The following is a 55570-nucleotide window of genomic DNA, read 5'->3' on the forward strand; positions in this document are numbered from 1 at the left end:
ATGCAAGCGGAGTGCCAGAGCCTGTGACGCAAACAACACGCTGGCATGGCCGACTCGACCCGGCGTCCGGAGTCCATTTGACGTTTCGGATTGTAAAAAAATTGCCCCTAAACCGAAGCCGGACAAATACGGGGAACCGGCGGGGGTGAGTCGCAGGGATGATCGATTGTGGGGGCAGCGCCGCGCCGGTGGCGCTTCACAGGCCGCGCGCAGCCGGTAGGCTCGCAGGACCGTGGGCACCCGCCAAAAGAGCGGGAGCGCCACAAGGGATATGGAAACGCGAGGGCAGACCATGAAGGCACGACCGACCGGCGTGATCCCGCCGATGACGACGCCGTTCCGCAAGGATGGCGAGATCGACTACACGCTTGTGGCGCCTCAGGTCGACTGGATGATCGGGGCCGGCGCGCATGGCGTCGCGGCCGGCGGCTCGACCGGCGAGGGGCACACGCTCGATCACGAGGAATATCGCGACCTGATGGAGGCGACGGTCGCCGCGGTGAAGGGACGCATTCCCGTGATCGCCGGCATCATCGTCGATTCCACCCGCGATGCGATCCGCCGCGGCAAGCTGGTGCGCGACATGAATGTCGCCGCGCTCCAGGTCACGCCGGTGCACTATCTGTTCAAGCCGGACGACGAGGCGATGGTGGCGCATTTCCGCGCCATGGCGGATGAGACCGGCATGCCCATCATCATCTACAATGTGGTGCCGTGGTCGTATCTTTCGCCGGCGCTGCTGACGCGGATCATGACCGAGGTGCCGCTGGTGGTCGGCGTCAAGCAGAGCGCGGGCGATCTGAAGCTGTTCGCGGATCTCATGATGATGGCGCCTGACAAGCTGATCTACAGTGCGGTCGATGCCCTGATGTATCCGTCCTACACTTTAGGGGCCCATGGCTCGATCGCCGCGATCCTGACCGCGGCGCCGCATGCCTCCGTCGCGCTGTGGGATGCGGTGAAGGCGGGTGACCATCCGCGCGCGCTCGACCTGCACAAGAAGCTGCTGACGCTGTGGAACGCCGTGATCGCCGACAATCTGCCGGCCTGCACGCGCTATGCGCAGACGCTGCAGGGCCTGCCCAGGACTTATCCGCGCGCGCCGATGCCGGAGGCCTCAAGCGCGCAGCAGGCGACGATCCGCAAGGCACTGGACGGGCTCGGCGCGTTGAACGGGCGGCGCGTCGAGGCGGCCGAATAGTCCACGCCCCGAAATTACTGATGAGCACGGCAGCGCCGATCCGCTTTTACCTGCGGATGCGGCGCTGCTACATTTTGCGCGCGCTCCGATGCGCGGCTTAGCCATGAAGAAACATACCGACAAGGGGAGGGGCCGAAAGTCCCATGAAGGATTTTGCAGGAAAGATCGCCGTCATCACCGGCGGCGGCACGGGAATGGGACGCGAGCTCGCGCGGCAGCTCGTCGCCGAGGGCTGCAATGTCGCGATGTGCGACGTCTCGGAAGCCGCGATGGCCGAGACCAAGCGGCTGTGCGAGGTCGAGAAGCTGCCGCAGGGCCTGCGCGTCACGACCCACATCGCCGACGTTTCGATCGAGGATCATCTCAAGCGATTCCGCGACGAGCTCGCCGAGCAGCAGAAGACCGACCGGATCCATCTTCTGTTCAACAACGCCGGCATCGGTGGCGGCGGCAGCCTGTTCACCAACACGCGCGAGCAGTGGGAGCGCACCTTCAACATCTGCTGGGGCGGCGTCTATCTCGGCGTTCGCACCTTCCTGCCGATGCTGGTCGCAGCCGACGAGGCCCACATCGTCAACACCGCGAGCGTCAACGGCTTCTGGGCCTCGATCGGCATGAACCAGTCCCACACCGCCTACAGCTCGGCGAAGTTCGCCGTGAAGGGATTTACCGAAGCGCTGATCAATGATCTCCGCCTGCACGCGCCGCACGTCAAATGTTCGGTGGTGATGCCCGGCCATATCGGCACCTCGATCGTCTCCAATTCGCGCAAGGTGCAGAGCGCCGACGGCTCGGAGCGGCTCAACCCCGACGAGGTCGCGCTGACCCGCAAGCGCATGGTCGCGGCCGGCGTGCCGGATGCCGACAAGATGTCGGACGAGGACATCCAGGCGGTGTTCGCCGAGCGTGCCCGCAGCTTCCTCGAGGATGCGCCGACGACGGCGGCGCAGGCCGCCAGTATCATCCTCGATGGGGTCAAGGCGGAGCAATGGCGCATTCTCGTGGGCGAGGACGCAAAGCGCCTTGACGAGCGCGTTCGTGCTACGCCGGAGCAGGCCTACGAAAGATCCTTCTACGAAAGTTTTACGCAAGAGGTCGGCTGGCGGCTCGGTTGAAGCGGGCGCCGAGCGCGCGCGGATATAGGTATGATGCTCATCATGGCAAGAGGCGCTCGGGCAATTTCGCGTGCCATCTCTTGCCAGTTCGCTGCCGGCGTTTCCTGCCAGTGTCGACCACTCATGACCAATTGGAATGTCACGCATGCGATACGTCCCTTCGTTCAAGCGATGGTGATCTCGAACGGCTCTCATTCGGCGCACGGCAGCTTGGTCAGGGAACCAAAATAGTTTAGTCAATCATGTGTAAGGCGATGACCAGAGCGTAGCTCCCGATGATACCCGCATGCCTCTCCGACGACTGGATCCTTTGCCCGGAGCGAGAGGACATCTCCGCTGAGTTCACGCGGCTCCTGACCGCGGCCCAGGAGGGCGGCGCCACCATCGCGGAATGCCTGATGATCGCGCGGCAGCTGAAGCGGGGCGAAGACCAGTCCTGGCATCGCGAGTGGAAGAATCTGGCGCAAGCCAATCGGCTTCGTGCGGAGGCCGCGTTCGCGGAAGGTCACAGGGCGACGGCGCAGCGCAACTGGCTCCGCGCCATGAATTACTACAGTGCGGCCGCAATGCCGCTCGATCAGGCGGACGAGCGCCGCTGGGTCGCGGTCCTCGCGATGCAGGATTGCGCCCGCCGCTTTCTCGCCGCGCGCGATCCGGCCGGGGAAGTCATGACGATACCCTGGCTCGACGGCCATTCGTTGCAGGGCTATTTCCTGCCCGCGCCGTCGGGACGCGTGCGAGCTCCGACCGTGATCTGCATCGGCGAGCCCGGTCACCGCAAGGAGGAGTTTCTGTTCAAGCTCGCGCCGCATGCGCGCGAGCGCGGCTTCTCGCTGCTGGCGCTGGACCTGTTCGGTGATCAGCGCGACGATTATCTCGACGGGCTGTTGCGGCGCCGGGATCTCGAGAGTGCGATTCCGTGCGTCATGGACTATTTGGAGACGTGCAGCGACGTCGATTTCGGGCGCGTCGCGATCGTCGCCGATGGCTGGGGCTCTTCTTTCGTGGCCCGCGCCGTGCTGCAGGAGCCGCGGCTTGCCGCCGCCGTGTGCGATGGCGGCCTGTGGGACCTGCACGAACGGGCCTTCTTTGCCAGCCGATTCGCGATGAGCGACGTCAGCATCGTTCCGGTGCCGCATGCTCCGCTGATGGCCTCCAGCGCCGACTGTCCGGTGCTGATCACGCTCGGCGAGGACGGCTGGCTCAAGGCCGATCGGGCGCGTCAGATCGTCCAGACGTCCCGGCTCGGCAGCTCGGATGTCATGTTGAAGGTATTCACCGCGGCGGAAACCGGCGCGGCGCAGGCCCATGCGGACAATCCAAGCCTTGCCAATGAATACATTTTCGATTGGCTCGAATCCCGGCTCGGCGCGGCGGGCCGCATCTAAGGACGTCGCCTCAGAAGTCGAGAGTCAGGCGGACGCAGGCCTTTTCGAGACGGGTTTTCAACATCGCGAGCTTGGTGGTGAATTCCGTCAGTTCTTTCTCGTCGAACTCCTGGAAGACGAATTCCTTGATCGTCTTGTACTGCTCGGTGAGGCTGGCCAGGTGCTTCTGGGTCTTCTCGGTCAGGGACAGCCGGACCACCCTTGCGTCGGTCGGCGAGGGGCGGCGGCGCAACAGGCCCTTCTTCTCGAGCAGCTTGGACTGGGTCGTGACGAACGACGGGTCGACGTGGAGGAGTTTTGAGACGACGTTGACCGGAATGCCGTCGTCCTTGTCGAGGTCGGAGATCGCCATCAGGATCAGCCATTGCGGGCCGCTGATGCCGAGCGTTCTCGCCCAGAACTGACGCAGCTCCTCCAGATACATGTTGATCGACGATATCTCCCAGGTGAAGCGCCTGATGATATCCAGATTGCCGATGGGGCGGAGGCGCGCCCCTTCTTTCCTCGTCGCTGACACAGCGTCACTCCCGTGATCTGGTTTGTATGCGGCCGGTGTGGTGCAAGCCATAGTCCACGCAAGCCTGCTCTGACGCAAGTGCAGAGCAGGCTAATTTTGTCACTCAAACTACAAAGATGATTTGCTCACGGATCGCTTCGCCTGAGTGTTGCGTATGGGGTACAGGTTTAGTGAAACCACAAAGCTGACTAAATAAGGTATTTTGATTAGTCAACGGCGCAGGCATATTGCTTCGTGACGGTGGGGGGTTCTCGATCGTCCCGTTGCAGCTGGTTCGCTCACGTCCCTCGCGTCGAAAGCGGGTGTGTCCGAAAGCGCAAAGCGGCCGAACGGATTTGCAAGACGGGGATCTGGGGGGCCTCACGGTCCGGTCTTCGTAAAATGAGCAACTTGGAGGTTTTAATATGAAAGTGGTGAAGAGCCTTTTGCTCGGCACTGCGGCGGGTCTGATCGCCGTCGGTGGAGCTCAGGCGGCTGATCTTCCGGTCAAGGCCAAGGCGGTCGAGTATGTGAAGGTCTGCTCGCTTTACGGTGCGGGTTTCTACTACATCCCGGGCAGCGACACCTGCATCAAGCTGGGCGGTTATCTGCGTGCCGAAGTGGCGCTCAATGCCGGCGGCAACTACAGCGCCCAGTACAACAACGTCTTCGCGGCCAATAACCGCCTGACGAACTATTACTCGATGCGCGCTCGTGAAGATCTCAACATCGACACGCGCACCGCGACCGAGTACGGCGTTGTCCGCACCTATTTCGATGCGGTCTTCACCTGGACGACCGGCAACTATGTCGGCGCCGGTTCGGGAACGGGTGCCACCCAGTACAGCAGCACGCTCGGCCTCAACGCCGCAGGCACGGGTCTGATCGGGTCCAGCGGCGGCGCCGTCAACGGCACCGACGGGGGGATCTCGGGCGGCGCGCTCGGCGTCTACTACGCCTTCATCCAGTTCGCCGGCTTCACCATGGGTAAGGCGGTGTCGCAGTTCGACGCGCCCTGGATCAACTATCCCGGCAACAACTTCGACCAGCTCGTCGGCGGTAGCGGCACCACCAACGGTGTCGCCCAGTTCACCTACACCGCCGATCTGGGCCAAGGCATAACGGCGATCGTCTCGGCGCAGGACCAGACGCAGGTGTTCCAGACCGCGCTGTGGAATACGGCCGGCATGTCCACCACCGGCGTCCTCGGCGGTGCCTACGGCTCCAACGATCTCGGCGGCACCCGCGCCCCCGATCTCGTCGGTACGCTCCGCGTCGACCAGGCCTGGGGCCTGTTCCAGGCCTCGGTCGCGGCGCACGACAACCACGTCGGCTATTACGGCGCGAGCGAAGCCACGGGTCATCCTGAAGACAAGTGGGGCTGGGCCGTCCAGCTGGCTCTGTCGATCAAGAACATCCCGACCGGTGCAGGCGACGTGATCAACATCTCGGGCGTCTACACCGACGGCGCGAGCCGCTACAACTTCCAGGAGCTGGCAGCGACCAACTACTCGATGTTCGGCGGTTCGGGCGGCGCGTATCAGAGCATCGGCTTCGCCGGCGTGTCTGACGCGGTGTTCGCACCCGGCAGCGGCCTCGAGCTGACCAAGACCTACGGCTTCCGTGGTGCCTACACCCACAACTGGAGCCCGTACTGGAACTCGGCGCTCTATGGTGCGTGGGCTGCCGTCAACTACAGCGGCACGGCCAAGGGCATGATCTGCGGCAGCGCCGCGTTCGCGACCCTGACCGGTACCTGCAACCCGGACTTCAACATCGGCCAGATCGGTGTCATCACCCGCTGGACCCCGGTCAAGAACCTGACCTTCTCGGCTGACTTCACCTACAGCCACCTTGACCAGAAGTACTCGGGCGTGATCACGACGCCGGCGCTCACGAGCGTTGCCAAGCCCGCGGCGACCTATGAGCTGAAGGACCAGGACACCTATAGCCTGCTCGTTCGCGCCCAGCGCAACTGGTAAGCCTTGGTCTTCTTACCTGGGTCTTCAGACGTGGGTCTTCGGATATGACGCAGCCCCGGCGGGACACCGCCGGGGCTTTTTTTACTAAGATCGCTTTCGGAAAATCCAGCAGCCCGTGCGGGCAACGAAGACGAGCCATGCGATTCGACCGGCCCAAGTTTATTTACTTACCTGAGTTACTAAGCTATATAGCTCTCAGCCGATGACGAAAGTTGCGGCTCTGACTTGATGCTAAACCTCCAGGAACCTCCGGCAATGCCCTGCCGGAGGTTTTTCGTTTTGGGACACGGCTTTAGAACGTGGCTCTTGGACATGGCTCTAGCCGCGCATGACGCGCGCGCGGGAATTCGGCCGGTAGGCGATGCGGCTGTGGCCGGCGCAATAGGACTGGCCGTCGGGCGCGGAGTTGCCGCAGAAGCAGAAATCGTCTGCGCCAGGTGTGGATATCGGCCAGCGGCAGCGGTTCTCGGCAAGCTCCAGCAGCGAGCAGCGATTGGCGTCGTCGATCGGACCGGCGACCATCGGCGCACCGGTCTCGCCGTAGATCGTGGCGAGCATCTCGTATTGCAGGCGCGGCACGGTCCGCGGCGCGCGCGAAGGTGCCAAGCCCCTGTCCTGAACCTTGCGGTCGTCGATGGTCCGGCCGCGCGTCAGATTGAGGCGAGACAGCTTGCCGATCACGGCATTGCGGCTGACGCCGATGTCGGCGGCGATCTCGCGGCAGGAGAGGCCGGCCTCGAAGTGCTGCCTCAGCAGTTCAATGCGTTCGTCGGTCCAGGTTTGTGAAGAAGTCGGTGAGAGAACAGGCATTGGTGCGGTCCCAGGTTGCAGATGTCGGCCATCCGCTTCTCGAGATCCGTCCGCCTCACGTTCGGCGCGCGCTCACGTCCTGCCATTGTCGCGAATCGACAAAAGCCCGTCCTTGATGGCGAGACGGATGCCTTCCTCGATCAAGGTACGTGCGACGCCGGGAACGCTGGTGCCGTGGGTGCCCTGTCTCACCAGCTTCTCCAGATAGGTGATGGTCGAGAGCGCCAAGGTTACGGGAATGCGGTCAGTCTCGGCTTTTTCGGTGGCCATGCCTAAACGCTAGCCTCTTACGCAGGTACATAAAAGTGACGATTAAGAGTCTATTTAGGTTTGAAGGCAGAAGTCAATTGCAGGCTGCGGCGCTCGCTCAGCCCGTTGGAATCGCGAAGGAAATTAGGCATGACGAGGCACGCCGCGCGAACAGGCCGGCGGCTGCGTGGCCTCGACAGGTCAGGAGTGGGCGGGTCGGCTCAGCCGTGCACGATCGCCTTGTCGATCATGCAATGGATGCCCTTGGAGCCGTTGACGGTCTGGGTTACCCGCAGATCGGCCGCCAGGCTGCACAGCGTATAGGCGTCCTCGCGCGACAAATTGCGCCTCTCGCCGAGCAGCACGATCATGTCGCGCAGCGCCCGCACCACGCATTGGTCGAGGTCGGGGTCCATCGCCATGGTCATGTAATGCGTCGCCGTCTCGCCGCGGGGATAATCGAGCCTGAGGTCCTTGCGCAGCGTTAGGCGAAAGCGGCCCTGGAGTGCGGTCTCGATCGCGGTGACGCACACCTCGCCGTCGCCCTGCACGCCATGGCCGTCGCCGCAGGAGAACAGCGCGCCCGGGACGAACACGGGCAGGTACAGCGTCGCGCCGGCGCCAAGCTCCTTGTTGTCGAGATTGCCGCCCATGGCGCGCGGGACCAGCGAGGAGATGCGGCCCCAGGCGGGAGGAGGCGAAACGCCCATCACGCCGAAGAACGGCTTGAGCGGCAGGTCCAGCCCCCACGGCATGCGGGCAACCATCCGCGACCGGTCGAGCGGGATGTTCAGGATACGCGTCTCGTGAAAGTCGTCGGGCAGGGTGCCGGACAGGGGCTTGATCATGTTCCAGCCCCAATCCTGCCGGAGCTGGACGTCGAGGATCTCGACCGCGAGCACGTCGCCGGGTTCGGCGCCCTCGAGCGCTATCGGGCCAGTGAGGATATGGCCGGGCAGCATGCGCTCGTTCTTGGCATGAACCTCGAACATCTCGGGCGGAATGTGAAATGTGTCGCGGTCGGGCAGCATGTCCGGACCGCCGCTGATGGTATCGACCGTGACCTCGTCGCCACTCGCGACGGTAAGGACGGGTTTGAGCGCGGCTTCGAAGAAGCCCCAATGGCAGGTCTCGGGGCTGGAATGCAGGTGGTGATGGGTCATGTGGCGTCCGTCCGTTTCACAGGCCCGGGCTTGACCAGGCAATCGATCCTCTTCCAAGAAGCTTTCTGAAGATCGACGGGCGGGTCAAGCCCGCGCGCAACAGGCACGACCATTCCAGCGAGGCTCCCCTGCTTTTTGTCCTGTCAAAGACCCTCGGCACCGCGGTGCTGCCGATCAACTTCATGATCGAGCTCGGAATCGTCTCGGTCGTCCTGATGGCGACGCGCTTTGCCGCATTCGGCCGCAAGCTCGCCGCGGCCACGCTGATCCTGCTGGCGCTCGCCGCGTTCTCGCCGCTCGGCAACCTTTTGCTCTATCCGCTGGAGTCGCGTTTTGCGCCGTGGGATCCGTCGCGGGGTGCGCCCGACGGCATCATCGTGCTCGGCGGCTCCGTCGACACCGATCTGTCGGCGGCGCACCGCACGCCGGTCGTCGCGCACGCGGCCGATCGCCTGTTTGCGCCGGCTGAGCTCGCGCGCCGCTATCCGAGCACGCGTATTGTTTTCACCGGGGGCACCGCGAACCTGGTTTCGACGGACTCGCGGGAGGCCGACTACTCCGCGCCGATCCTGGAGAATCTGGGTATCGCGAAGCAGCGCCTGATCCTCGAGCGGGACTCTCGCAACACCTACGAGAATGCCATCTTCACCAAACAATTGGTGGCGCCCAAACCGGGCGAACGCTGGCTCCTGGTCACCTCGGCCTTTCACATGCCGCGTTCGATGGGGATCTTTCGCAAGGCGGGATTTGACGTCGAAGCCTATCCCGTGGACTGGCGAATGGGCGGGCGTGACGATCTTCTCTCTTTCACCAATGTCGCCACGGACGGGCTCCGCCGAACCGAGGTCGCCGTGCGCGAATGGATCGGGCTCGTCGCCTACCGCCTGATGGGCCGGACCGGCGAGTTGCTCCCGGGGCCGGCGAGGGACTAGAACCGTTCAAGAAACAAGAACAGCGCCGGCGCGCGACTGCCGGCCGGGAGGACGCCATGCAACAGCAGAGTGCAGACCGCATCGATCTTGCCGGCCTCGTCGCCGATCTCAACGGCCTGCTGCGGCTGAAGACCACGGTGATCGGCATGAAGCTGTTCGCGCGGACCGCCGACATGGAGGCAATCCCGAAAATCCGGCGGCCGACCGCGGTCCACACCACCGACCAGATCGTCAGCATGGCGGCGCGTCTGGGCTGGACCGTGGGCATCACCGCCGACGATCTCGTCGGCGCGCAATGCCGCGCGGTGATCGGCCTCGCACCGCAGGACGAGAAATGGCTCGCCGGAGAAAACTATGTCGGGGTCTGGCACGGCACGGCGGAGGACGCACGCAAGCGCCAGGAGGCGCTGGACGTGGTTCCGTTCGGGCAATATCAGGCGCTCGCGGTCAGTCCGCTGGCGAGCGGCCGGCTCGATCCGCCGGACATTTGTCTCGTCTATGCGACGCCGGGGCAGATGATCATCCTGATCAACGGGCTGCAATATACCGGCTACAAGAAGTTCGAATGGGGCGTGGTCGGCGAGACCGCTTGCGCCGATTCCTGGGGCAGGGCGCTCAAGAGCGGTGAGCCCAGCCTGTCCTTGCCATGCTATGCCGAACGGCGCTATGGCGGCGTGCCGGACGAGGAGATGCTGATGGCCCTGAAGCCGGAACATCTCGCCAAGGCGGTTGTGGGCATGAAGGCGCTGGCCAAGAACGGCCTGCGTTATCCGATCCCGCCCTATGGTATTCAAAGCGATGTCCGTGCCGGCATGGGCGTGAGCTACGCGAAGAAGTGAAGTAAAGGCGGACCATGAGCTCTGCGAAATTCGACATCGTCGTCTATGGCGCGACCGGTTTTACCGGCCAGCTCGTCGCCGAATACCTGACCCAGCACTACAAGAGCGACCACGCGCTGAAATGGGCGATGGCAGGCCGCAGCCTCGGCAAGCTGAAATCGGTGCGCGATGCGATCGGCGCGCCCGGGAATACGGAGCTGATTGTCGCGGATGCGTCGGATGCGGCTTCGCTGAAGGCGATGGCGGAGCAGACGATGTCGGTGATCACCACCGTCGGACCGTACCAGCTCTACGGCGAGGAGTTGCTCGCAGCCTGCGTGGCCACGGGCACGGATTATTTCGATCTCTGCGGCGAGCCGATCTGGATGCGCCAGATGATCGACAAGTACGAGGCGGCTGCAAAAGAGAGCGGCGCGCGGATCGTGTTTTCCTGCGGCTACGATTCCGTGCCGTTCGAGCTCGGTACGTTCTTCGTCCAGGAAGAGGCCAAACGTGTCTTCGGCGCGCCGGCCCCGCGCGTGAAGGGCCGCGTGCGCGACATGCGCGGCACGCTCTCGGGCGGCACCGCCGCGAGCGCGAAGGCGACCTTCGATGCCGTGGCGAAGGATCTCAGCCTTGTCGCCATTCTCAACGATCATTTTGCGCTGACGCCCGGCTTCAGCGGCCCGAAGCAGCCGAAAGGCAACAGGGCAGCTTTCGAGGAGGATCTGCAATCCTGGGCGGCGCCGTTCATGATGGCGCTGATCAACACGCGCAACGTTCACCGCTCCAACATGCTGATGGGATTCCCCTACGGCCAGGACTTCGTTTACGACGAGATGGTGCTGACCGGTCCCGGCGAGAAGGGCGAGGCCAACGCCAAGCTCGTGATGGCTGCCAATGCGGGCAAGACCGGCCCCGACGCTCCGAAGCCAGGGGAGGGGCCGTCGAAGGAAGAGCGCGAAAACGGTCTGTTCGATCTGCTCTATATCGCGATCGCACCCGATGGCCGCATGGTACGCGCCGGCGTCACCGGCGACCGCGATCCCGGCTACGGCTCGACCTCGAAGATGATCTCCGAATGCGCCATCTGCATGCTGCGTGACACGACCGACGTCGCAGCCGGCTTCTGGACCCCGGGCGCGGCGATGCAGCACAAGCTGATCAAGCGGCTGGTCGGGAACGCGGGGCTGACGTTCGCGGTGGAGGCCCAGACGTAGCTTCCGTAGGGTGGGCAGAGCGAAGCGTGCCCACCACGTCTGTCGCGATTGCGGGGAGATGGTGGGCACGGCGCGTTGCGCCTTTGCCCACCCTACTGCACCGTGCCACTACACCGCCCGCGCGTCGTACGCGTACATGAAATCCATGCCCTTCGCGCCCAGCGGCAGCAGCCATTTCATCATCTGATTGCGGATCCACGCGCCGGTGGCGCTGAACTCGCGCTTGCTGTTGCCGTTGCGGCGGGCCATGGCGACGATCTTTTCGGTGCGAGGGCGCCGTTCGGCCTCGAAGGCCTGGAAGGTGGCGCCGAGCTCCTGGCCTTGCTGCATCAACCGGGCAAGGCGCATCGCATCCTCCAGCGCGAGCGAGGCGCCCTGGCCGGCATGGGGGCTGGTCGCATGGGCGGCATCGCCGATCAGCAGCGAGCGCTTGCGCGACCAGGTCGGCAGGGTGGCGACGTCGAGCGTGTCGGTGACCACGATGTTCTCGGCTGCCTCGATGATGCCAGGGATTGGATCGTGCCAGCCGCGGTGGAAGCCGCGCAGGTGCTGCTTCAGCGTTGCAGGGTCGAGCGCGCGAAACATCGCCGCGTCCATGCCGTGCGCCGGCTGCGTGCTCCACCACATCACGCCGTCGTCCGGATCGGGGCTGCAATAGCCGTAGCCGAAGAAGCCGCTCTGTCCGAACGTGGTCTCGATGTGCCGGCCAATCGGCCGGCCGTCGAGGACGGCGCGCGGCACGAAGCCGCCGAAGCCGATCAGTCCGGTGTCGAACGGTTGCGGCCCGTCCGGCACCACCTGCCGCCGCGCCACCGAGTGTACGCCGTCGGCGCCGATCAGGAAGTCGCCTTCGGCCGTGGTGCCGTCGGCGAAGTAGGCGATGATCGGCTGGTCGCCGCGATCCTCGATCTTGATCAGGCGCTTTTCGAAATAGAGTGAAACGCACGCGCACCAGGCCTTGTCGATCAGCATCTCGTTCAGCGTGGCGCGGCAGACATTGACCGCGGGCTGGCCGAAGCGTCGCGCCATGTCGCGATTGATCGAGCCGAGCCTCTCTCCGCCTTGCGAATAGAAGTCGAACGATTCCGCGATCGAGCCGCGGCTTATCAGCTCGTTCGAAAGGCCGATCTCGTCCATGATCTGCATGCCGTTCGGCGCGATCTGAAGGCCGCCGCCGATGCCTTTCGAATAAGGCCAGGCCTCGTAAATCGCGGACTCGATGCCGGCACGGCGCAGCAGGACCGCCGCGACGGGCCCGGCGATACCGGCGCCGATGATCAGGGCCTTGCGGGGACGATAGGACATGGCTTGCTCCCGACGTTTCCGTGGTGCTAGGAGAATTACGGTCGCTAAATATCTTAGTGACTAAGATATATATCGACTAAGAGATGAGGTGGGCCTTGTCAAGGACGAAGGCGCGCGTTGCGCTGCTGCAGGAGCTCGAGGAGGCGATGCGCAGGTCGTCCGCGCAGGGCGTGCTCTATGGCCAGACCGTTGCGAACGTTGCCGGAATTGCCAATTCCGACCTCGAATGCATGGACATCCTCTATCTCGAGGGACGTGTCACCGCCGGCCGGCTCGCCGTGGTCACGGGCCTGACGACGGGCGCCATCACCGGCGTGGTCGACCGGCTCGAAAAGGCCGGCCTGGTGCGCCGCGAGCGGGATGAAAACGACCGGCGCAAGGTTTTCATTGCCGTCGTACCGGAAGCAGCCATGAAGATCGGCCAGTTCTACGTTCCGATGCAACGGGCAATGGAGAAGGTGTTCAACACCTATTCCGACCAGGAACTACGCCTGCTGCTGCGTTTCGCGACCGAGGGCTACAAGGGTGTGCTCGCGGCAACCGCGGCGCTGAAGGGCCTGCTCGATACGCCGCCGGAAAAGCGTCCCACTCTCAAGCTGAAGAAGCTTCGTCGCGAGCCCTAGCCTTGTAGATCTGCGCAGCCGCGATCATGCCCCACATCGCGCCCAGCATCATCCAGAAATGCCGCCAGTGGTCGGTGTCGATCACGAAGCTTTCGCCGACGGTGCCGACGAAGGCGGAGAACACCGCGAGATAAGCGCGCTGCCAGGGCACAGGCACGAAGATGTGCCTGACACCCACGATGACGGTCGTGAAGACCAGCGCGGGATAGCAGATGCCGGACAGCCAGCCGCCGGACATGAAGGCGTTGAGATAGGAGTTGTGGGTGTCTTCGGGGAAGAAGCGGTGGAATTGCAGAGGGCCGATGCCGAACGGCAGGTCGAGCGCCATCTCCGCTCCCAGGATGTGCCGGCCGAACCGGCCGAACCTGCCTTCGTCATAGCTCTGGTCGAAGCTCGCGCGCTGCTTGAACATCTCGGCGGTGGAATCGAACGACAGCAGCACCGCGATCAGCGCGAGGCCCAGCACCGCGGCCAGGATCGCCATGACGATGATGCGCGAGCGCTGCGCGTTGGTGCGGCTGGTCAGCACCATCAGCGCGAGCATGAAGGCGGATGTCAGCACCAGCCCGCCCCAGGCGGCGCGGGAGAACGCGAGCAGGATCGCCAGCGACATGATGCCGAAGGCGATGACGTTGCGGAACGCCTTGCCGGCCTTGTCGGAGACGACGCTCTGCAACGAGAACAGCGCCGGCAGGATCAGGAAGGCGCCGAGAACGTTCGGATCCTTGAAGGTGCCGCGCGCGCGTCCGTACAGGGTGAGGAGGTCGTCGCCGCCGGGCACCAAATGGAAGTAGCCGGCGACCGCCAGGAGCGAGGCGCCCATCGCGCCGACCACGAGCCCGCGGCGGAGCATGTCGAGCCGGGCCGCGGTGTCCTCCGACGTGACCATGGCGAAGAACACGACCGTCACCGCCATGTACCAGGAGGTCGCAATCCAGCTGACCACCTCGGACTGCTCGAACAGCGGAATCGCACTGATCATGTAGCCGATATTGAGCAGGACCAGCATCAGCAGCAGCGGCATCAAAGCGAGCCGCAGACGCAGGCCGGTGGCGAAGAAGGTGACGGTGGCCAGCAGCGTCACGATCTCGTAGGGGCTCGGCTCGATGAAGACGATCGCGCCGGAGGCGCCGACCAGCCATACCAGCGCGCGCTGGAGCGCCAGCACGCCGGGCGCAGCCCGAACCGCTGCATTCATCTCCCCGGCTGTTGCCGCATACGCCATCACACGCTCATACGTTTACGCAACTGATACGCCGACAAACACCGCTGTCATCGCCCGGCTTGACCGGGCGATCCAGTATTCCGCGGCAGCGCGGCTGAATCTCAGCGCCGCGGCGTACTGGATACCCCGCCCCAGTGCGCAACTACGCACAAGGCGGGGCATGACCACAAAACTCAATACGCGTTCTCGTTCTTGGTCAGCAGCGAGATCGGCGTCTTCAGCAGAATGACGAGATCGAACAGCACCGACCAGTTCTCGATGTAATAGAGGTCGAACTCGACGCGTTTCTGGATCTTCTCTTCATTGTCGATCTCGCCGCGCCAGCCGTTGATCTGGGCCCAGCCGGTGATGCCGGGCTTGACCCGGTGGCGGGCGAAATAGCCGTCGACGGCTTCGTCGAACAGGCGGCTCTGCAGCTTGCCCTGCACCGCATGTGGACGCGGGCCTACCAGAGAGAGATCGCCGGAAAAGACCACGTTGAAGAGCTGCGGCAGCTCGTCGAGGCTGGTCTTGCGGATGAAGCGGCCGACGCGGGTGACGCGCGAGTCGTTCTTGGTCACGACCTTCGAGGCGGTCGGATCAGCCTGATGATGGTACATCGAGCGGAACTTGTAGACGTCGATGCGCTCGTTGTTGAAGCCGAAGCGCTTTTGGCGGAACAGCACGGGGCCGGGGCTGTCGAGCTTCACGGCCAGCGCCACCAATCCCATCACCGGTAAGGCCACGAGCAGCGCGAGGGCGCCGACGACGCGGTCGAACAGCCATTTCATCACCAGGTCCCAGTCGGTGATCGGCGCCTCGAACACGTCCAGCGTCGGCACCTCGCCGATATAGGAATAGGAGCGGGGGCGGAAGCGCAGCTTGTTGGTGTGTGCGGAGAGGCGGATATCCACCGGCAGCACCCAGAGCTTCTTCAGCATCTCCAGGATACGCGTCTCGGCGGAGATCGGCAGCGCGAACAGCACGAGATCGACGCGGGTGCGGCGGGCGAACTCGACGATGTCGTCGACCTTGCCGAGCTTGCGCGCGCCGGCACAGGTGTCGAGCGCGCGGCTGTCGTTGCGGTCGTCGAACACGCCGAGCACGTGGATGTCGGAATCCTCCTGCTCCTTCAGTGCCTCGACCAATTGCTCGCCGTTGCGGTCGGAGCCGACGATGATGGTGCGGCGGTCGAGCCGGCCCTCGCGCCCCCAGGCGCGCACCAGCGAGCGCAGCACCAGACGCTCGCAGAGGAGCGCGGCGAGCCCGAGGACGTAGAAGGCCGCAAGCCACAGCCGCGATATTTCGCTGCCGAACTTGGCGAAGAAGGAGATGCCGATGAACAGCAGGAAGACGAACGACCAGGACGAGATCATCCGCGTCATCTGCCGGAGCTGACCGCGGAACAGCTGCACCTGATAGATGTCGGCGGCCTGGAAGCAGACCACGGCGGAAACCGCGACGGCGATGATCTGCGCGGGATAGATCCAGCTGAAGGAGCCGGCGTGCGGCATGACATAGCCGAGATAGAGGACGATGCCGACGAGGCTCAGCAGCGCGAAATCGGCGAGGCGTACGAAGCCGGTGATCACGATCGGCGAATAGGCGCGGGCGACCTTCTGGTTGACGACGTCGAGCGCGGCGGGCGAGAGCCGCTGGCGGCGCTCCACAAAGGGCCGGTCAGCCGGCTTCGCCGCAGCGCTGGTCGCGGCATCGAGCATCGAGCGTGCGTTGAGCGGTTCCACGGGCGTCCACGTCCATTCCAAAAACCCGCGGGGCGCATCCTTGCGCCCCGGGCGAGCATCCCCTGGGTCTCGGATTATCGGACAAATCGGAAGATTCTCTAAAGCGGCCTTAAGGATGGTTAATGATTGGCAAATGCGTCGCGATAGCCCGCGAGCACGCCGTCGACCATCGCCTGCTGGGAGAAATGCGCGGAGATGCGCTCGCGAAGGGACGAGGCGCGCTGCGCTGTTCCCAGCGGATTGTCCAGCGCGGCCGCAATTGCCTCCGCCATGGCTTCCGCGTTGCTCGGCGCAAACAGCGCCGGGTTCTCCGCACCGAAAATCTCGGGAATGCCGCCGATCTTGGACGCAATCATCGGAATGCCGGCGGCACCGGCCTCGATCACGACATAGGGCATGGAATCGCCACGCGAGGGAACGACGAGCAGCCGCCCCTTGGAGAAACCGTAGCGTGCCTTGACGTGACCGATGAAGCGGATGGCACCGGAGAGGCCGAGCCTTTCGACCTGCGCTTTCAGCGCCGCGGTCTCCTCGCCGTCGCCGCCGAGCGTCAGTGTGACCTTCCTGCCGCCCTCGTGCAGGCGCGCCACCGCTTCGACCAGCAGATCGGCGCCCTTGATGTGCCTGAACTCACCGACATAAGCGAGGTCGGTGGCGTCGTCGGCGATGACGACAGGTTCGAATTCCTCCGGCGTCACGCCGTTGAAGACGCAATGCACCACGCCCTTCGGCTTGCCGACGATGCGCTGATAGGTGTCGCGGGCAAACGCGCTCTCGAACAGGAACAGGTCGGTCGCGTCCATCAGCGTACGTTCGAGCCGCGCGTAAAACTCGCCCTTGAAGGTGTTGAGGGGATAATGCAACGAGCCGCCATGCGGGGTGTAGATGCGGATGGTATCGTCGGATCGCCGCCGCATGCGGATGAAAGCGCCGGCCTTGGCGCCGTGGCCATGCATGACGTCGGGCTTGAGCGTGGCGATCAGGCGCCGCAAGCGGAACCAGACCAGGACATCGTCAGGCGAGGGTTCGCGGCGGATCGCCATCCGGTGCACGCCGAGTTTCAGCCGCGGTGCGAGCTCGGCAAGGGCCTTGTCGGCGCGCTCACCGCCGGTGAGACTGTCGGCGAGGATGCCGACGTGATGGCCACGATCGACCTGGCCGTTGGCGACGTCGAGGATGTGGCGGAAGATGCCGCCGACCGGAGCGCGCACGGCGTGCAGGATGCGAAGCGGCTGGTCGGGAGAGGGGGGCATGATCAAAACCAGCGCTCGACGGCGAATGCTCGAACAATCTCACGAAATATCGAGACGGATTAAGAGCCTTCGTGGTTAACAAACGGTGACGGACGTGCACGCGCGAGTTGCCGCACGCCGCGATTAACCCAGCGGCAACCTTAATGGAGTGTAATCGCCCCGGTTGAGGTAGGTCGTGGCGTTGCGCCTGCGGGAGTGTTCGATGCGTTTAGCGTTCTGGCGTGCCGGCAAGGACAAGGCGGTGGTCGAGCGGGCTGTCGCGAAGGCCGCAGCCAAGCGGGCCGAAATCGAGCCCCGGATTGAAGCAAAGCCTGCGCCCATCGCTCCGAGGCCGGCGCCGGTCGAATCCGGTGACATCGACCTGCACGCGCTCAGTGCGGCATTGGCGCGCAAGCGTGGCTGGATCATCGTGCCGACGGTGCTGGCGCTCGTCGCATCCATCGCGATCGTCAATCTCATCACGCCACGCTACAAGTCCGAATCCCGCATCCTGATCGACGGCCGCGAGAACGTGTTTCTTCGCCCCAACAGCGACCGCGCCGAGGAGCGGCAGGCGCTCGACGCCGAAGCCGTCACCAGCCAGGTGCAGCTCGTGCTGTCGCGCGATCTCGCGCGCGAGATCATCAAGAAGAACAAGCTTGCGGAACGGCCCGAGTTCGATCCTGTGCTGCAAGGCATTTCGCCACTGAAGTCGCTTGCGGCGCTGGTCGGCATCGGCCGCGATCCGTTCTCGATGACGCCGGAAGAGCGGGTGCTGGACGCCTATTACGAGCGCCTCCAGGCCTACGCCGTCGACAAGTCGCGCGTGATCGTGATCGAATTCCAGTCTGCCGATCCCGATCTCGCCGTGCGCGTCGCCAATTCGATCGCCGACGGCTATCTCCTGCTCCAGCAGGATGCGCGTCAGGATCAGGCCCGGAACGCCAGCCAGTGGTATGCCGGCAGGATCGACGAGCTGCGACGGAATGTCTCCGAGGCCGAAGCGAAGGCCGAGGACTTCCGCTCCAAGTCGAGCCTGTTCGTCGGCACCAACAACACGACGCTGTCGAACCAGCAGATGGGCGAGGTTAACACCCAGCTCAACAATGCACGGGCACTCAAGGCCGATGCGGAGTCGAAAGCGCGCCTGATCCGCGAGATGATCCAGAGCGGCAAACCGATCGAGTCGTCGGAAATTTTGAACTCGGAATCGATGCGCACGCCTTCGCAGCAGCGCGTGGCGTTGCGGGCGCAGCTGGCCGAGCAATCGTCGACGTTGCTCGGCAACCATCCGCGCATCAAGGAATTGAAGGCGCAGCTCGCCGACCTCGACACCCAGATCCGCGACGAGGCCGCCAAGCTCGCCCGCACGCTCGAAAACGACGCGCGTGCCGCCAGCGGGCGTGTCCAGGAATTGTCGGTGAGCCTCGAGCAGCTCAAGAAGCAGGCGACAGCCACCAACGGCCAGGACGTGCAGCTCCGCGCCCTCGAGCGTGAGGCCAAGGCCCAGCGCGACCTGCTCGAAACCTATCTCGCGAAGTACCGTGAAGCCAACACCCGCGAGACCATCGACACCGCGCCGACCGATGGCCGCATCATCTCGCGCGCCATCGTCTCGAACACGCCGGCCTATCCGAAGAAGCTGCCGATCGTGCTGATCGCGACGATCGCGACACTGCTGCTCTCGTCCGGCGTCGTCGTCACCGGAGAGTTGCTGCGCCAGACTGCACCCCGTGCGGTCGCGGTGTTCGCGCCAGCGCTGATGCGGACGTCGGCTCGCCAGGAGCAAATCGTCCAACCGGTGGTCGTCGAGCCCTTCGCCGATCCGGTCGTCGATCCGGTCATGGCAGAACCTGCGCCGCTGCAGCCGGAGATGACGGCTGATGCCGATGTCTCCGAATTCGCGGAGATCGAGCATCTGGCCGACAGCCTGCGCGCCGCCGGAACCATGGCGAAGAAAGTCACGGTGCTCGGCACCGCAAGCGGCGAAGCCATCACGCTGTCGACGCTGACATTGGCCCGGCATCTCGCGCGCGATGCGCGGGTCGTCGTGGTCGATCTCGCCGCGTCCTCGCCGGCCATGGCCGCCGTGTCCGTCGATGCCTCGGCGCCCGGTCTTGCCGAATTGATGCAAGGCGAGGCATCGTTCGCGCAGATCATCACCCGGGACAAGCTCTCGCGGCTGCATCTGGTCATGGCCGGCCGTCCCGGCTTCGATCGCAGCCTGTTGCAGTCGCCCCGCGTGACGCTGGCGATCGACGCGCTGCTGCGCGCCTACAACCACGTGCTGCTCGATGCCGGCAGTGCCTCCGACCTTCCCGCTGAGCTCCTGACGGCGAATGCCCGCGCCGTCGTGGTGCCTGACGCGTCGATGGCGCCGGATGCGCGCGCGCTGATGTGCGAGCAACTCGGCGCCGTCGGCTTCAGCGAAGTGACGATGCTGAACAGGTCCGTGCAGCCGTCGGAAGCGAGAGACGCGCCGCGCGTCGTGGCGGCGTAGGCAAACGCGGATTACCCGAACGCTCGCCGCAGCCGCTGCGCCAGGTCGAACAGCATCTGGTTCTGTTTCACCAGCCGCTTGCCGTGGCTCAGCGAGGACATCGCCATCGCGGCGAGTTTTCCGCGTGACGTTAGCGGAACGAAGCTGTCGAAGATGTCCTGGTCGTCCTTGCAGAACATCCGCTTGTACTCGTCCGAGCCGATGCCGAGGTCGAGCGAGCGGTAGCCGCGCTCGGCGCAGCGGTCGATGATGTAGCGCATCAGGATCAGCCCGGGGCTGTAGCGGGCGTGCTCGGACATCGTGTAGGTGTTGAACATCATCGAGAAGCGCTGGCCGTCGGCGACGCCGGCGAAGATCGCGATCACCTCGTCGTCGCATTCGAGCGCATGGATGTCGATGACGCGGCCGTCACCGCGTGGCGCAAGGCAGGCGCTGCGGACGAATTGCTCGACGCCGGGCTCGGCGAAGACGTTGGGAAGCTTCTGTTCGGCCATCCGCGCCGGCTTGACGCGGAAGAACCAGTCGAGCAGGCGGGTGATGTCCGCGTCGGTGGTCGCCAAATGATAGCGATAGCCGGCGAGCGCCTGCAGCTTCTTCTCCTTGCTCTTGAGGCGGCGACGGAAGGAGTTGCTGATCCGCGATGCCGGCGGGCCGCCCGCTTCCATCGTGAGCAGCGGGCAGCCATTGATCGCGCTCTGGCGCGGCAAATGCGCGAACGGGTTCTGCAGGTCGTTCCAGTGCAGCGGCTGCTGCGTCAGCGCGAGCACGTCGGCATGTTCGCTAAGCGGTGCAAACAAAGCGTCGAGATCGCCGATGGCGATCTGCGCTGCAAATTCGGCGTTCCACAGGCCCATGTTGAAGGTCGTATGCTTGCCGCCCATGAAGCAGGCCGTGCGCACGCCGTGGTTTTGGCGCAGCGAGAGCGGCAGCAGCAGGAGCGGCTGATGCTCGGCGTCGCGGGCAACGACGATGAAAGGGCGGGCGCGTTCGTGCTCGCCGACTAGGCGCTGCCAGGGATTGAGCAGATCAAACCGCTGATAGGGCGTGAAGAGGTGACCGGGCTGCTCGAAGGCGCGCCAGACGGCCTCGGCCGTGCCAAGATCGGTCACGATATCGACATGCGCGATACGGCCCGCTTTCGACCGCGCTGGCAATTCTGCCGTCCGGCTTTGCATCGCCGCAGCCATGGTCATTCGCGAACCTGTCGAGAAACAAAAATATGCGTAATTCGGCCTGTGGCCGACCTTTGCAAAGAAATGTCAACAAAGGGTAATGACTATAAGAAGGGGAACGGCCGCCGACGGACGCGAGGTGGGACATTGGCATCCGACGACAGATGGCTGGAACGGCTGCGCCTCGAGCTGACCTGGTTCACAGGCCAGGCTGCGCTGCGCAGTCGTGGTGCCGGCGCCATCCTGCGCTTTGCGCATGTGCGGCCGCGGCGGCGCGGCGGGTTTCAGCCTTTGCGCGAGAACGAGATCACGCCGCATTTCCTCGATCGCGCCATTCGGGCGCTGAAGCGGTGGAAGTATGATTTTCTCGGCATGGACGAGGTCTGCCGGCGCGCGGTGACGCTGTCGGAACACCGCCGCTTCGTGGCACTCACCTTCGACGGCGCCGGCAAGGATCTGATCGAGTTTGCCTATCCGGTGCTGGCGCGCCACGCCGTGCCCTTCACGATCTATGTGCCCACGGCGTTTCCCGATGGCGTCGGTGAGGCGTGGTGGCTCGGACTCGAACAGGTGATCGCGCGCGAGAGCCGTGTCAGCCTGATGATGGGCGAGAAGGAACAGCGCTTCACTGTGACTGGCAACGCCGAGAAGCAGGCGTTGTTTTCGTTCGTCGAGGCCTGGCTGCGCTCGCTGCCGCCGGCCGATGTGTCGGCTGCGATCGCAGACCTCTGCACGCGCTACCGGGTCGACCTTGCCGCGCTCTCACGCGAGGCATCGATGAATTGGGAGGATCTGGCGAGGCTTGCGGCCGATCCGCTGGTGACGATCGGCAGTGCGACCGTGAACTATCCCGTGCTCGCCAACATGAAGGATGCGGCCGCCCTGCGCGAGATGACGATGGGCAAGGCCGTGGCGGAAGCAGCCTTCCAGCGCGATATCCGCCATCTCGCCTTTCCGTTCGGCGATCGCGCCTCGTTCCGGCGCAGCCATGTCCTCATGGCGGAGGAGGCCGGCTTTGCCAGCGCGGTGACGACGATCCCGGGCGTCGTGGACGCGGAGGGACGCACCAATCTGCGCGCGTTGCCGCGCATTTCCTGGGATGGCCGGGTGCGCTCGCTGCGCATCATGCGGGTGCTGGTGTCGGGGGTTGCTTTTGCGCCGGTGAAGCCAACGGGCGGAATTACGAGCTAGTTTTCGCGCGGTCGGGTCGCTGCATCCAGCTCACAATCGGCATCGCTGGCAGCACCCAGCCCATGCCGACCACCACATAATAGATTGCCTGCCGCCAGCCGGACTCGGCGATCCACGGCATCTGCGCCAGCGCCATGCCGAGCAGGGCCCAGACGGTGGCGAGCACCAGGAGCAGGATGGTGCCGAGGAACTTGCGGGTGCGGATCGTCATGACGGAATATCGTGGCTTTCGCGTAACTTGCGCTGCGGGAGCGGGGGACTATAAGGGGCACGCAGTTTGGTTCAAGCCTTGCCGGTTCAAGCTCTGGTTTTTGCCTCGAATGACGACGATTTCCACCCCGTCCGAGCCGCATCGCGCCGTGCGCTGGTGGCTGATCGCAGTGGCTGCGCTGATCGCGCTGATGGTGCTGGTCGGCGGCGCGACGCGGCTGACGGAATCCGGGCTCTCGATCGTCGAATGGAAGCCGGTCACGGGCAGCGTGCCGCCCCTCTCGGAAGCGCAGTGGACGGCGGCCTTCGAGGCCTACAAGACGATCCCGCAATATCGCGAGCTCAACGCGGGCATGAGCCTGTCCGAGTTCAAGGAGATCTTCTGGTGGGAATGGAGCCATCGGCTGCTTGGCCGTTTCATCGGAGTCGCCTATCTGTTGCCGTTCCTGTTCTTCCTCTGGCGCGGCGGCCTGTCCGGTGAGTTGAAGCGGCGGTTGTGGCTGTTGTTCGGGCTCGGCGGGCTCCAGGGCGCGGTGGGCTGGTGGATGGTGGCCTCAGGGCTGTCTGAACGCGTCGAGGTGTCGCAATATCGGCTGGCGACACATCTTGTGCTCGCGCTCGTGATCTTCGCCGGCATCGTCTGGACGGTACGGCGGCTCGCCGGGCGTGCGCAGATCGCAGCATCGCCGCGGCTGCGCTTCACGAGCGCCTTGCTCCTCGTCGTGACCTTTATCCAGATCTATTTCGGCGCGCTGGTTGCCGGCCTGCGTGCCGGCCGCGCCTACAACACCTGGCCGCAGATCGACGGCGCGTTCATTCCCTCAGGGGAGCGATTGTGGTTCGAGACGCCGTGGTGGCGCAACATGTTTGACAATGTGCTGACGGTGCAGTTCGAGCACCGCATGACGGCCTATGCGCTGTTCGCGCTGGCAGCGTTGCACGCGTTCGATGCGGTGCGTTCACGCGCGGGGTCCGCGGCAAGCGGGGCGCTTTTGCTGTTGGCCGCGGTGAGCCTGCAAGCATTGCTCGGCATCCTTACGCTGCTCAACCAGGTGCCGATCGATCTCGCGCTCGCGCATCAGGCGGTCGCGATCGTGGTGCTGACGCTTGCGGTGTTGCAGACAGAGCGGCTCGCGACGCGTGGCGCAACCGAAGCGCAGCCGCGCGCGGTTCCCGTCGGTCAACCCGGCTGATCACTACCAGCCCGGCTGATCAGCAATAGCCGTAGATGCCGCACGAATAGGGCAGGCGCCAGAAATAATCGACCTGCTTTCCGCCGTAATACGCGCCCTGATAATCGTAGTCCCAGGGACGGCCGTAATAGCCCGGCAGCGTGTGCGAGCCCGGCAGCAGTGGCGTACCCGGCAAATTGCGGATGTAGCTGCCGATGCCGTAGGCCGGCGAGATCAGCGCATCCGGATCGGTCTCGACATAGACCTGCGGCGGCTCCTGTGGCGGAACGGCGGCCCGCCGCCTCGGCGTGGCCGGCAGATCGGCGGCAAACGCAGCTGAGACCGTCAGCATTGCCGCAAGGGCAGGCACTATCCAGCGCAGCATCGTCGGCTCCGAATCAAAGGGGCGGTCCAGTGACGATATATGCGGCAGAGATGGTTAATGACTGTTAACTGACGGCGCCAAAACGGCTGCCGTCATTCCGGGGCGGTGCGAAGCACCGAACCCGGAATCTAGAGCTTATGCTGCGACGTCGAGATTCCGGGTTCGCGCTGTCGCGCGCCCCGGAATGACGGTGATGCTACGTACCCAGCGCCTGTTCCAGATCGGCGATCAAATCTTCCTTGTCCTCGATGCCGATCGAGAGCCGCACTACGTCGGGGCCGGCGCCGGACTTGACCTTGGCGGCGTCGTCGAGCTGGCTGTGCGTAGTCGAGGCCGGATGGATGACCAGCGAGCGGGTGTCGCCGACATTGGCCAGATGCGAGAACAGCTGCAATTTCGACACTAGGCTGACGCCGGCATCGTAGCCGCCCTTCAGGCTGAAGGTGAACACGGCGCCGGCACCCTTCGGTGCGTATTTGCGCGCGAGCTGGTTGTACTTGTCGCTTGCAAGGCCCGCATAGTTCACCGCGGCCACCGCCGGATGGCCGGCGAGGAATTCGGCGACCGCTTTCGCATTGTCGCAGTGCTTCTGCATGCGCAGCGGCAATGTCTCGATGCCGGTGAGGATCATGAAGGCGTTGAACGGCGACAGTGCGGGTCCGAGGTCGCGCAGGCCGAGCACGCGGCAGGCGATCGCGAAGGCGAAATTGCCGAACGTCTCCTGGAGCCGGATGCCGTGATATTCGGGCCGGGGCTCCGACAGCATCGGATATTTGCCGCCGGTCGACCAGTCGAAGGTGCCGGCATCGACGATGATGCCGCCGATCGAATTGCCGTGGCCGCCGAGAAACTTGGTCAGCGAGTGCACGACGATGTCGGCGCCGTGATCGATGGGGCGGATCAGATAGGGCGAGGCCAGCGTGTTGTCGACGATCAGCGGGACGCCCGCCTTGCGCGCCACCGTCGAGATCGCCTCGATGTCGGTGATGCTGCCGGCAGGATTGGCGATGGACTCGATGAAGATGGCCTTGGTGCGCGGCGTGACCGCACGTTCGAAGCTCGCAATGTCGTCGGGATCGGCCCACACCACGTTCCAGCCGAAGCTCTTGAACGCGTGCGTGAACTGGTTGATGGAGCCGCCATAGAGCTTTCGCGCGGCGATGAACTCGTCGCCGGGCTGGAGCAATTGCTGCAACACTACGACCTGCGCGGCATGGCCCGAGGCTACTGCGAGCGCGGCCGTGCCGCCTTCGAGGGCCGCGACGCGCTCTTCCAGCACCGCATTGGTGGGATTGCCGATGCGGGTATAGATGTTGCCGAACGCCTGCAGGCCGAACAGGGAGGCGGCATGGTCGGCGTCGTTGAAGACGAACGACGTCGTTTGATAGATCGGAGTCGCGCGCGCACCGGTGGTGGGATCGGGCTGTGCACCGGCATGCACGGCGAGGGTCGAAAATCCCGGAAGGCGATCGCTCATTGAGGGCGTCCTGTTCTCGTGGTCTGAAATCGCGCGGCATGCTGATTGGCGCCGCGGCTGCCGTCAAGGCGCGGCTTCACATCAGAACGATCGTGCTACGCATTGTCGCGTTCGCGAAATGAAATCTTCGCAACTGCGTCAGCTTTGCTCGCTCTTGTTCTTGGCGGCGCTGTCCGATGCCGCGGTATCGCCGCCGCCGACACTCATCCTATTGAGGGATAGTCGCATGCCCTGCGTCGGCACCGGGGCGCGTTTGGAGCTCAGCGTGCGCGAATTGACGCCCATCCAGGAGATTTCCGACGACAGGCGGCCATATTCGATTTTGGGGCAGCGGTTCATCACCACCTTGATGCCAACCGATTCCGCCTTCAGCGCCGCCGCATCGTCGCGCGCCCCCAGCTGCATCCAGATCACCATCGGCAGCGGATCGAGCGTGAGGGCTTCCTCGACCACCGGCATGATGTGACTGGAGTTGCGGAAAATGTCGATCATGTCGACGGGACGGCCGATGTCGGACAGCGAGGCGACGAAGGGTTTTCCGAGCAGCTCCTTGCCGACATGGCCGGGATTGACCGGAATCATGTCGTAGCCGCGCTGGGCCAGATATTTGAACGCGAAATAGCTCGGCCGCACGTTGACGGGCGAGGCGCCGACCATCGCGATCGTTTTCACGTTGTTGAGGATGCCCCGGATGTAATTGTCGGGATAGGCGTCGTGGTTCATTGGCTCATCTTTTTTGGCTCATCTTCTTGCTGTCATTGCGAGGAGCGAAGCGACGAAGCAATCCAGTCTGTCTCCGAGGAGGGATTCTGGATTGCTTCGCTTCGCTCGCAATGACGAATTACTCATCCCGCCATGTCGGCGTGCGCTTCTCGATGAAAGCGCCGATGCCTTCCTCGGCGTCGCGCGCCATCATGTTCTGGGTCATCACCTCTGCCGCATAGCGATAGGCGTCTGCAAGGCTCATCTCGGCCTGGCGGTAGAACGCCTCCTTGCCGAGCTTGACGGTATAGGCGGATTTCAGCGCAACCTTTTCGGCGAGCGCAATGGCGGCGTCGCGCTCGGTGCCGGCGGCGACGACGCGATTGACGAGCCCGATCTCGCGGGCGCGTGCTGCCGGGATCGGCTCGCCCGTCAGCAGCATTTCCATCGCCTGCTTGCGCGGCACGTTGCGCGACAGCGCCACCATCGGCGTCGAGCAGAACAAGCCGATGTCGACGCCGGGAGTGGCGAAGCTCGCTGCTTCCGAGGCGATCGCGAGATCGCAGCTTGCCACGAGCTGGCAGCCCGCGGCGGTCGCGATGCCCTGGACGGATGCGACCACGGGCTTGGGCAGGAGCACGATTGCCTGCATCATCGCGCTGCAGGCGGTCATCATCTCGGCGAAGAAGGCCCGGCCGCGATCCGGGTCGGTGCGGCGCGCGGTCAGCTCCTTCATGTCGTGGCCGGCGGAGAAGGCGGGACCGTTGGCCGCGATCACGACACCGCGGACGGCCTTGTCGTCGCGGATTTCGTTGAGCTCGGCATGCAGGCTTGCGATCATCGTCTCCGACAGGCTGTTGCGGGCAGCCGGGCGGTTGAGGGTCAGGACCGCGATGGGGCCTATGGTCTCGCGCAGCAGGATTGGCGATTGCGGGGAGGGGGCGCGGGCGGCCTGGACCGACATCAAAGCGTTTCCGGTTGGATTATTGCGATTGGATGACGCAGATAACTTAATGTAACAGGGGACGTGAAGCGAGGGTGAGGGGTAGCATGGCGTTAGCGAAAATGAGCGTGGCGGAGCTCGAGCAGTTCCTCCGCAACGAGTTTCCCCAGGCCTTCAGCGGCGACGACATCACGATCGAGAGCGCGGACGGTCAGGCCTGCCTTTTGCGTCAGCGCTATAGCGAAAAGATGCTGCGGCCGGGCGGAACCGTGTCCGGCCCGACCCTGATGGCGCTCGCCGATTTCGCGATGTACGTAGTGCTGTTGTCCGCGATCGGGCCGATCGGGCTCGCCGTGACCACCAATCTCAACATCAACTTCCTGCGCAAGGGGCAACCCGGGCAGGACGTGCTGGCGGAGGCGCGGCTGCTCAAGCTCGGCAAGCGCCTCGCAGTCGGCGAGGTGAAGCTGTTGTCCGGTACCTCGCCCGATCCGATTGCGCATGTCACCTCGACCTATTCCATTCCAAACGTTTGAGCTTTTTGCGGGTATCTCAATACCATAATTCTAAACCATTGATATTTAACATGTAAATTCCGCCTTTGGGCATTGACCGCGGCGCCGCTGTTCTCTAGAAAACCGCCCAGTCCGGTGCGGTGTTCGCGCCGATGCTCCCCGTCCACGGAAACTCTGACATGAAAACCTTTTCGGCAAAGCCGGCTGAGGTGACGAAGAAGTGGGTATTGATCGACGCCAAGGGTCTGGTCGTCGGCCGTCTCGCCACCATCGTCGCCATGCGCCTGCGCGGCAAGCACCTCCCGACCTACACCCCGCACGTTGATTGCGGCGACAACATCATCATCATCAACGCGCAGTATGCGGTTCTCACCGGCCGCAAGCGCGAGCAGAAGACCTATTACAAGCACACCGGTTACGTCGGCCACGTCAAGGAGCGCACCGCGCGCCAGATCCTCGAGGGCAAGCATCCCGAGCGCGTGCTCGAGAAGGCCGTCGAGCGCATGATCCCGCGTGGTCCGCTCGGTCGCGTCCAGATGGGCAACCTCCGCGTCTATGGCGGCGCCGATCATCCGCACGAGGCCCAGACGCCCGAGAAGATCGACATCGCCAAGTTGAACCGCAAGAACACGAGGGCCGCATAACATGGCCGAATCCATCCAGTCGCTCGACCAGCTCTCGCAGCTCAAGACGGCGGCCGCGCCCGACGCGCCCAAGCACGAGAAGAAGGTCGACAAGTTCAACCGCGCCTACGCCACCGGCAAGCGCAAGGACGCGGTCGCCCGCGTCTGGATCAAGCCGGGCGCCGGCAAGGTCACGGTCAACTCGCGCGAGGTCGATGTCTATTTCGCCCGTCCCGTGCTGCGCATGATGATCGAGCAGCCGTTCTCCGTAGCCGCGCGTTCCGGCCAGTATGACGTGATCTGCACCGTCGCCGGCGGCGGTCTGTCCGGCCAGGCCGGTGCCGTCCGTCACGGCATCTCCAAGGCGCTGACCTATTTCGAGCCGGAGCTGCGCACCGTGCTCAAGAAGGGCGGCTTCCTCACCCGCGACTCCCGCGTGGTCGAGCGCAAGAAGTACGGCAAGGCCAAGGCCCGCCGGTCCTTCCAGTTCTCGAAGCGTTAATCGCTTCGGTCGCATTCGCCGCGAAAGCGGCTTCAATGAGATGCAAAAGGGCGCTGATTTCAGCGCCCTTTTTGCTGTTCGTTTGTATGCAAATTGATGGCGTGTTTCCTGAAAACTTGGGCCCGCATGAAAACCTGAATGGAACCCGCCGGACATAGCGTCGCATTTGGAAGGGCGCGCAAATCGGCTGAGCCGATCGCGTAACTGCTATGTCTAGAAGGGGGCCGACATGATGTCGCTCGATAGCATCACGCTCTATTTGGTCGCCACCATGGTCGCCGCACTGCTCGGCGCCATGATGGTGTTTTTCGGAAGGCAGGAGAACAGCCCTGCGCTGAAATGGTGGGGCACCGCGTATCTGCTCGGCGCCGCATCGGTCGCGCTCTGGACGGCGGCCGGCGACAGATTGGGGCCGCATCTTTACCTTGCGCTGAACGCGGTCGGCTTCGTCGCCTGCGGCATGGTGTGGAATGCGGCGCGTGTCTTCCATGGTCGCAAGCCGAACTGGCCGGGTCTCCTGGTCGGCGCGCTCGCCTGGGCCGCTGCCGCCACGCTGCTCGATCCCACCGCGTCCATGCTGCGCATGATCATCGGCGCCGGCATCGTCTCGGTCTATGCGGCGCTGACCGCGAGCGAGCTCTGGGTCGAGCGGCGCAAGAGCCTGCAACGGCGCTGGCCGGCCGTTGTGGTGCCGGTGATGCACGGCTGCGTCTTGATGCTGCCGATCCTGCTCGGCAGTTTCCTGCGCCCGAACGATGCCGGCTTCTCCACCAGCATCTGGGTCACGGTGTTCGCGGTCGAACTCGTGCTCTATGCCGTCGGCACGGTGTTCGTGATCTTCATGCTGGTATCCGAGCGCACGGTCACCGCGCACCGGACCGCCGCGTCCACCGATCCGCTGACCGGCATGCTCAACCGCCGCGGCTTCTCGGAAGCCTGCGGACGCGTGATCGAGCGCGAGGCCAAGGCCGGCCGTCCCGTGACCGTGATGATCTTCGACATCGATCATTTCAAGTCGATCAACGACCGTTTCGGCCATCCCGCCGGCGACGAGATGCTGAAACTGTTCTCGACCGTCGTCGTCAGCAATCTGCGCATCAGCGACATGTCGGGTCGCATCGGCGGCGAGGAGTTCGCCGCCCTCCTCCCGTGTTCGTTGGAGGAGGGCGTGCTGGTCGCCGAGCGCGTGCGCGAGGCCTTCGAGACCTCCGGCGTCGTCGTCGACGAGGGCCCGGTCGACACCACCGTCAGTATCGGCGTCGCGGGCGGTCCGGCCGGCACCGAGCTCGAAGTGCTGCTGGCCTCGGCCGACACCGCGCTCTACCAGGCCAAGCGCGGCGGCCGTAATCGCGTCGAGGCGGCGGAGGAGCTGCCACTGTCGCTGGAGAATTGGCGCCGCCAGAGCGCCGCGCGGATCGGCGTGCCCAACGCGCAATCCAAAGCGCGGCCGGCGACCGCCTAGGTAAGGGAGGCCTCGCGGTAATCCCCTGTTTACCATTCGATCCCTACCATTGCGGACATGGAATCGATCCATCGACAGAATCCGCAAGCCGCCCTGATATCGCTCGAAGCCGCGGCGGTCTCGGCACGCGGCGGCTTCGCCTGCCTGTTCTCGACCGCTGACGAATACGAGAGCGCGCTGATCACCGAGCGCCGCGCCCAGGGGCGTTACACACAAGGCCGCAATTACTGGCCGCTGGCGCTGTTCGCCGGTTGTGCGCTGACGGTGGCGGGCACCGTTCTGCTGCTCGCCTGAGTGATCTGCATTTTTGGACCGGGCAGGGCGCCGTTTCGGCGCCTTTTTCTTTGGCGCGGGCTGCGGTAGACACGCCCATCGGACAAAAATGGGTGGAAACAGATGATCACCGAGATCGCGCAAATCGACGTCAAGCCGGGCAGCGAGAAGGACTTTGAGGCCGCCGTCACCAAGGCAAAGGCCGCTTTCGGTCGCTCCAAGGGTTTTCACGGTTTCGAGCTGCACAAGTCGATCGAGAAGCCGCAGCGCTATCGTCTGATGGTGAAGTGGGAGACGCTCGAGAACCATACCGTCGATTTTCGCGGCTCCGAGAATTTCGCCGAATGGCGCGGCCTCGTCGGCCAGTATTTTGCGGCACCCCCTGAGGTCGAGCACACCGAGACCGTGCTCACCACCTGAGGCGGCTCAGGCCGCCTCAGCCAGAGGCGGCGCTTCATACGTCTTGAAGTGGTCGATCATGACCTTGGCGATGGCGACCAGTGGCAGCGCCAGCGCCAGGCCCCAGATTCCGAACACGACGCCGAGCAGGATTTGGAACGCGAACAGCGTGGCCGGCGGAATGTCCAGTGCCTGCCGCTGAAGGATCGGCGTCAGCACATAGCTCTCCATCGCGTGCACGCCCATGAAGAGGAGAAAGGCCGACAGCGCCGGTATCCATCCCGAGGCGAGGCTCGCCAGCACGACCACGACGCCGGCTATGATGGCGCCGACGGTCGGGATGAAGGCGAGCAGGCCCGCCTGAATCCCCAGGATGAACGAGCCTGGAATGCCGATGACGGCGAGACCGATCCAGGTCACCACGCCGACCGCAAGCATCACGACGATCTGCGCGATCAGCCAGCGCTCCAGCGTCTCGCCGATTCGGTCGATGATCTGGGCTACGCGAGTACGATGTCTCGCCGGCGCGAGAAATAACAGGCCGTCGTGATAGACGCTGGGCTGGGCGGCGAAGGCGAGCCCCAGGAAAAGCACGATGAAGATGTTGCCGACCGCGCTGATGGTGCCGAGCAGCAGCTTGAAGGTCTGGCTCACGATCGCGCCGCCGCTCGAAGCCAGCGCACCCGCGCCCGGCAATCCGCCGTGCGAGCCCGAGTTCGGCGCGGGTGCCGGCGCCGCATCGCTGGCGGTGGGTGCGGCATTGCCGAGATCGAAGAAGCTGGTGTCGATGCCATGGTTTTCGAGGAAGGATCGGACGTTGGTGATCTGCGACTTGATCGTCTTGCTCAGCAGCGAGGCCTGCTCGGCAATGGTGGCGCCGCCGAGATAGGCAACACCTGCGAGCATCACCGCCAGCGCGGCACAGACGATGGCGAGCCGCACCGCGTGGGGCAAGTGCACGCGGCGGCCAAGCGCGTTGGTCAGCGCGTTCAGGCCAACGCCGAGCAGCATTCCGGTGAAGATCAGGAGCAGGGTAGCGGCAAAATACCAGGTGAAGACCAGCATTGCCGTGAACAGCACGATGCCAATGCCCCCGACCGAGATCGCCCAGGCCAGATCGCCGCGGGTCCGGCGCCGTTCATCTGCGGGAATGGTCACATCGGGTCCTTTTCAGCGCGGTGCGCACCGCACTCTTTCGACAAACGCGATCCGGATCAAGACCGCGTCAACGCGCTGGTTTGACGCTGGCGCGTGAACGGTGCAGAGCGATGAGGAAAGAACAGGTGAGGGCGCTTGAGTTTCATCAGCAAGTGGGCCGGTCTGCTCGGCCTTCTCGCCGTGCTCGTGATAGGCGACCAGATCCGGATCAACCGGCCCGGTCACAAATATCGCCTCGCGGTCGAGGTGACGACGCCTGACGGGATCAAGACCGGGTCGGGCATTCTGTCCGTCGTGCCCGATCGTGGCTATAGCCGGGGCGGCCGCACCACGATGCGCGGCGAGGCTGTGTTCGTCGACCTCGGCCGGGGAAAGAACGTGGTGGCATTGCTCGCGCATCAGCAGGGCGCGAAGCTCGATCTCGACGACATCAACTATGTCGCGCTCCGCGCTTATGGCGCCGCGCGTGGCAACCGCGTCTCGTTCAACGAGCTCAACCGGCAGACCGGCGTCGTCGCGGTGCAGGGGGACCTAATGCCCGTGCTCGTGAGCTTTGGCGATCCCCTCGACCCTGCGACCGCGCGCCTTGTCGCCGGCGACCATGCGGAGGCGGTCCTGGGCGACGGCTATGCACTCCGTGGCCTTACCGCCGAAATGGTACCCAACGGGCTCTGGCCGATTGATTTCGGTGGCGAGCTCGGGGAGTCCGTGACGCGCGGGATCGAGACGAAACTGCCCTGGCTGGCCGCGCCGGGCGACGCGGCGGCGACCGCGCTGAAGGCCGCCGGCCTGCCCCTCGGCGGCCCGGCCGCGGCCGCGCCATTTGCGCGAAAATAGCATTGCCGTCCCGCGTACCCCTCTGTTGAATTTGTTCCCTCCGAGGGGCATGTTTGGAGAATCTTCTTACGGGAGAGGTCTGAACGGGAGATGAGAAAGCCGGTCGTCGGCGTGATCGGGAACGCCCATCGCGTTGAAAATCGATTTCAGGTCCAGATGGTCGGCGAGCGTAATCTGCGCGCCGTGGCCGAGGTTTCCGGCGGCCTGCCGGTGATGTTCGCGGGCTCGCCCGACATCACCGATATCGTCGCGCTGCTCGATACCGTCGACGGCATCGTGCTCACAGGCGCCCGCGCCAACGTGCACCCGACTCGCTTCAACGTCGATCCGTGTGAGGCGCACGAGCCCTACGACATCCACCGCGACGAGGTGGCGTTGGCGCTCTCGGTCGCATGCGTTGCCCGCGGTATCCCGCTGTTCGGCATCTGCCGGGGCCTCCAGGAGATGAACGTCGCCTTCGGCGGCTCGCTGCATCCCGAGATCCGCGAAATCCCGGGCCGCATGAACCATCGCATGCCCAGGCTTGAGAATGGTGAGATCCATCCTGACCCGACAGTGGTGTTCGCCGATCGTCACGACGTCGATCTGACGCCGGGCGGCGCGTTCGCAGAATTGCTCGGCTGTGACAAGATCCGGGTGAATTCGCTGCACGGCCAGGGCATCCTCGATCCCGGCAAGCGCGTGCTGATCGAGGGCATCGCCGAAGACGGCACCATCGAGGCGATCCGCATCGCGGAAGCCAAGGCCTTTGCGCTCGGGGTGCAATGGCACGCCGAATACGACCCGCAGCACAATCCGATCAACCGAAAGCTGTTCGAGGCTTTTGGCGAAGCGATGGTTGCGCGGCAGAAGGCGGCGGCGTAGGCGGACGCGCTGGAAGAAGGCAGGCACGCCCGCGCCACACCGTCATTGCGCTGGTGAATGGGCGCTGGTGGCGACGGAGATCGGGTGAACTTTCCGGACAAGTGACGCCGCGGGGAACGGGAGAGCGGCGTTCCAGCCTGCTACGCCGCCCGCTCCATCCGTCGCGCGCGATAGGCCTGCGGCGACATCAGGGTGAGCTTGCGGAACGCCTTGCGAAAGCTGCTCTCGTCCTCGTAGCCGGCCGATCTCGCGATGGTCTTGACCGGCTGCATCGTCGTCTCCAGCAACGTGCGGGCGTGCTCGACGCGCCGACGCATGATGAAGGCCTGCGGCGGCTCGCGGGTGAGTTCCTGAAACTTCCGGTTCAGCGTGCGCTCGCTGAGGCCGAGCGCATCGGCGAGCCGCTTCACCGTCATCGGACGTTTTCCGGAGCGTCGCACCAGCAGGTCGGCCTGGGTCAGCATCGGGTCCTGCGTCAGCAAATAGCCGACGGGCATGAAGATCGACTGGGTGCGCTGCGCGGTGTCGATGACGACGTAGTCCGCGCATAGTTTTGCGATCTCCTTGCCGTCGACCATCTCGATCAGCCTGAGCAGGAGATCGACCCACGACATCGGTCCGGCCGCGCAGACGATGCGGTCGGCGGTGGTGATGACGGCGTCCGGGGCGAGGTCGATGGCGGGATGACGCTGCCGCAGCTCGCTTTGCAGCCACCAGGTGATGGTGGCGCGGCGGTTGTCGAGCAGACCGGCGCCGGCCAGCAGGAACACGCCACTGCAGAACGCGCCGATCAGCCGTCCGTTCGCGTGCTGCTGCCGCAGCCAGGCGCCGGCCCGGGCATATTGCGGCTGCAGGCGTTCGGCCGTGACGTGATCGACAAGGTTGCCGGGGACGAGGATCGCGTCAAAGCGACCTCGTCTGCCAATGGCGCCGTCGACCGCGACCATCTGGCTGCCGCCGGACCGCACGGCCTTGCCGTCGAGCGAAAGCGTCTGCCAGGCGAAGCCGGGGTTGGCGCCGCTCTGCTGCATCACGTGGTTGGCGAGCGACAGGATGTCGGCGACGCCTGAGATCGCCGAATGCATGCAGCCTTCCAGCGCCAGTATTGCGAGCTTCATGGGACCTCCAGACAGGACGCGGCAATCCTACCCGATCGGCGCGCGGGCGCCATGGCGGAAATTGCCCGATCTCTGTCTTATCCGCCACTGCCGTCTCCGGCAGGCCCGGTTCAATCTCTCAACCATCGTCACACGACATATCGGAGAGAGACATGCCTTACGTCACCATTTCCACCGTCCGCGGCATCCTGGATGTCGCGCAGAAGAAGGCACTGCTCGAGCGCGTCACCGACCTCCTGGTCGAGGTTGAAGGGCAGGGCAACCCGGAATTCCGCCGCAACGTCTGGGTCAGGATCGAGGAGCAGGAGCCCTCACATTGGTCGCTCGGCGGCATGCAGCCGACGGCGGAGATCATCGCCGGCACGTTCGGCGCGATCGGGACGGATGGGGTGCGGATCGCGAAGACGTAGAACGGTAGGAGGGGTAGAGCGCAGCGAAGCCCATCGCCATCGCGAGTTGCGAGATGATGGGTTTCGCAAGGGCTCCACCCACCTACGGTTTCCCCAATACGAAAGGCGCCTCCTTTTGGAAGCGCCTTTTGCTTGTCGCAGGAATTTCGGGCGGCTTAGCCCGAATAGTACATCTCGAACTCGACGGGATGCGGGGTCATTTCGAAGCGGGCGACTTCGGTCATCTTCAGCTCGATATAGGCGTCGATGAAGTCGTCGTCGAACACGCCGCCGTTCTTCAGGAAGCCGCGGTCCTTGTCGAGGTTTTCGAGCGCCTCGCGCAGGCTGCCGCACACGGTCGGGATCTGCTTCAGCTCTTCCTTCGGCAGATCGTAGAGGTCCTTGTCCATCGCCGGACCCGGATCGATCTTGTTCTTGATGCCGTCGAGGCCGGCCATCAGCATCGCGGCGAAGCCGAGATAGGGATTGGCGAGCGGATCTGGGAAGCGCACCTCGACGCGCTTGGCCTTCGGCGAAGCGGTGTAGGGGATGCGGCAGGAGGCCGAGCGGTTGCGCGCCGAATAGGCGAGCAGCACGGGGGCCTCATAGCCCGGGACCAGGCGCTTGTAGGAGTTGGTCGACGGGTTGGTGAAGGCGTTGATCGCCTTGGCGTGCTTGATGATGCCGCCGATGTAGTGGAGGCAGGTCTCCGACAGGTCGGCGTATTTGTTGCCGGCGAACACCGGCTTGCCGTCCTTCCAGATCGACTGGTGCACGTGCATGCCCGAGCCGTTGTCGCCGAAGACCGGCTTCGGCATGAAGGTGGCGGTCTTGCCGTAGATGTGCGCGACCTGGTGGATGCAGTATTTGTAGATCTGCATGTGGTCGGCCATCAGCGTCAGCGTGTCGAACTTCATGCCGAGTTCGTGCTGGGCGGAAGCGACTTCGTGATGGTGCTTCTCGACCTTCACGCCCATCTTGGCCATGGCGCCGAGCATCTCCGAGCGCATGTCCTGCACGGAGTCCTGCGGCGGCACCGGGAAGTAGCCGCCCTTGGTGCGGACACGATGGCCGAGATTGCCGCCTTCGTATTCGGTGTCGGAGTTGGTCGGCAGCTCCGAGGAGTCGAGGCGGAAGCCGGTGCTGTAGGGGTTAGCGGAGAAGCGCACGTCGTCGAACACGAAGAACTCGGCTTCGGGGCCGACGAACACGGTGTCGCCCACGCCCATCGACTTCACCATCGCCTCGGCCTTCTTGGCGATGCCGCGGGGGTCGCGATTGTAGGGCTCGCCGGTGGTCGGCTCGAGCACGTCGCAGGTGATGACCATGGTGGTCTCGGCGAAGAACGGATCGATCGTCGCGGTCACCGGATCGGGCATAAGGCACATGTCGGACTCGTTGATCGCCTTCCAGCCGGCGATCGAGGAGCCGTCGAACATCGTTCCCTCAGCGAAAATGTCTTCATCGATCATGCTGATGTCGAAGGTGACGTGCTGCCACTTGCCGCGCGGATCGGTGAAGCGCAGGTCGACGTATTTGACGTCGTTGTCCTTGATCGATTTCAGGACGTCTTTGGCGGTCTTCATGCATACCCCTTTTGGCTCTGCGGGTCGGTTTCCAAGCTTCAAGCGACCGTGTTCACGCTTCTTGAGGCGCGCGAGGCACAAACAAAATGAGGCCGCCGAAGCAGCCTATTTCTTGTCAGAATGTCGCAAAATGCGGGATAGCACCCGGCTCAGATAGCGTCCAGCCCGGATTCGCCGGTTCGGATGCGGATCGCCTCTTCGATGTTGGAGACGAAGATCTTGCCGTCGCCGATGCGCCCCGTTTGCGCGGCGCGGCGGATTGCGTCGATGGCGCGCTCGACCAGATCGTCGCCGATCACGATCTCGATCTTCACCTTGGGCAGGAAGTCGACGATGTATTCTGCGCCGCGGTACAGCTCGGCGTGACCCTTCTGCCGGCCGAAGCCCTTGGCTTCGGTGACGGTGATGCCCTGAAGGCCGACTTCCTGAAGCGCTTCCTTCACCTCGTCGAGCTTAAATGGCTTGATGATGGCTTCGATTTTCTTCACTGCGCGCCTCCCGGCCTTTCGAACAAATAGCAACGTCTTCGTCAGGATGCGCTTTTCATGACGCACGATCTTGTCTTCGCTATGCCGGGATCCCTGACCAGTCCGGCAACAACGGCCGGCCACACCCTGATAAATGCCAGTGAGCACGACGAACCGAAGCGACTTCCGCGAAAGCAGGGTCTATGCCAATTTGCAAATGCCCTGATTGTTGGAGCGTTATCAGCCTTTTAACGTGCAGCTCTGATAGGTGGCGCCGACCCGCACAAAATACCGCAGACTACGAAATAGGCAAACGGTTCAATATCTGTGCAGATCGCTGTTCCGTCGGATAGCCCGGTGCGGAACGTGCCTCTTGAAAAGGCTTTTGGACAGGGAAGTGGCATGGAAGTTCTGACCAACGCCGAAATGCAGCGCGCCGACCAGCTCAGCATTGCGGCAGGCACCCCCGGCTTCAAGCTGATGCTCAGCGCCGGCCAGGCGGTCGCCGAGGCCGCCCACGCACTGGTGGAGGAGGGGCCGATCCTGATCGTGGCCGGCCCGGGCAATAATGGCGGTGACGGTTTTGTTGCAGCCGCCGAGCTGGCCGCGCAAGGCCGCGAGGTCTCGGTGATCCTGATGTGCGAGCGCGACCAGCTCCAGGGCGACGCGGCCTCGGCGGCGCGGGGCTGGAAGCACCCGGTGCTTCCGTTCAACCCGCAGGCGATCGGGCGACCGGCGCTGATCATCGATGCGCTGTTCGGCGCGGGCCTCAGCCGTCCTGTCGACGGCGAGGCGCGTGAGATGATCGAGGCGATCAACGGCAACGGTGCGCCGGTGCTCGCGGTCGATCTGCCGAGCGGCATCAACGGCACCAGTGCGGCCGTGCTGGGCGTGGCGGTGAACGCCACCGAGACCGTCACCTTCTTCCGCAAGAAGCCGGCGCATCTGCTGCTGCCGGGGCGGATGCATTGCGGACACGTCCGTGTCGCCGATATCGGCATCGAGGCGCAGGTGCTGGACGAGATCGCGCCGCAGATTTTTGAGAACGATCCGGACTTCTGGGGCGCCGCCTTTCCGGTGCCGCGCATCGACGGCCACAAATACGCGCGGGGCCATGTGCTGGCGGTCTCGGGCGATGCGGCCGCGACCGGTGCAGCGCGTCTCGCCGCGCGCGGAGCGCTACGCGCCGGCGCGGGCCTGGTGACTCTGGCCACTCCGCGTGATGCTCTCGCGATCAATGCGGCTGCGCTCACCGCGGTGATGGTTCGCCCCGTCGATACCGCCATCGAGTTCGGCGAGCTGCTCGGTGACAAGCGCTACAACACCTGCATGATCGGCCCCGGCGCGGGTGTCGGCGAGCGCACCTGCGATCTCGTCCACACGGCGCTTAACGCGCAGCGGCGCCTGGTGCTCGACGCGGATGCGCTGACGAGCTTTGCCGCCAATCCCGAGCGCCTGTTCGAATCGATCAAGACGTCGCACGACAAGGTGGTGGTGCTGACACCGCACGAGGGCGAGTTCCCGCGCCTGTTCTCCGACCTCAGCAACAAATATCCGGGACGCTCGAAGATCGAGCGCGTGCGCGCCGCCGCCGAGCGCTCCGGCGCGGTCGTGCTGCTGAAGGGCCCGGACACCACGATCGCCGCGCCCGACGGCCGCGCCACCATCGCCGCCAACGCGCCGCCCTGGCTCGCTACCGCGGGCGCCGGCGACGTGCTCGCCGGCATTATCGCAGGGCTGCTGGCGCAAGGCGTGCCGGCATTCGAAGCCGCCAGCATCGCCGTGTGGATGCATGGCGAAGCGGGGAGCGAGGCGGGGCCGGGCCTGATCGCGGAGGATCTCACTGAGACGCTGCCCGCCGTTCACCGGCGGATCTATGGTGCGCTGGGGGTGGAATACTGATGCTCAGGCAGCTCGCGCTCACCGATATGGGCGCGGCGGCGCAGGTTCACCGGGCTGCATTCGACCATGCGATGCCCTGGCTCGCTGGGCTGCATATGCCGGACGAGGATCGCTGGTTCTACCGCGAGCGTGTGTTCGCGACGTGCCGCTTGTGGGGACGCTTCGACGGCGATGTACTGAGCGGGATCATCGCTTTCCGTGACGGCTGGATCGAGCAGCTTTACGTGCTTCCTGCTGTTCAAGGGCGCGGCGTCGGCACCGAACTGCTCGATGTCGCCAAGCAAGCCAGCGAACGGCTGGAGCTCTGGACTTTCCAGCGCAACACGTTGGCGCGGCGCTTCTATGAAGCGCGCGGGTTCACGCTGATCGAGCAGACCAACGGGACCCGAAACGAGGAGAAAGAACCCGACGCTCGGTACCTCTGGATGCGTAGGCCACTTGATTTGTGAAAAATTGTAGTCTAAAAACTACATGTGATTGAGCTCAAGCAAACTGAGACGTTTCGGAAGTGGCGATCACGTCTCAAGGATGAGCGTGCAAGAGCGCTGATTGCGTCGCGATTGGATCGGTTGGCTCATGGGCACCCAGGCGACGTCGAACCGGTAGGCGACGGTGTTAGCGAGCTGCGGATTCATCACGGGCCCGGATATCGCATCTATTTTCAGAAGCGGGGCAACGCGATCATCGTTTTGCTGTGTGGGGGCGACAAGAGCACGCAGGTGAAAGACATCAAGGCGGCGAAGCGCCTTGCCGAGATGTGGAGCGAATGAGATGGGCGAGAAACTGACGACCTATGACCCGGCCGAAGACCTGCAGTCTGACGAGGCCATTGCCGTGTTCATGGAAGAGGCGTTCAAGACCGAGGATGCGGCCTATATCGCTCATGCACTTGGGGTCGTCGCCCGCGCCAAGGGGATGACGCAGATCGCCAAAGAGACTGGTCTTTCTCGCGAGCAGCTCTATCGCTCGTTCAGCACCAACGGCAATCCGACGCTGAAAACGACTATTGCGGTGATGAAGGCGCTCGGGATCGAACTCACAGCCAAGCCGCACGCCTGATCGGCGCGCCTCACTCCACCCAGTACCAGCGCACCAGTCGCGGCGCTGCCCAATCGGTTACGACGGATTCCATCAGCCATCGGCCGGGACCTCTGGCCTCGAATGCGATGCGCTGGGTCTGGCCGGGTTCGATCGCGAGCGTGTCGAGCCAATACGGCTTCCAGCCGTCGTCGAGCTTGTCGAGCAGGCGGAAATGGTGGCCATGGAGATGGAAGACGGTGGCGACGGGTGCGGGGTTCTTGAGGGCCAGCACGACGGAGCGGCCGGCCTTGGCGCGAAAGGCGGGGGCGGACGACGTCGAGAAATTTGCGGGCCGTATCCACCCGGCGTCGGCTACCCCGAGCGCGACATCGAATCGAAGGGCGCCTTTCAGATCAAGCCGGTCGGGCAGCTCATTCGGAGGGAGCGGCTGCGGTGGCAACAGCGGCGCGCGCCGGTCAAGCTTGCCTGGGACAGTAAGTCGGCCGACCTGACGCGCCTCCTTGCCGTCGTGCAGCAGGAATGGGGCCGAAGCGGCCGCATCCACAAAGGCGTCGGCGCGTGCGCCGGGGGCCAGCACCAGGGCGCCGTTGCGAGCCGTGAACGGCTCGGCCGGCTGTCCGTCCAGGGCCAGCACCTGGATCTCGTGACTTTCCAATTTGATCGCCAGAACAGAACGTTGCGAGCCGTTGATAAAGCGCAGCCGCAGCCGCTCATTCGCCGAAGCTGAGAGTTCGAATGAAGTCGTTCCGTTGATTGTATAGAGCGGGGATGTGTCCTTCGGGTCCCGGCCCGGGACAAGCGCGGTCCCATCCGGCCGCAGCCGCCATTCCTCGATCAAGAGGACCACGTCGCGATCAGCGGCGACCGCGTTGGTCTCGGTGGCGATAATCGGAAGGGGGCGGGCGGGCTGCTTCAGGCCGTCCTCGAACAGCCGGAAGTCGGCCAGCAGGGTTCCGGCGTTTGGCACTGAAATGATTGATGTTTCCGTCGCCTCCGGGGCCGTCGGCGCGCGTCCGCGAAGCGGGTCGGCGGCGGCCGGGCCATTCAGGCCGTACCAGACTGGTGCAAGCGGTACAGGCAGGTCGTTGCGAAAGACCACCTCGCAGCGGTCGCCACGTTTGAGACGGACGTCCCCCAGGTGGCTTACGGCGGCCAGCTCCCAGACGGGTGTCGGCGGTTGATTCGGCCTCAGAGCCAGCGTTGCCGGCCTTGCCTGCAGCGCGAGCTGGGCGGTCACGAGCGGACCTGCGCCGCCGGCGATCAGCCCGGCCGCAGAGGCCCCGACGCCGAGTCCAAGTCCGGCCAAAACCTCGCGCCTCGTCGGGTCGAATATCCGCGTTTTCATCGCCGATCCGGACCACGCCGTGCTGGATAAGTCCAGCCGTCGTGCCTAGGTGAAGCCTGCCTCGATCGGGCCATTTTTTTGCTGCGAACAGGCGGGCACATGCTATAAGCCCGCCGCCCGCGGCATCGCGGCCGGTCTTGATGCAAATTTACGCGGGCGTGGCGGAACTGGTAGACGCGCTGGATTTAGGTTCCAGTGACGAAAGTTGTGGGGGTTCGAGTCCCTCCGCCCGCACCAAGCGCTTTCAGCGTTTGCACGGATTACGCGATCTGCTCCCGCGCGGATGTTTGTCCGCCGGAAGCCGGTCCGATGAACCACCGGCGTTGAGGCGTTCGCCTCGCGCCGGATCGATTAATGACAGCGCCCCGACGCATGCGCGCCGGGACCGAACGAGAAGAAGATTGGACACCATGCAGGTCACAGAAACCCTCTCGGAAGGTTTGAAGCGCGAGTTCAAGATCAGCGTTCCCGCGTCTGATCTCGACGCCAAGGCCGGTGCCAAGCTCGTCGACCTCAAGGACAAGGTCCGCATCAACGGCTTCCGTCCCGGCAAGGTGCCGGTCACGCACCTCAAGAAGGTCTATGGCCGCTCGGTGATGGCCGAGACCATCGACCAGACCATCCGCGACACCAACACGCAGCTGTTCTCCGAGCGCGGCTTCCGCCTGGCGACCGAACCGAAGATCACCATGCCGACCGAGCAGGCCGAGGTCGAGGAGCTGCTCAACGGCAAAACCGATCTGACCTACACGGTTGCGATCGAGGTGGTACCGTCGATCGCGCTCGCCGACTTCAAGACCTTCGAGGTCGAGAAGCCCGTCGCCGAAGTCACCGACGCCGACGTCGACGAGGCGATCAAGCGCATCGCCGATTCGAACCGTGGCTATGCCGCGAAGGGCGAGGGCGCCAAGGCCGAGTCGGGTGATCGCGTCACCGTCGCCTTCAAGGGCACCATCAACGGCGAAGCCTTCGAGGGCGGCGCCGGCGAGGGCATCCAGGTCGTGATCGGATCCAACACCTTCATCCCCGGCTTCGAAGAGCAGCTCACCGGCATCGCCACTGACGAGACCCGCACGCTGAAGGTGGCGTTCCCCAAGAACTACATGAACGACAAGCTCGCGGGCCAGCCGGCCGAGTTCGAGACCACCGCGACGCTGATCGAGGCGCCGCAGGATCTCGCGATCGACGACGAGTTCGCCAAGACGCTCGGCCTCGAATCGCTGGACAAGCTGAAGGAAGCGGCACGCGAGCGGCTGGTCGCCGAGTTCGCGACCGCGACGCGCCAGCGCGTCAAGCGTGCGCTGCTCGACCGCCTCGACGAGGCCCATCGCTTCGAGGCTCCGCCCTCGCTGGTGGACGAGGAGTTCAATCTGATGTGGAACTCGGTGAAGGCCGAGATGGACTCCGCCGGCAAGACCTTCGCCGACGAGGACACCACCGAAGACGCCGCCAAGGAAGAGTACCGCAAGATCGCCGATCGCCGCGTGCGGCTCGGCCTCGTGCTCTCCGAGATCGGCGAGAAGAACAAGATCTCCGTGACCGACGACGAGGTCGGCCGCGCCGTGATCGAGCGGGCGCGCTCGATGCCGGGCCGCGAGAAGGAGGTCTGGGACTATTACCGCAGCAACGCCCAAGCGTTGGCCCAGCTTCGTGCACCGATCTATGAGGACAAGGTGGTCGACTTCATCCTCGAGCTTGCCAAGGTGACCGAGAAGAAGGTCTCGCGCGACGATCTCTACAAGGACGACGAGGCGGAAAAGACCGCCGCCTGAGGGCTGCAGGAGAGCCTTTAGGATAGCCGTGCATTAAGGATGATCAGCGAAGAGGTCGAGCTAGCCAGGTGGCCGGCTGGGCCTCTTTGTACGAATCAGCTTCAACTGCCGCACGGATTAAGCCTTAATTCGCTCCGCACTTGTCAGGAACGAATTGGGCTATATCTGTCGCTACGCCTTCTGCTTCTGCCAAGTTCTTCTACTAAGTCTTCTGCCAAGTTCCTGCATCACGGGACGTCCATCGGCCTTCCGGCAGATCCAGCCCCGACTGGCAGCCGGGACTGGCGGTGTCCGCCTCTTCAAAACCCTAGGTGACTCATGCGCGATCCGGTTGAAACCTACATGAACCTCGTGCCCATGGTGGTCGAGCAGACCAACCGTGGCGAGCGCGCCTACGACATTTTCTCGCGCCTTCTGAAGGAGCGCATCATCTTCCTGACCGGGCCGGTCGAGGACGGCATGTCGACGCTGATCGTCGCGCAGCTGTTGTTCCTTGAGGCGGAAAATCCGAAGAAGGAAATCTCGATGTACATCAACTCGCCGGGCGGCGTGGTGACGTCGGGCCTCGCGATCTACGACACCATGCAGTTCATTCGCCCGCCGGTCTCGACGCTGTGCACGGGACAGGCCGCCTCGATGGGCTCGTTGCTGCTCTGTGCCGGCGAGAAGGACATGCGCTTCTCGCTGCCGAACGCGCGCATCATGGTGCATCAGCCCTCCGGCGGCTTCCAGGGCCAGGCCACCGACATCATGCTGCACGCCCAGGAAATCCTGAACCTGAAGAAGCGGCTCAACGAGATCTACGTGAAACACACCGGCCAGACCTACAAGGCGATCGAGGATGCGCTGGAACGCGACAAGTTCCTGACCGCGAGCGACGCCAAGGAGTTTGGCCTGGTCGACAGGGTTATCGACAAGCGCGCCGAGGAAACCGCGGCGCCGAAGACCCCGTAGCACTACTGTGACGGCGACCCCTTTGGGATCGCCGGCACCATCAGGGAGCGTTCACGTTAAGGACACGTGCGCGCGTCGCAAAACGCAGTTTTGCGCCCTGCGACAGGCAGAAAGTTCCGCTTTCGTGCTTGTTTTTCGTGGCAATCCAGCAACGCCGGGGTGATTTCGATCACTTCGCCCGTGCCAAGACCGGAAATCACGGTATTGTCACGGGTAGCCGGCGCCCCTCGATTAGCGAATTCTTGATAGTCGGGTGACAGCATGGTTCGCTACGACTGATCGGCTATGATCGCGGAGATATCGAGTGACCGTGATTCGCACGGCATGTAACGCGTAGGGTCTTTTTTGGTACGGAATTTGCTCTATTTGAAGGACTGTACCGGCTGTCGTGCCGGAATAGGGCGATCGAGCGGACGGGATCGAACCGCGGACGGAGACATGAATGAGTAAGGTCGGCACGAGCGACTCCAAGAACACGCTGTATTGCTCGTTCTGCGGCAAGAGCCAGCACGAAGTGCGCAAACTGATCGCGGGTCCCACGGTCTTCATCTGCGACGAGTGCGTTGAGCTCTGCATGGACATCATTCGCGAGGAGAACAAATCCTCGCTGGTGAAGTCGCGCGACGGGATTCCGACGCCGAAGGAAATCTGCAAGGTGCTGGACGATTACGTGATCGGCCAGAACCATGCGAAGAAGGTCCTCTCGGTCGCGGTGCATAATCACTACAAGCGCCTCAACCACCAGACCAAGCACAACGACGTCGAGCTTGCGAAGTCGAACATCCTGCTGATCGGTCCGACCGGTTCGGGCAAGACGCTGCTCGCGCAGACGCTCGCTCGCATCCTGGACGTGCCGTTCACGATGGCGGATGCGACGACGCTGACCGAAGCCGGCTATGTCGGCGAGGACGTCGAGAACATCATCCTGAAGCTGCTCCAGGCCGCCGACTACAATGTCGAGCGTGCCCAGCGCGGCATCGTCTATATCGACGAAATCGACAAGATCAGCCGCAAGTCCGACAATCCCTCGATCACGCGCGACGTGTCGGGAGAGGGCGTGCAGCAGGCACTGCTCAAGATCATGGAAGGCACGGTGGCTTCGGTCCCGCCGCAGGGCGGGCGCAAGCATCCGCAGCAGGAATTCCTGCAGGTGGACACCACCAACATCCTGTTCATCTGCGGCGGTGCGTTCTCGGGTCTTGAAAAGATCATCTCGGCACGCGGACGTTCGACCTCGATCGGTTTCGCCGCCCAGGTGCTCGCGCCGGAAGACCGCCGTACCGGCGAGATATTCCGTCACGTAGAGCCGGAGGATCTCCTGAAGTACGGCCTGATCCCGGAATTCGTCGGCCGTCTGCCCGTCGTGGCGACGCTGGAGGATCTGGACGAAGCTTCGCTCAAGAAGATCCTGGTCGAGCCGAAGAACGCGCTGGTGAAGCAGTACCAGCGGCTGTTCGAGATGGAGAACATCGAGCTGACCTTCGCCGACGAGGCGCTTGGCGCGGTGGCCCGAAGGGCGATCGAGCGCAAGACCGGTGCGCGCGGGCTGCGTTCGATCCTCGAGGCGATCCTGCTCGAGACCATGTTCGACCTGCCGGGCCTCGAAGGTGTGGAAGAAGTCGTGATTTCCCGCGAAGTCGTGGAAGGAACGGCGCGTCCGCTCTACATCTACGCCGATCGGTCCGATCGCGCCGTTGAGAACGCCAGCGCCTGATTTGCGGCGCTGGAACGCTCCAATCGTCTCCTCAAGCAAGGGCTGCGGAAAGTATCTCCGCAGCCGGTGTTGCGTCGCTTATTTGCGTGCGTAAGCGCCTGATGGCGCGCGTCTTCAATGACTTGACACCCCCCGGGTCGATAGCCACCTAATGTCGGCGGCGAGCAAAAATTCTCTTCAAGATTCGCCTCAGTTCCGATCCGGCGAGCCGGTCCAACCTCAAAAGGACCGACCGGTTTTGCCGATCACCTCGGCACCTTGTGGCGGTTGCGCATGAGCATGGCGGGCTGCGTGCAAGGGGGCAAAGCAAAAGGAAAAGGCCATGACCAATCCAAAACCCAGGCCAACCATCGTTCATGGCGAAACGCACGCTTATCCCGTGCTGCCGCTGCGCGACATCGTCGTCTTCCCGCACATGATCGTTCCGCTCTTCGTCGGCCGCGAGAAGTCGATCCGCGCGCTCGAAGAGGTGATGAAGAACGACGCGCTGATCATGCTCGCGACCCAGAAGAACGCGTCCGACGATGATCCGGCACCCGATTCCATTTACGAGACCGGTACGCTTGCCAGCGTGCTCCAGCTCTTGAAGCTTCCCGACGGCACCGTGAAGGTGCTGGTCGAAGGGCTCGAGCGAGCGCGCGTGCAGAAGTACACCGATCGCGCCGACTATTACGAAGCAACGGCGATTGCGCTCGCTGACACCGATGCGAAGTCGGTCGAGGCGGAGGCCATGGCGCGCTCGGTCGTGTCCGACTTCGAGAGCTATGTGAAGCTCAACAAGAAGATCTCGGCCGAGGTGGTCGGCGTCGTGCAGGCGATCACCGATTTCGCCAAGCTCGCCGACACCGTCGCCTCGCATCTCGCCGTCAAGATCGCGGATCGCCAGGGCATCCTGGAGACGCTGTCGGTCACGCAGCGCCTCGAGAAGGTGCTGGGCCTGATGGAGAGCGAGATCTCGGTGCTCCAGGTCGAGAAGCGCATCCGCTCGCGCGTCAAGCGCCAGATGGAGAAGACCCAGCGCGAGTACTATCTCAACGAGCAGATGAAGGCGATCCAGAAGGAGCTCGGCGACGACGACGGTCGCGACGAGCTCGCCGATCTCGAAGAGAAGATCTCCAAGACCAAGCTCTCCAAGGAAGCGCGCGAGAAGGCGCAGCATGAATTGAAGAAGCTGCGCCAGATGTCGCCGATGTCCGCGGAAGCGACTGTCGTGCGCAACTATCTGGATTGGCTGCTGTCGATCCCGTGGAACAAGAAGTCCAAGGTGAAGAAGGATCTGGAGGCCGCGCAGGCGGTTCTGGATGCCGATCACTATGGGCTGGAGAAGGTCAAGGACCGCATCGTCGAGTATCTCGCCGTGCAGTCGCGCGCCAACAAGTTGACCGGCCCGATCCTGTGCCTGGTCGGCCCTCCCGGCGTCGGCAAGACCTCGCTCGGCAAATCGATCGCGAAGGCGACGGGGCGCGAATTCGTTCGCGTCTCGCTCGGCGGCGTGCGCGACGAGGCCGAGATCCGCGGTCATCGTCGCACCTATATCGGTTCGATGCCCGGCAAGATCATCCAGTCGATGCGGAAGGCGAAGTCGTCCAATCCGCTGTTCCTGCTGGACGAGATCGACAAGATGGGCGCCGATTTCCGCGGCGATCCGTCCTCGGCGCTGCTCGAGGTCCTAGACCCCGAGCAGAACGCGACCTTCAACGACCACTACCTCGAGGTCGACTACGATCTGTCTAACGTGATGTTCATCACGACCGCGAATACGCTCAATATTCCCGGCCCCCTGATGGACCGCATGGAGATAATCCGGATCGCGGGCTACACCGAGAACGAGAAGGTCGAGATCGCGCGCAAGCACCTGATCCCGAACGCGGTGTCCAAGCATGGCCTGGACTCCAAGGAGTTCTCGATCGACGACGACGCGCTGCTGCTTCTGATCCGCCGCTACACCCGCGAAGCGGGCGTGCGTAACCTGGAGCGTGAGCTCTCCACACTCGCCCGCAAGGCGGTGAAGGAGCTGATGATCTCCAAGAAGAAGTCGGTCAAGGTCACCGAGAAGACTCTGGAAGAGTTCCTCGGCGTCCCGAAGTACCGCTTCGGCGAGATCGAGAGCGAGCCGCAGGTCGGCATCGTCACCGGACTTGCCTGGACCGATGTCGGCGGCGAGTTGCTGACGATCGAAGGCGTCATGATGCCCGGCAAGGGCAAGATGACGGTCACGGGCAATCTGCGCGACGTGATGAAGGAGTCGATCTCGGCAGCGGCGTCCTACGTCCGCTCGCGCGCGATCGTCTACGGCATCGAGCCGCCGCTGTTCGACCGGCGCGACATCCACGTGCACGTGCCGGAAGGCGCGACGCCGAAGGACGGTCCGTCGGCGGGCGTGGCGATGGCCACCGCAATCATCTCGGTCATGACCGGCATCCCGGTCCGCCACGATGTCGCGATGACCGGCGAGATCACGCTGCGCGGCCGCGTGCTGCCGATCGGCGGCCTGAAGGAGAAGCTGCTGGCTGCTGCCCGCGGCGGCATCAAGACGGTGCTGATCCCCGAGGACAACGCCAAGGATCTCACGGAGATTTCCGATGCGATCAAGGGCGGCATGGAGATCATCCCGGTCTCCCGCCTCGACGACGTCGTCGCCAAGGCGCTGGTGAAGAAGCCGGTGCCGATCGTCTGGGAAGAGGACACCAAGGTGACGGTGAAGCCGGACGGCGACGAAGCCGCTGGCGGCCTGACCGCTCACTGAGATCGCAGCTCGAAAAAGATGATAAAACGGCGCCTTCGGGCGCCGTTTTTGTTTGGGGGCAGCGGATGACGACAATGCACATCGACGGGCAATGCCATTGCGGCCAGATCACCTTTGAAGCGGAGATCGATCCCGAGACGGTGTCGGTCTGCCACTGCCGGGACTGCCAGACCCTGACGGGCTCGCCGTTCAGGGTGACCGCGATCTGCACCAAGGTCGACGTGAAGCTGACCAGCGGAACCCCCAGGATCTACGGCAAGCGTGGCGCCAACGGCCGGATGCGCTTTCAGCACTTCTGTGCCGAGTGCGGTTCCCCGCTGTTCACGAGCGGCGAGGGCGACCAGGAGGACGACTGGGGTATCCGCTGGGGCAGCATCCGCCAGCGCGACACATTGCGGCCCATCAGGCAGATCTGGTGCCAGTCGGCGGCGGTCTGGATCGACGCGGTGCCGCTGCTGCCGGGCCGGCCGGGGGATTGAGCTTCGGGTTGCCCAGCCGTAGCCCGCGAGCGAGCGAAGGCTGGTGGGCGGTCACGGATTCGAACCGCGGACCCTCTCGGTGTAAACGAGATGCTCTAACCAGCTGAGCTAACCGCCCCACGGCGCCTCTTTAGCGCCCCCGCGGGTGTTGGAGCAAGAGGCGGCCACACCGCAAACTGCTCTCATTTGGGCCGCTTGATGAGCTTCCGGCGTGGTATCACGACCGGCAAAACGACAGAGGCTCCAATGGAACAACCGAGCGGACACGAGCAGAACGCCGATCAGATCGCTTACTGGAATGGCCCCAGCGGGCAGCGCTGGGCCGATCGCCATGCGGCGCAGGAGAGCCTGCTCGGGCCCATTGCCGACGTGCTGATCGCCCGCGCCTGGCCGAAGCCGGGTGAGCGCGTCCTCGACGTCGGCTGCGGCTCCGGTGCGACGACGTTCGCGTTCGCGAAGGCTGTCGCGCCTGATGGCTTCGCGCTCGGGCTCGACGTCTCCGAGCCGATGCTGTCGCAGGCACGCGCGTTTGCGCCAAAAGGCCTGCCGCTCGATTTCGTGCTGGCGGATGCGACGGTGCATTCGTTCGAGCCGGCGAGTTTTGACCTGCTGGCCTCGCGCTTCGGCGTGATGTTCTTCGCCGATCCGATCGCGTCTTTCACTAATCTCCGCCGCGCACTGAAGCCGACGGGGCGGCTGGCGTTTGCCTGCTGGCGCGAGCCGAAGGAAAATCCCTGGATGATGGCGCCGTTGATGGCGGTCTACAAACATGTGCCCAAGATGCCACCGGTCGGGCCGGACGAGCCGGGCCCGTTCGCCTTTGCTTCCGAAGAGCACGTGACACGCATCCTGAAAGGCGCGGGCTTCGTCGACGTCGCGATGGAGCCGCACAATCTCGCGATGGATGTCGCGATCGGCGGCGGGCTCGATGCCGCCGTCGAGGGCTCGCTCCAGATCGGCCCGGCCAGCCGCGCGCTGCAGGGCCATCCTCCGGAGACATATACCGCGGCAAAAGCCTCGATCCGCGAGATGCTGGCGCCGTTCCTGAAGGGGCAGAGCGTGGCGCTCCAGGGCGCGATCTGGATCGTGACGGCGAAGGCGGCGTAGGCGTCGCTGTCTAGGCGTCGCCGTCGCCAAACACTCGGTGTCGTCCCGGCCTAGTGCGCAATTGCGCACGGGGCCGGGACCCATAACCCCAGCGAGAAGTTGCGGCACGAGGCTGATAACCACGAGTCTTCGTTAAACTACTCCCTGTGGCTATGGGTCCCGGATCAGCGCTCCGCTTCGCTGCGCTTGTCCGGGACGACAGCGGAGATTGCAGCCCCCACGCAGCTTCCTCACACCACATCATCCGGCGCCAGCGCGCAGCCGTTGTCGGGATGGGTCTCGACCTGAAGGGTGGTGTGGCCGATGCGGTGGGAGCTCTTCAGCATCTGCGCGGTCTCCATCAGGAAGGCATCGCCGGCGCCGGTGGGCATGACGAGGTGGCAGGTCAGCGCCGTCTCGGTGGTCGAGATCGGCCAGACGTGGAGATCGTGGATCGCAGTGACGCCGGGCCTCCCCAGCAGAAGGATCTTGATCGCGGCAATGTCGGTGCCCCTGGGCGCCGCCGCCATCGACATGTCGAGGGAGCCGCGCAGCAGGCTGGTGGTGCTCCAGAGGATGGTGGCGCAGATGACGAGGCTGGTGACGGGATCGAGCCAGAGCCAGCCGGTCCAGATGATCAGCGCCGCCGAGACGACGACGCCGAGCGAGACCGCGGCGTCGGCCGCCATGTGCAGATAGGCGCCTTCGATGTTGATGTCGTCCTTGCGTCCGCGCGCGAACAGCATGGCGGTAAAACCGTTGATGAGGATGCCGATGCCGGCGACGACCATCACGGTGATGCCGGCGACAGGCTCCGGTTCACGGAGGCGCAAAAACGCTTCCCAGCCGATCGCGCCGGTTGCGACCAGCAGGAACACCGCGTTCGCCAGCGCCGCCAGGATGGTGGAGGCGCGCAGGCCATAAGTGAAGCGTCCGCTCGGCGCGCGCCGCGCCGCGATCGATGCGCACCAGGCCACGACCAGGCCGAGCACGTCGGAAAGATTATGGCCGGCGTCGGCAAGCAGGGCAGTGGAGTTGCCGATATAGCCGTAGACGGCCTCGGCCACCACCAGCGCCGTGTTGAGCGAGATGCCGATCGCGAACGCCTTGCCGAAACTGGCGGGCGCATGGACATGCGCGTGGCTATGCCCATGACCATGCGAATGACCGGCATGATCATGGTGATGATGACCGTGATGGTCGTGGCTGCCCACCTCTAGCGCTCCCCGGAAGCTGCCAAATCAGGCGTCATTGTAGGCGTTTCGGCAGCCCCGTCACGGCGGAACAGCACGTAGAGCGCCGGCAGCACCAGGAGCGTCAGGACGGTCGAGGAGATGATGCCGCCGATCACCACGGTTGCAAGCGGCCGCTGCACCTCGGCGCCGGCCCCGGTGGCAAGGGCCATTGGTACGAAGCCGAGGGACGCCACCAGCGCCGTCATCAGCACCGGACGCAGGCGTGTCAGCGCGCCCTCGCGGACCGCGTCGGCGACGGGGTGCCCCTCGCTGCGCAGCCGCTCGATGAAGGCGATGATGACGAGCCCGTTGAGCACGGCCACGCCCGACAGCGCGATGAAGCCGACGCCGGCGCTGATCGACAGCGGGATGCCGCGCAGCAGCAGCGCCATGACGCCGCCGGTCAGCGCCAGCGGCACGCCGGAGAACACGAGCGCCGCATCCGCCGCCGATCCCATGCCCATGAACAGCAGCAGGAACACCAGCAGCAGCGCCACCGGCACGACCAGCGTCAGCCGCTTGGTCGCCGAGACCAATTGCTCGAACTGTCCGCCCCAGCCGATCCAATAGCCCGGTGGCAGCTTGACCTTCTCTGCGACGGCTGCCTCCGCCTCGGTGACGAAGGAGCCGAGATCGCGCGCGCGGACATTGGCAGTGACGACGATGCGCCGCTTGCCGTTCTCGCGGCTGATCTGGTTGGGGCCGGGCGTCGCATCGACGGTTGCGACCGACGACAGTGGCACATAGCGCATCTGGGCGAGGGGCGGGGCGGGCAATGCCGTCCGGATTGGCGCACCGACTGCTGCTTCCTCGCCCGGCGGCAGCGGGATCGGGATCGCCCGGATGGCCTCGAGATTGCCGCGCAGGTGTTCCGGCAGGCGCACGACGATGTCGAAGCGACGGTCGCCCTCGAACAGCTTGCCGGCCGACTTGCCGCCCACCGCGATTTCGACAATGCCCTGCACCTCGCTGATGCTGAGCCCGTACCGGGCGAGCGCCTGGCGGTCGAGACGGACGGTGAGGATCGGCAGGCCAGAGATCTGCTCGATCTTGACGTCGCTGGCGCCGCGAATACGGCGGATCGCCGCCTCCACCTGTTTTGCCGCGCCTTGCAGGATATCGAGATCGTCGCCGAAGACCTTGACGCCAACGTCGCTGCGCACACCGGAGATCAGCTCGTTGACGCGGAACTGGATCGGCTGGGAGATCTCATAGGCGCTGCCTGGGATGTCGTCTGCGGCACGGTCGATGGCCTCGATCACGTCCGACTTGGGCCTGCCCGGGTCGGGCCATTCGGCGCGCGGCCTCAGCATGATGTAGCCGTCGGTCTGCGCCGGCGACATCGGATCGGTTGCGATCTCCGCGGTGCCGATGCGGGTGAAGAACTCCTTCACCTCCGGAATCTGCTTGATGCGCTTCTCCAGCGCCTTTTGCAGGTCCAGCGACTGGGTCAGGCTGGTGCCGGGAATCCGGATCGAGGCCAGCGCGACGTCGCCTTCGTCCAGGCTCGGAATGAACTCACCGCCCATGCGCGCGGCGGCAACGCAGCTTGCGACCACGATGATGGCGGCCATGATTGCGACGCCGAGGCGATGGTCGATCGCAAGCCGGAGCAGGGGGAGATAGGCGCGCTTCGCCAGCCGCATGAACAGGTTTTCTTGTTCGGATACCTTGCCGGTGACGAAGATGGCGACCGCCGCCGGGACGAAGGTGATTGAGAACAGCACCGCGGCGCCCAGCGCCATCAGCACCGTCAGCGCCATGGGCGTGAACATCTTGCCTTCGACGCCGGTCAGCGTCAGCACGGGCAGGTAGACCACCGCGATGATCAGTGTTCCGAACAGGCTCGGCTTGATGACCTCGCTCGACCCGCGCCGGATCGCGCGCAGCCGTTCGGAGATCGTGAGCAGGCCGCCTTTCTCGCGCTGGGCCTCGGCCAGCATGCGCAGGCAGTTCTCGACGATGATCACGGCGCCGTCGACGATGATGCCGAAATCGATCGCGCCCAGGCTCATCAGGTTCGCACTGACCCTGGTCTCGACCATGCCGGTGACCGTCATGGCCATGGACAGCGGAATGACGCAGGCCACCACCAGCGCGGCGCGGATGTTGCCGAGGATCAGGAACAGCACGGCCACGACCAGCGCCGCGCCCTCCACCAAATTGTTCTCGACCGTGCGGATGGTGGCTTCGACCAGATCAGTGCGGTCGTAGACGGTCCGCGTCACGACGCCGTCGGGCAGCGATTTGGCTATATCCTCAAGCCGGGCCGCGACACGGCGCGCCACGGTGCGGCTGTTCTCGCCGATCAACAGCATGGCGGTGCCGAGCACGGTTTCCTCGCCATCGCGCGTCGCGGCTCCCGTGCGCAGGTCGCGGCCTTCGGTAACGGTCGCGATATCCCTGATCCTGACGGGATTGCCGCCGCGCGAGCCGATGACGATGTCCCTGAGTTCGCCGACATTGCCTACCTGGCCCGGCGAGCGGACCAGATATTGTTCGCCGTTGCGCTCGATATAGCCGGCGCCGACATTGGCGTTGTTGGCGGCGAGCGCCGTCATGACGTCGCGAAAGCCGAGCCGGTAGGCCATCAGCTTGCCGGGATCGGGCAGCACGTGGAATTGCCGCTCGAAGCCGCCGATGGTGTTCACCTCGATCACCCCCGGCACATTGCGAAGCTGCGGCTTGATGATCCAGTCCTGCACGGTGCGCAAATCGGTCAGCGAATAGTCGTGGCCAAGTTGGGTCTTCGCGCCCGCCTTGGCCTCGACGGTGTACATGAAGATTTCGCCGAGCCCGGTCGAGACCGGTCCCATCGCGACCTCGACGCCGACCGGGAGCTGGTCCTTCACCTGCTGGATCCGTTCGCCGACGAGCTGGCGGGCAAAATAGATGTCCGTGCCGTCCTTGAAGACGACCGTCACGTGGCTCAGGCCGTAGCGCGACAGCGAGCGGGTGTAGTCGAGCTTGGGCAGCCCGCCCATTGCGGTCTCGACGGGAAAGGTGATGCGCTGCTCGGTTTCCAGCGGCGAATAGCCGGGGGCGCGGGTGTTGATCTGGACCTGGACGTTGGTGATGTCGGGGACGGCGTCGATCGGAAGGCGCTGGAAATTCCAGGCGCCGAAAGCGACGGCGCCGAGCGCGAGCAGCAGGACGAGCCAGCGCTGCTGCAGCGAGACGGCGATGAGACGCTCAATCATGCTCGGCCTCGCCCTTGCCCATCTCCGCCTTCACGACAAAGCTGTTTTCCGCGACGTAATGCTCGCCAGCCGATAGGCCGGCCCTGATCTCGACGTGGCGGGGATCGAAATCGCCAAGCTCCACCGGGCGCGCTTCGATCTTGTCGCCATCCTCGCGGACGAACACGATGGTCCTGTTCTCCAGCGTCTGGATCGCGCTTCGGCGCACGGCAACCGCGACGTTGCGCGCGGCGAGGATCAGCCGTGCCGTGACGAACAGGCCGGGACGCAAGCGTCCGTCCGGATTTGGCAGCACCACGCGCGCCAGCGCGGTCTGGGTCTCGCTGCTGCCGATCGGGGCCATGTAGGAGATCGTGCCCTTGATTTCGCCACGGCCGTCGTCGGGATCGATCAGCACCTCGTCGTTGAGGCGAACGCGCCGCAGGTCCTGTCGGTAGATCGACAGATCGACCCAGATGGTGGAGAGGTCGGCGACGACGAAGGCCGGCTTTTGCTCGGAGGCGTATTCGCCGAGCGAGATCTGCCGTTCGATGACGGTGCCGGCAATCGGCGCCTTGAGCTCGTAGACGGTGAGGCTCTGGTTGCTCTCGATCGCGGCGAGCAGATCGTCCTTGCCGACCTTGTCGCCGATGCGCTTCTGGATCGATTTGGCGACGCCCGGAAAGCGC

At 64.4% G+C, this 55570-nt stretch carries 52 protein-coding genes and 2 tRNA genes (1 of these 54 running past the window's edge); 31 read left to right on the forward strand and 23 right to left on the reverse strand.

The genetic code is table 11. The features are described 5' to 3' along the window. The first annotated feature begins 292 nt into the window (after positions 1–292). The 3 genes from AC0L27_RS19660 (at position 293) to AC0L27_RS19670 (ending at position 3704) form a co-directional block, all read left to right on the forward strand. Positions 293–1201, forward strand: coding sequence for a dihydrodipicolinate synthase family protein (locus AC0L27_RS19660; RefSeq protein WP_275171367.1), 909 nt, complete (start codon positions 293–295; stop codon positions 1199–1201). 143 nt (positions 1202–1344) lie between these two features. Then, a complete protein-coding gene (locus tag AC0L27_RS19665) occupies positions 1345–2316 on the forward strand; it encodes an SDR family NAD(P)-dependent oxidoreductase (protein ID WP_354209935.1) in 972 nt (323 codons plus the stop codon). A gap of 275 nt (positions 2317–2591) precedes the next feature. Beyond that, positions 2592–3704: an alpha/beta hydrolase family protein gene (locus AC0L27_RS19670; protein WP_354058917.1), complete on the forward strand. Its 1113-nt coding sequence runs from the start codon at positions 2592–2594 to the stop codon at positions 3702–3704. A 10-nt stretch (positions 3705–3714) separates the two neighbouring features. On the opposite strand, the gene AC0L27_RS19675 is transcribed toward AC0L27_RS19670, so the two are convergent. Further along, positions 3715–4221 carry a MarR family winged helix-turn-helix transcriptional regulator gene (locus tag AC0L27_RS19675; RefSeq protein WP_354058918.1) on the reverse strand — a complete coding sequence of 169 codons (507 nt, stop codon included), beginning with the start codon at positions 4219–4221 and terminating at the stop codon, positions 3715–3717. 404 nt (positions 4222–4625) lie between these two features. On the opposite strand from AC0L27_RS19675, the gene AC0L27_RS19680 reads away from it, so the two are divergent. After that, a complete protein-coding gene (locus AC0L27_RS19680) occupies positions 4626–6182 on the forward strand; it encodes a porin (RefSeq protein ID WP_354209934.1) in 1557 nt (518 codons plus the stop codon). 318 nt (positions 6183–6500) lie between these two features. On the opposite strand, the gene AC0L27_RS19685 is transcribed toward AC0L27_RS19680, so the two are convergent. From AC0L27_RS19685 to AC0L27_RS19695, 3 genes are all read right to left on the reverse strand, one after another. After that, on the reverse strand, positions 6501–6992 hold the full coding sequence (locus AC0L27_RS19685) for a GcrA family cell cycle regulator (protein ID WP_354209932.1): 492 nt from the start codon (positions 6990–6992) through the stop codon (positions 6501–6503). 72 nt (positions 6993–7064) lie between these two features. Further along, a complete protein-coding gene (locus tag AC0L27_RS19690) occupies positions 7065–7262 on the reverse strand; it encodes a hypothetical protein (protein ID WP_007603456.1) in 198 nt (65 codons plus the stop codon). A 200-nt stretch (positions 7263–7462) separates the two neighbouring features. After that, positions 7463–8404 (reverse strand): acetamidase/formamidase family protein, encoded by a 942-nt coding sequence (locus AC0L27_RS19695; RefSeq protein WP_354209931.1) that lies wholly within the window; start codon positions 8402–8404, stop codon positions 7463–7465. Positions 8405–8568: 164 nt separating this feature from the next. Here AC0L27_RS19695 and AC0L27_RS19700 point away from each other — a divergent pair, with 164 nt between their 5' ends. The 3 genes from AC0L27_RS19700 to AC0L27_RS19710 are packed head-to-tail and all read left to right on the forward strand — an operon-like array spanning position 8569 to position 11374. Beyond that, positions 8569–9336: a YdcF family protein gene (locus tag AC0L27_RS19700; RefSeq protein WP_473320068.1), complete on the forward strand. Its 768-nt coding sequence runs from the start codon at positions 8569–8571 to the stop codon at positions 9334–9336. A 56-nt stretch (positions 9337–9392) separates the two neighbouring features. Beyond that, positions 9393–10175: a DUF169 domain-containing protein gene (locus AC0L27_RS19705; RefSeq protein WP_275171359.1), complete on the forward strand. Its 783-nt coding sequence runs from the start codon at positions 9393–9395 to the stop codon at positions 10173–10175. Positions 10176–10189: 14 nt separating this feature from the next. After that, the gene (locus tag AC0L27_RS19710; protein WP_354209927.1) at positions 10190–11374 is read left to right on the forward strand and encodes a saccharopine dehydrogenase family protein; all 1185 of its coding nucleotides are present in this window, start codon (positions 10190–10192) and stop codon (positions 11372–11374) included. Between the two features lie 108 nt (positions 11375–11482). Here AC0L27_RS19710 and AC0L27_RS19715 read toward each other — a convergent pair whose 3' ends face one another. Beyond that, entirely contained in the window at positions 11483–12679 is a 1197-nt protein-coding gene (locus AC0L27_RS19715; protein WP_354209926.1) for an FAD-dependent monooxygenase, read from the reverse strand. 146 nt (positions 12680–12825) lie between these two features. Between AC0L27_RS19715 and AC0L27_RS19720 the strand changes: the two genes are divergently transcribed. Next, on the forward strand, positions 12826–13302 hold the full coding sequence (locus tag AC0L27_RS19720; protein ID WP_354209964.1) for a MarR family transcriptional regulator: 477 nt from the start codon (positions 12826–12828) through the stop codon (positions 13300–13302). Here AC0L27_RS19720 and AC0L27_RS19725 read toward each other — a convergent pair. From AC0L27_RS19725 to AC0L27_RS19735, 3 genes are all read right to left on the reverse strand, one after another. Next, a complete protein-coding gene (locus AC0L27_RS19725; RefSeq protein ID WP_354209925.1) occupies positions 13271–14527 on the reverse strand; it encodes an O-antigen ligase family protein in 1257 nt (418 codons plus the stop codon). The two genes, AC0L27_RS19720 and AC0L27_RS19725, sit on opposite strands and share 32 nt — an antisense overlap. A 173-nt stretch (positions 14528–14700) precedes the next feature. Next, positions 14701–16251, reverse strand: a complete 1551-nt coding sequence (locus AC0L27_RS19730) for an undecaprenyl-phosphate glucose phosphotransferase (RefSeq protein ID WP_354209924.1) — start codon at positions 16249–16251, stop codon at positions 14701–14703. Positions 16252–16370: 119 nt separating this feature from the next. Next, entirely contained in the window at positions 16371–17504 is a 1134-nt protein-coding gene (locus AC0L27_RS19735; protein WP_354209923.1) for a glycosyltransferase family 4 protein, read from the reverse strand. Between the two features lie 202 nt (positions 17505–17706). Between AC0L27_RS19735 and AC0L27_RS19740 the strand changes: the two genes are divergently transcribed. Next, complete coding sequence (locus AC0L27_RS19740) at positions 17707–19983, forward strand: GumC family protein (protein ID WP_473320072.1); 2277 nt, start codon at positions 17707–17709, stop codon at positions 19981–19983. 11 nt (positions 19984–19994) lie between these two features. On the opposite strand, the gene AC0L27_RS19745 is transcribed toward AC0L27_RS19740, so the two are convergent. Further along, complete coding sequence (locus AC0L27_RS19745; protein ID WP_354209921.1) at positions 19995–21176, reverse strand: GNAT family N-acetyltransferase; 1182 nt, start codon at positions 21174–21176, stop codon at positions 19995–19997. 126 nt (positions 21177–21302) lie between these two features. On the opposite strand from AC0L27_RS19745, the gene AC0L27_RS19750 reads away from it, so the two are divergent. Next, positions 21303–22346: a polysaccharide deacetylase family protein gene (locus AC0L27_RS19750; protein ID WP_354209920.1), complete on the forward strand. Its 1044-nt coding sequence runs from the start codon at positions 21303–21305 to the stop codon at positions 22344–22346. On the opposite strand, the gene AC0L27_RS19755 is transcribed toward AC0L27_RS19750, so the two are convergent. Next, the gene (locus AC0L27_RS19755; protein WP_007611039.1) at positions 22336–22557 is read right to left on the reverse strand and encodes a DUF2842 domain-containing protein; all 222 of its coding nucleotides are present in this window, start codon (positions 22555–22557) and stop codon (positions 22336–22338) included. The two genes, AC0L27_RS19750 and AC0L27_RS19755, sit on opposite strands and share 11 nt — an antisense overlap. 109 nt (positions 22558–22666) lie before the next feature. Between AC0L27_RS19755 and AC0L27_RS19760 the strand changes: the two genes are divergently transcribed. Continuing rightward, positions 22667–23749, forward strand: coding sequence for a COX15/CtaA family protein (locus tag AC0L27_RS19760; protein WP_354209919.1), 1083 nt, complete (start codon positions 22667–22669; stop codon positions 23747–23749). A gap of 19 nt (positions 23750–23768) precedes the next feature. Here AC0L27_RS19760 and AC0L27_RS19765 read toward each other — a convergent pair whose 3' ends face one another. From AC0L27_RS19765 to AC0L27_RS19780, 4 genes are all read right to left on the reverse strand, one after another. After that, on the reverse strand, positions 23769–24113 hold the full coding sequence (locus AC0L27_RS19765; protein WP_354209918.1) for a hypothetical protein: 345 nt from the start codon (positions 24111–24113) through the stop codon (positions 23769–23771). A gap of 196 nt (positions 24114–24309) precedes the next feature. Then, entirely contained in the window at positions 24310–25590 is a 1281-nt protein-coding gene (locus tag AC0L27_RS19770) for an O-acetylhomoserine aminocarboxypropyltransferase (RefSeq protein ID WP_085353375.1), read from the reverse strand. A 138-nt stretch (positions 25591–25728) separates the two neighbouring features. Beyond that, positions 25729–26313: a CoA-binding protein gene (locus tag AC0L27_RS19775; RefSeq protein WP_473320078.1), complete on the reverse strand. Its 585-nt coding sequence runs from the start codon at positions 26311–26313 to the stop codon at positions 25729–25731. A gap of 118 nt (positions 26314–26431) precedes the next feature. Next, positions 26432–27256 (reverse strand): enoyl-CoA hydratase, encoded by an 825-nt coding sequence (locus tag AC0L27_RS19780; RefSeq protein WP_354209916.1) that lies wholly within the window; start codon positions 27254–27256, stop codon positions 26432–26434. Positions 27257–27342: 86 nt separating this feature from the next. Between AC0L27_RS19780 and AC0L27_RS19785 the strand changes: the two genes are divergently transcribed. From AC0L27_RS19785 to AC0L27_RS19810, 6 genes are all read left to right on the forward strand, one after another. Beyond that, a complete protein-coding gene (locus AC0L27_RS19785; RefSeq protein ID WP_007603483.1) occupies positions 27343–27771 on the forward strand; it encodes a PaaI family thioesterase in 429 nt (142 codons plus the stop codon). 158 nt (positions 27772–27929) lie between these two features. Further along, positions 27930–28394, forward strand: a complete 465-nt coding sequence (gene rplM / locus AC0L27_RS19790; protein WP_007611024.1) for a 50S ribosomal protein L13 — start codon at positions 27930–27932, stop codon at positions 28392–28394. Position 28395: 1 nt separating this feature from the next. After that, positions 28396–28875: a 30S ribosomal protein S9 gene (rpsI, locus tag AC0L27_RS19795; protein WP_354209915.1), complete on the forward strand. Its 480-nt coding sequence runs from the start codon at positions 28396–28398 to the stop codon at positions 28873–28875. Positions 28876–29104: 229 nt separating this feature from the next. Further along, complete coding sequence (locus AC0L27_RS19800) at positions 29105–30337, forward strand: GGDEF domain-containing protein (RefSeq protein ID WP_354209914.1); 1233 nt, start codon at positions 29105–29107, stop codon at positions 30335–30337. 57 nt (positions 30338–30394) lie between these two features. Further along, a complete protein-coding gene (locus AC0L27_RS19805) occupies positions 30395–30631 on the forward strand; it encodes a hypothetical protein (RefSeq protein WP_275171342.1) in 237 nt (78 codons plus the stop codon). A 102-nt stretch (positions 30632–30733) separates the two neighbouring features. Continuing rightward, positions 30734–31030: an antibiotic biosynthesis monooxygenase family protein gene (locus AC0L27_RS19810; protein WP_275171341.1), complete on the forward strand. Its 297-nt coding sequence runs from the start codon at positions 30734–30736 to the stop codon at positions 31028–31030. A 6-nt stretch (positions 31031–31036) separates the two neighbouring features. Here the strand turns inward: AC0L27_RS19810 and AC0L27_RS19815 are convergent, their stop codons facing one another. Further along, positions 31037–32167 (reverse strand): AI-2E family transporter, encoded by a 1131-nt coding sequence (locus AC0L27_RS19815; RefSeq protein WP_275171340.1) that lies wholly within the window; start codon positions 32165–32167, stop codon positions 31037–31039. Positions 32168–32302: 135 nt separating this feature from the next. Here AC0L27_RS19815 and AC0L27_RS19820 point away from each other — a divergent pair, with 135 nt between their 5' ends. Beyond that, positions 32303–33004 carry a hypothetical protein gene (locus AC0L27_RS19820; protein ID WP_473320083.1) on the forward strand — a complete coding sequence of 234 codons (702 nt, stop codon included), beginning with the start codon at positions 32303–32305 and terminating at the stop codon, positions 33002–33004. A gap of 90 nt (positions 33005–33094) precedes the next feature. After that, entirely contained in the window at positions 33095–33868 is a 774-nt protein-coding gene (locus AC0L27_RS19825; RefSeq protein WP_354209912.1) for a gamma-glutamyl-gamma-aminobutyrate hydrolase family protein, read from the forward strand. 140 nt (positions 33869–34008) lie between these two features. Here AC0L27_RS19825 and AC0L27_RS19830 read toward each other — a convergent pair whose 3' ends face one another. Continuing rightward, positions 34009–34986, reverse strand: a complete 978-nt coding sequence (locus AC0L27_RS19830) for a GlxA family transcriptional regulator (RefSeq protein WP_275171337.1) — start codon at positions 34984–34986, stop codon at positions 34009–34011. A gap of 152 nt (positions 34987–35138) precedes the next feature. Between AC0L27_RS19830 and AC0L27_RS19835 the strand changes: the two genes are divergently transcribed. Then, positions 35139–35396 carry a tautomerase family protein gene (locus AC0L27_RS19835; protein WP_275171336.1) on the forward strand — a complete coding sequence of 86 codons (258 nt, stop codon included), beginning with the start codon at positions 35139–35141 and terminating at the stop codon, positions 35394–35396. Positions 35397–35551: 155 nt separating this feature from the next. Here AC0L27_RS19835 and glnA read toward each other — a convergent pair whose 3' ends face one another. Then, positions 35552–36961, reverse strand: a complete 1410-nt coding sequence (gene glnA / locus AC0L27_RS19840; protein WP_007603494.1) for a type I glutamate--ammonia ligase — start codon at positions 36959–36961, stop codon at positions 35552–35554. 149 nt (positions 36962–37110) lie between these two features. Next, complete coding sequence (locus tag AC0L27_RS19845; protein WP_007603495.1) at positions 37111–37449, reverse strand: P-II family nitrogen regulator; 339 nt, start codon at positions 37447–37449, stop codon at positions 37111–37113. A 381-nt stretch (positions 37450–37830) separates the two neighbouring features. On the opposite strand from AC0L27_RS19845, the gene AC0L27_RS19850 reads away from it, so the two are divergent. The 4 genes from AC0L27_RS19850 to AC0L27_RS19865 are packed head-to-tail and all read left to right on the forward strand — an operon-like array spanning position 37831 to position 40389. Further along, positions 37831–39330: an NAD(P)H-hydrate dehydratase gene (locus tag AC0L27_RS19850; protein ID WP_354255459.1), complete on the forward strand. Its 1500-nt coding sequence runs from the start codon at positions 37831–37833 to the stop codon at positions 39328–39330. Then, positions 39330–39779 (forward strand): GNAT family N-acetyltransferase, encoded by a 450-nt coding sequence (locus AC0L27_RS19855; RefSeq protein WP_354209910.1) that lies wholly within the window; start codon positions 39330–39332, stop codon positions 39777–39779. The genes AC0L27_RS19850 and AC0L27_RS19855 overlap by 1 nt, the downstream gene beginning before the upstream one ends. 24 nt (positions 39780–39803) lie before the next feature. Continuing rightward, entirely contained in the window at positions 39804–40100 is a 297-nt protein-coding gene (locus AC0L27_RS19860) for a type II toxin-antitoxin system RelE/ParE family toxin (RefSeq protein WP_354209909.1), read from the forward strand. Between the two features lies 1 nt (position 40101). Then, entirely contained in the window at positions 40102–40389 is a 288-nt protein-coding gene (locus AC0L27_RS19865; RefSeq protein ID WP_007603498.1) for an addiction module antidote protein, read from the forward strand. A 10-nt stretch (positions 40390–40399) separates the two neighbouring features. Here AC0L27_RS19865 and AC0L27_RS19870 read toward each other — a convergent pair whose 3' ends face one another. Continuing rightward, on the reverse strand, positions 40400–41716 hold the full coding sequence (locus AC0L27_RS19870; RefSeq protein ID WP_354209907.1) for a multicopper oxidase family protein: 1317 nt from the start codon (positions 41714–41716) through the stop codon (positions 40400–40402). Between the two features lie 152 nt (positions 41717–41868). Here AC0L27_RS19870 and AC0L27_RS19875 point away from each other — a divergent pair. The 6 genes from AC0L27_RS19875 (at position 41869) to AC0L27_RS19900 (ending at position 49381) form a co-directional block, all read left to right on the forward strand. Then, a tRNA-Leu gene (locus tag AC0L27_RS19875) sits at positions 41869–41953 on the forward strand. A 173-nt stretch (positions 41954–42126) separates the two neighbouring features. Next, a complete protein-coding gene (gene tig / locus AC0L27_RS19880; protein WP_354209906.1) occupies positions 42127–43488 on the forward strand; it encodes a trigger factor in 1362 nt (453 codons plus the stop codon). Between the two features lie 318 nt (positions 43489–43806). Further along, on the forward strand, positions 43807–44442 hold the full coding sequence (locus AC0L27_RS19885) for an ATP-dependent Clp protease proteolytic subunit (RefSeq protein WP_007603501.1): 636 nt from the start codon (positions 43807–43809) through the stop codon (positions 44440–44442). A gap of 442 nt (positions 44443–44884) precedes the next feature. Continuing rightward, the gene (gene clpX / locus AC0L27_RS19890) at positions 44885–46156 is read left to right on the forward strand and encodes an ATP-dependent Clp protease ATP-binding subunit ClpX (protein WP_007603503.1); all 1272 of its coding nucleotides are present in this window, start codon (positions 44885–44887) and stop codon (positions 46154–46156) included. A 322-nt stretch (positions 46157–46478) separates the two neighbouring features. Then, positions 46479–48902, forward strand: coding sequence for an endopeptidase La (gene lon / locus AC0L27_RS19895; protein ID WP_275171332.1), 2424 nt, complete (start codon positions 46479–46481; stop codon positions 48900–48902). Between the two features lie 74 nt (positions 48903–48976). Beyond that, on the forward strand, positions 48977–49381 hold the full coding sequence (locus AC0L27_RS19900; protein WP_354255525.1) for a GFA family protein: 405 nt from the start codon (positions 48977–48979) through the stop codon (positions 49379–49381). Between the two features lie 41 nt (positions 49382–49422). Here AC0L27_RS19900 and AC0L27_RS19905 read toward each other — a convergent pair. Next, positions 49423–49499 (reverse strand) — tRNA-Val (locus AC0L27_RS19905). 128 nt (positions 49500–49627) lie between these two features. Here AC0L27_RS19905 and AC0L27_RS19910 point away from each other — a divergent pair. Continuing rightward, positions 49628–50488 carry a class I SAM-dependent methyltransferase gene (locus AC0L27_RS19910; protein ID WP_473320086.1) on the forward strand — a complete coding sequence of 287 codons (861 nt, stop codon included), beginning with the start codon at positions 49628–49630 and terminating at the stop codon, positions 50486–50488. A gap of 230 nt (positions 50489–50718) precedes the next feature. On the opposite strand, the gene AC0L27_RS19915 is transcribed toward AC0L27_RS19910, so the two are convergent. The 3 genes in view from AC0L27_RS19915 to ihpB are tightly spaced (at most 2 nt apart) and all read right to left on the reverse strand, a layout consistent with a single transcriptional unit that may run on beyond the window. Then, positions 50719–51681 (reverse strand): cation diffusion facilitator family transporter, encoded by a 963-nt coding sequence (locus AC0L27_RS19915; protein ID WP_354255456.1) that lies wholly within the window; start codon positions 51679–51681, stop codon positions 50719–50721. Between the two features lie 2 nt (positions 51682–51683). Further along, positions 51684–54902, reverse strand: a complete 3219-nt coding sequence (locus AC0L27_RS19920) for an efflux RND transporter permease subunit (RefSeq protein WP_354255453.1) — start codon at positions 54900–54902, stop codon at positions 51684–51686. After that, positions 54895–55570, reverse strand: the 3' portion of a protein-coding gene (ihpB, locus tag AC0L27_RS19925; protein WP_354209902.1) for a divalent metal ion exporter adaptor subunit IhpB. It continues 302 nt past the right edge of the window; only the last 676 of its 978 coding nucleotides appear in the window; the start codon falls outside the window, past its right edge; its stop codon occupies positions 54895–54897. The genes AC0L27_RS19920 and ihpB overlap by 8 nt, the downstream gene beginning before the upstream one ends.

This window comes from Bradyrhizobium sp. Ken51, assembly GCF_055807435.1.

What these genes read in the sequence shown, in the direction of transcription:
- AC0L27_RS19660 (WP_275171367.1), top strand. Translation starts at nt 293, where the DNA reads ATGAAGGCACGACCGACCGGCGTGATCCCGCCGATGACGACGCCGTTC.
- AC0L27_RS19665 (WP_354209935.1), top strand. Translation starts at nt 1,345, where the DNA reads ATGAAGGATTTTGCAGGAAAGATCGCCGTCATCACCGGCGGCGGCACG.
- AC0L27_RS19670 (WP_354058917.1), top strand. Translation starts at nt 2,592, where the DNA reads ATGATACCCGCATGCCTCTCCGACGACTGGATCCTTTGCCCGGAGCGA.
- AC0L27_RS19680 (WP_354209934.1), top strand. Translation starts at nt 4,626, where the DNA reads ATGAAAGTGGTGAAGAGCCTTTTGCTCGGCACTGCGGCGGGTCTGATC.
- AC0L27_RS19685 (WP_354209932.1), bottom strand. Translation starts at nt 6,992, where the DNA reads ATGCCTGTTCTCTCACCGACTTCTTCACAAACCTGGACCGACGAACGC.
- AC0L27_RS19690 (WP_007603456.1), bottom strand. Translation starts at nt 7,262, where the DNA reads ATGGCCACCGAAAAAGCCGAGACTGACCGCATTCCCGTAACCTTGGCG.
- AC0L27_RS19695 (WP_354209931.1), bottom strand. Translation starts at nt 8,404, where the DNA reads ATGACCCATCACCACCTGCATTCCAGCCCCGAGACCTGCCATTGGGGC.
- AC0L27_RS19705 (WP_275171359.1), top strand. Translation starts at nt 9,393, where the DNA reads ATGCAACAGCAGAGTGCAGACCGCATCGATCTTGCCGGCCTCGTCGCC.
- AC0L27_RS19710 (WP_354209927.1), top strand. Translation starts at nt 10,190, where the DNA reads ATGAGCTCTGCGAAATTCGACATCGTCGTCTATGGCGCGACCGGTTTT.
- AC0L27_RS19715 (WP_354209926.1), bottom strand. Translation starts at nt 12,679, where the DNA reads ATGTCCTATCGTCCCCGCAAGGCCCTGATCATCGGCGCCGGTATCGCC.
- AC0L27_RS19720 (WP_354209964.1), top strand. Translation starts at nt 12,826, where the DNA reads ATGCGCAGGTCGTCCGCGCAGGGCGTGCTCTATGGCCAGACCGTTGCG.
- AC0L27_RS19725 (WP_354209925.1), bottom strand. Translation starts at nt 14,527, where the DNA reads ATGGCGTATGCGGCAACAGCCGGGGAGATGAATGCAGCGGTTCGGGCT.
- AC0L27_RS19735 (WP_354209923.1), bottom strand. Translation starts at nt 17,504, where the DNA reads ATGCCCCCCTCTCCCGACCAGCCGCTTCGCATCCTGCACGCCGTGCGC.
- AC0L27_RS19740 (WP_473320072.1), top strand. Translation starts at nt 17,707, where the DNA reads ATGCGTTTAGCGTTCTGGCGTGCCGGCAAGGACAAGGCGGTGGTCGAG.
- AC0L27_RS19745 (WP_354209921.1), bottom strand. Translation starts at nt 21,176, where the DNA reads ATGACCATGGCTGCGGCGATGCAAAGCCGGACGGCAGAATTGCCAGCG.
- AC0L27_RS19755 (WP_007611039.1), bottom strand. Translation starts at nt 22,557, where the DNA reads ATGACGATCCGCACCCGCAAGTTCCTCGGCACCATCCTGCTCCTGGTG.
- AC0L27_RS19760 (WP_354209919.1), top strand. Translation starts at nt 22,667, where the DNA reads ATGACGACGATTTCCACCCCGTCCGAGCCGCATCGCGCCGTGCGCTGG.
- AC0L27_RS19765 (WP_354209918.1), bottom strand. Translation starts at nt 24,113, where the DNA reads ATGCTGCGCTGGATAGTGCCTGCCCTTGCGGCAATGCTGACGGTCTCA.
- AC0L27_RS19770 (WP_085353375.1), bottom strand. Translation starts at nt 25,590, where the DNA reads ATGAGCGATCGCCTTCCGGGATTTTCGACCCTCGCCGTGCATGCCGGT.
- AC0L27_RS19775 (WP_473320078.1), bottom strand. Translation starts at nt 26,313, where the DNA reads ATGAACCACGACGCCTATCCCGACAATTACATCCGGGGCATCCTCAAC.
- AC0L27_RS19780 (WP_354209916.1), bottom strand. Translation starts at nt 27,256, where the DNA reads ATGTCGGTCCAGGCCGCCCGCGCCCCCTCCCCGCAATCGCCAATCCTG.
- AC0L27_RS19785 (WP_007603483.1), top strand. Translation starts at nt 27,343, where the DNA reads ATGGCGTTAGCGAAAATGAGCGTGGCGGAGCTCGAGCAGTTCCTCCGC.
- rplM (WP_007611024.1), top strand. Translation starts at nt 27,930, where the DNA reads ATGAAAACCTTTTCGGCAAAGCCGGCTGAGGTGACGAAGAAGTGGGTA.
- rpsI (WP_354209915.1), top strand. Translation starts at nt 28,396, where the DNA reads ATGGCCGAATCCATCCAGTCGCTCGACCAGCTCTCGCAGCTCAAGACG.
- AC0L27_RS19800 (WP_354209914.1), top strand. Translation starts at nt 29,105, where the DNA reads ATGATGTCGCTCGATAGCATCACGCTCTATTTGGTCGCCACCATGGTC.
- AC0L27_RS19805 (WP_275171342.1), top strand. Translation starts at nt 30,395, where the DNA reads ATGGAATCGATCCATCGACAGAATCCGCAAGCCGCCCTGATATCGCTC.
- AC0L27_RS19810 (WP_275171341.1), top strand. Translation starts at nt 30,734, where the DNA reads ATGATCACCGAGATCGCGCAAATCGACGTCAAGCCGGGCAGCGAGAAG.
- AC0L27_RS19825 (WP_354209912.1), top strand. Translation starts at nt 33,095, where the DNA reads ATGAGAAAGCCGGTCGTCGGCGTGATCGGGAACGCCCATCGCGTTGAA.
- AC0L27_RS19830 (WP_275171337.1), bottom strand. Translation starts at nt 34,986, where the DNA reads ATGAAGCTCGCAATACTGGCGCTGGAAGGCTGCATGCATTCGGCGATC.
- AC0L27_RS19835 (WP_275171336.1), top strand. Translation starts at nt 35,139, where the DNA reads ATGCCTTACGTCACCATTTCCACCGTCCGCGGCATCCTGGATGTCGCG.
- glnA (WP_007603494.1), bottom strand. Translation starts at nt 36,961, where the DNA reads ATGAAGACCGCCAAAGACGTCCTGAAATCGATCAAGGACAACGACGTC.
- AC0L27_RS19850 (WP_354255459.1), top strand. Translation starts at nt 37,831, where the DNA reads ATGGAAGTTCTGACCAACGCCGAAATGCAGCGCGCCGACCAGCTCAGC.
- AC0L27_RS19855 (WP_354209910.1), top strand. Translation starts at nt 39,330, where the DNA reads ATGCTCAGGCAGCTCGCGCTCACCGATATGGGCGCGGCGGCGCAGGTT.
- AC0L27_RS19865 (WP_007603498.1), top strand. Translation starts at nt 40,102, where the DNA reads ATGGGCGAGAAACTGACGACCTATGACCCGGCCGAAGACCTGCAGTCT.
- AC0L27_RS19870 (WP_354209907.1), bottom strand. Translation starts at nt 41,716, where the DNA reads ATGAAAACGCGGATATTCGACCCGACGAGGCGCGAGGTTTTGGCCGGA.
- tig (WP_354209906.1), top strand. Translation starts at nt 42,127, where the DNA reads ATGCAGGTCACAGAAACCCTCTCGGAAGGTTTGAAGCGCGAGTTCAAG.
- AC0L27_RS19885 (WP_007603501.1), top strand. Translation starts at nt 43,807, where the DNA reads ATGCGCGATCCGGTTGAAACCTACATGAACCTCGTGCCCATGGTGGTC.
- clpX (WP_007603503.1), top strand. Translation starts at nt 44,885, where the DNA reads ATGAGTAAGGTCGGCACGAGCGACTCCAAGAACACGCTGTATTGCTCG.
- lon (WP_275171332.1), top strand. Translation starts at nt 46,479, where the DNA reads ATGACCAATCCAAAACCCAGGCCAACCATCGTTCATGGCGAAACGCAC.
- AC0L27_RS19900 (WP_354255525.1), top strand. Translation starts at nt 48,977, where the DNA reads ATGCACATCGACGGGCAATGCCATTGCGGCCAGATCACCTTTGAAGCG.
- AC0L27_RS19910 (WP_473320086.1), top strand. Translation starts at nt 49,628, where the DNA reads ATGGAACAACCGAGCGGACACGAGCAGAACGCCGATCAGATCGCTTAC.
- AC0L27_RS19920 (WP_354255453.1), bottom strand. Translation starts at nt 54,902, where the DNA reads ATGATTGAGCGTCTCATCGCCGTCTCGCTGCAGCAGCGCTGGCTCGTC.